The organism is Mesorhizobium sp. WSM4806, assembly GCF_055811635.1.
The window spans coordinates 1-56,577 of sequence record NZ_JBVVQZ010000004.1 but is presented as its reverse complement, the minus strand read 5'-3'; the positions used below and the strand labels follow the sequence as shown (position 1 = coordinate 56,577).

Genomic DNA, 56,577 nt, shown 5'->3' with positions numbered 1-56,577 from the left:
GTGAAGATGGGTCCGGTTGGACACACACTTGTTGCTTTTAGTGTTGCCTGACGGCGCTGATCTCTTGCGGTTGCACGGCGACGATCTTTGGCGTTGGGCGTCGTGCTGATCGACATTGCATCCCAGGCAGGCACTCACCTAGGGTCGACCGATCTTTCAGCCTGAGACGATTCGGAGGAGAAACATGCCGCTCTATGCGATCGACGGAAAAGCCCCCGGTTTCGAGGACGCCGACAGCAACTGGATCGCGCCCGACGCTACCCTGATCGGCGACATACAGATCGGCCGCAACGCGGGCTTCTGGTTCGGCGTCCTCATCCGCGGCGACGACGAGCCGATCATCATCGGCGCCGATACCAATGTGCAGGAACACACGGTCATGCATACAGATGTCGGTTTTCCCCTGACCATCGGGCAAGGCTGCACGATTGGCCATCGCGCCTTGCTGCATGGCTGCACGATCGGCGACAACAGCCTGATCGGCATGGGCGCCATCGTGCTGAACGGCGCGAAGATCGGCAGGAATTCGCTGGTCGGCGCCGGCGCCCTCGTCACCGAAGGCAAGGAATTCCCCGATAATTCGCTGATCATCGGCTCGCCCGCCCGTTTTGTGCGAACACTGGACGATGCCGCGGTGGCAAGCCTGCGCGCTTCGGCCGCGCACTACGTCGCCAACGGCAAACGCTTCAAGGCGGGGCTGACGAAGACCTGAGGCCAGCCTTGGTCAAATCTTCGGCTATATGGTTCACCGGCATCGTCGCCCAACTCACCGTCCATTGGAGCCACGCCTGGTCATTGCATCGCACAGCAACGAAGCGCCGGCTTCAAAGCCGGCATTGTGGGCGTCCTCAAGGGCTGTCGTATAGTCGTCGATGCGGGTTTCGAGCGATGGGTCGGCGCCCGCCGCCAACAGCAGGCGGATGGCATCGACGCTACGGATGGCGACCGCATAGTGAAGCGGCGTCCAGTCGTTTACGCCCCGCATGTTGAGGTCTGCGCCCCCATCGATCAGGGTTCGGACTATTTCCAGTCTGTCAGCCCGGTCGGCGGAGAGTGCCGCAATGATTGCCGGAAAACCGCCGTGGTGGTGATAGTTCGAGTCCGAGCCCGCATCCAGTAAGATCGAGATGAAAGCGGCGGGGCTCCAATAGATCGCATACTCCAGTGGATGCCCAAGGCCGAGTTCAAAGGGCATCTGCTCGTCGAACCAGCCGGGTGAGCCGCCGAGAGCCACACCGAGGGCCTCGAAGTCGCCCGCCTTGAACGCGTCATCGATGGCCTTGAACAGGCGGTGGCGCTCGCATCGATCTTCCGGGATTTCCAACATCGCAGCGATCCGGAGGTTGAATTGGCCGCCATATTGCTCCCATCCGCCGCTGCCTGAAAGCCCCATGGGCGGGTTGCGATTGGAGAGCAGGTCGATAGCTTTGCGCAGCCGTACGCCGAACTTATCGCATCGACATCAAGTTCGTGATCAGACCTGCCTTGATGTCGAGTGCGGGTCGATGGGCCTCCGGATGACCGATGTCGTTCAGCTGATCGGCCATCAAGTCGGCTAGTGCCCTGCGTCTTGCGACGGTCCGTCGCCACCCCCTGAAATCGGCGATCATCTTGTTACGCTTTTCAGGCTGGGTCCAAACAGATGTCTTTTCGACGTGCGGGCGGCGCGAGTTTGCGTGTCAGCCATTTTTAGTCTCCCATTTCGAGATTTGCGGATGAGAGCGTGCCATGCGGGTGTTTTCGGGCTGTTCGGCTGTGCGTGAAAAAAACCGAAAAGCCCGACGAGCTGCCGTTAAATCGGTGTTAAAACTATCCTCCGAAATGTATTCCGCCGCGGCGGTCAAAGTCTGGAGACCATCTGTGCGCATCAGGTTGCTGGGCGGCCTCGAGGTTACTTCGCCGGAGCGCCGGCCCGTCCGTTTCGCCACGCGCAAGACTTCGCTTCTTTTTGCTGCCCTGGTGCTGGCGGGCCACCGCGGCCATCGTCGCGAGCAGCTTTCCGAGGCCTTTTGGCCGGGACGAAGCAATGGCCAGGCCCGCAATAGTTTGCGGCAAGCGCTGGTCGACATCCGGCGCTCGTTCCCGACCAGCAAGGATGCCACCCTCTACATCGATGGGGATCAGGAAGCCATCGCGCTGATTGCCGGTCGGGATGACGCGGACATTTCGATCTTCGACCGGAAACTGGAGCAGGGCGGGGCGGCCGATCTCGCCGTCGCCGCCGACCTCTACCGCGGTGGGGTGCTTGCGGGGGAAGCCATTCCTGAGGAACTGGATGAGTGGTTTGGACCCTATCTGGACAGGTATCAGTGCAAGGCCCTGCAGTTGGTCGATCGGCTGAGCCTCGCGCTGCCGATACCCGGCTCAGCGGAAGAGACGGCCTGCGAAGGGCTCGCCGAGAGATTGCTCGCCTCAGATCCTACCGCGGAGGCCGCCCATCGGGCGCTGATCCGGATCCACGCGCATCGCGGCCACGAAAACGCCGCCTTGCGCCAGTTCGAACTTTGTCGGACTGCCCTGAAAAAGCAGCTGGATGCTGAGCCGGAGGCGCAGACAAGCTCGCTGGCGGCTTCTCTGCAGTCCCGCGAACGACCTGGGGATCAGCAGCCGGGGCCAAGCTCTGGCGTCGCGGCGCCGGCACAGGTGCTGGCAGTCCTAACGAGACACGGCGACCAGCCGTCAATTGCGGTGCTGCCGTTTCAGAATCTAAGCGGTGATATCGAGCAGGAATATTTCGCCGACGGAATGGTGGAGGACATCGTCACCGCCCTGGCTCACTTTCGTGCCCTGTTCGTAGTCGCACGGAATTCGAGTTTTACCTCCAAGGGACGTCGATAGACATAAAGCAGGTCGGGCGTGAACTGGGCGTGCGCTATGTGGTCGAGGGAAGTGTGCGGAAAGCGGGTGAGCGCCTGCGCATCACCGGACAACTTCTCGACGCTTCGAGCGGCCTCCACCTGTGGGCTGACCGTTTTGAAGGTACTCTAGCCGAGGTTTTCGATTTTCAGGACCAGATCGCCTCGAGCATCGTCGGCGCGATCACCCCAAAGGTCGAGGAGGCCGAAATTGAGCGCGCCAAGCGCAAGCCGACTGAGGACCTCGACGCCTACGACTATTATCTGCGCGGGTTGGCGTCCCACGACCGAGCGGTCAACACCAAGGAAACCATGGATGACGCTCTGCGGTTCTTCATGAAGGCGATCGGCTGTGACCCGGTGTTCGCTGCCGCCTATGCCCGGGCGGCGCGCTGCTATGCGGCGCGAAAGAGCAACCGCTGGATGATCGATCGCCTAGAAGAGACTGCCGAGGCGACCCGACTGGCAAAGAGAGCGATCGAACTTGGATGGGACGATGCAATTGCCCTTTCGTACGGCGGATACGTGCTCGGCTATGTAGGCGGCGATGTGGAGGAAAGCGCGGCGTACATCGAACGCGCGCTTGGCCTGAACCCGAACTTGGCTGCGGCGTGGGGTTACAGCGCCTGGGTTCAAGCGTGCTTAGGTGAGCCGGAGAACGCCGTCGAGCGCGCCGCGCAGGCAATGCGCCTCAGTCCGTTCGATCCTCGCTTTTTTGTTTGGGAATTTTGCACCGCACTCGCTCACTTTTGTGCCGGGCGCTACAACGATGCTGCTGAGTGGGCGAAAAGGTCTTTGCGCTCGCAACCAAACTACGCGAGTGCGACGCGTGTGGCGACGGCAAGTTACGTCTTGGCCGGTCGGCTTTCGGAAGCCGAGAAGATGATGGCCCGCCTGCGCGAACTCGACCCTACGTTGCGGCTTTCGAATCTCGCTGAGGTGCTGCCGCCGTTTTGTCGACCGGACGATCGCAGCAGATATATCGAAGGACTTCGCAAGGCGGGCCTGCCCGATTAACGCCGTGTCAGCGTGAAGCGAGGCAAACGGCTTCGGCACCAGATGGCCGACGTACTGCCGATGGATGCTAACTATAAGGTGACGGTTGACCGTGGAAGCCTGTGACCTAGCTTAAAGCTTAGCCGGACCGTCCAGAGCCGGAAATGGTGGGATGGTGCGCTACCGTGGGAGAACTCTCGGGACGTTGAGATGCAGAGGTGCAAGTCGGCTTTTCAGAGCCTGTGCGCCCTTGGCGGCCGACAATCGGCGGCCATGGCCTGTCAAGTTTCGTTTCAAACAAAAGTCATCTGCGCCGGCACGCCTATCAACGCGCGACCGCCGCTCCGCCATGCAACAACAATTCGAGCACTGGAGGGACCTCGAAGCAAGTGACAGCTTCGAACGCGACCAAAGGCTTTAGCCAGCACCAAGGCGAGGGGCCAACAACGCTTCACGATCTTAAGATTACACCCAAAACCGCACAGGCACGGCAATGCCAAATCATCTTGCCGAAATTTACGCAAACAGCGCAGATCTCGCCGTCCTGGGCGGGATAGCAGCATTTGCCTCGATGGGCCTCTATCTTGTGCTAAGGCGTATCCTTATCGGGGTGCAACGGCGTCGCCTCAAATCAGATGTGAGCGAACGCGGATCTGACCTCCCCGAGGAGGAGGTGTCTTGGGATTGGGAAATCCCGGTCGACCTTGCAACCGAGTCTGCTTCTTCTTCTTCTCAGGTTGCCGTGCCCTCAGACGCGGCAGACCTGGATATTCGGCGTCAGGATGCCAATTGCCTTCGGTTCGGGGTGCGAATCGAGTATTTCGACGTGATCTCCGAAGATTGCGAGAGCTCGTCTGTGACCCGGACCAACGCTTTCGCTTCCGCGACGAACATAGCGCAATCCGGCCGACTTGCGACATCGATCAGGGAAATCGCTGGCTATGTTCATAGGCAGGTGGCGGCAAATCTTGCCGCCCTAACTAGTCCAGTATTGACGGCTCTGAGCCGTATGCCAACACAACTCGCCCTCGCGGAGAATCCCGACCCCACCACAGCGACGGCCTCACCTCCTCGCATTCGCAGGCCGATCGGTCTTGTGCCCCGCTTTGGTGTCGCAGCAATCTGTCTGGCCGTGCCGCTTAGCTATGCGATGACGAGACAAAACTGGGTCGAAAGCGCCCCCGCCATTTCGCTGGTCCAGGGCAACGTCAATCCGGAGCTTTCGCGATCCTTCGAGCTTCCGGCGAGTGCTGCATTGGATGTGCGTAGGCCAGCCCAGGGAGACGAGCGCACGAGTGTCGAATTGCTCAGCCCGGATCTCACGGCTGCCCGGGCGCAAGTCGGAGCAGCTGGTGCTCAGGCAGCCGCAGCGAAGGAATTGGACGGCCAGGAGCGCCGGGCGGCGGGAGGTGAGCGCGCCAGGAGCGCCGCTCTGCAGCGAGCGCTGCTCGAATCGCGCAAGGAGATCGACGCGCTGAGGACAAGCATGGCAGCCGCCGCCAACGCACGCCAGGAGCAATTGCGCAACGAGCTCGCGGCAGCCCGTACAGCTGACGCATTGCGGCGCCTTGCGGGAGATGCCCGTACGATGCTGAGCGAGGCCACCAACTATGTCTTTACGGAGATGCCCGCTGCTCACCTGGAGCGTCAGCGAGCCGAATGGGTGGCGCGCGATCTATCGCGAGCGCAGGCGCAAATTGAGCGGCTTGAGACCGAGGCCGCCGAGGATCGCGCCAAGGCCAAGGCTTCGCTGGCGCAAGCGAGCGGAATGCTCGATGACGAACGCCGAAAGTCAGACGAACTTCGTGGCGAGCTCTCCAAAGTGAAACTGTCCAATGCTGCGCTCATGGAGCGCGCGGACGCGGCTGAGCAGGAATTGACCGGTGCCGTCACAGCGAGAGAACGAGTGGAGCAGACGGCAGCCGAGACGGAGCGGGCGCTGGCGCGACAACAGGCGGCAGCAGCGTCGACGCGTGAGGAGCTGAAAAAAGCTCGCCTCGAGCGCGACGCGGCTGAACAGGAACGAGCCAGGGCAGTCTCAGCGAGAAAGCGTGCCGAGCAGACTGCAACCGAGACATCGCAGGCTCTGGCAAGAGAACGCGCTGCAGCAGTCTCGACGGGGGAGGAGCTGAAAAAAACTCGCATCGAGCGCGACGCGGCTGACCAGGAACGAGCCAGAGCAGTCGCAGCGAGAGAACGAGTGGAGCAGACTGCAACCGAGACGGCGCATGCTCTGGCACGAGAACGCGCTGCGGCAGTCTCGACCCATGAGGACCTCGATAAAGCTCGCCTCGAGCGCGACGCCGCCCGAGCACTTTTGCTACAGGTCGCCAAGCTGAAGGAGGCTTTGGACAAGCAACGTGACGTCACTGTTTCTCTTTCCCGCGACCTGGCCGCCGCGCGCGCGGACAATGACAGGCTCAGGGCTGAGCGTCGCAGCGCCAAGATTGAGCCGCCGCTGAAGCGGCGCGCTGGCCGCGCAGCCGCCGCTGCCGGCGGGGTGAAGGCTGTCAGCCAGAAGACTGCACGCAGCAAGGCTCGCGACCCGGCGCGGATTGCGGGGGTGCGTTCTCTCACACTTCCCTATCCCCTCAGGCCAAGACAGGCGACATTGGAGTGATTTCCAAAACGACTGCGCGGTCCTCCTGTTGAAGGCCCAAGCTCTTTGAGATCATTGCGACACGTGTGTATTGCGAGAGTAGACTAGGATGAATCGAATCACCCCATTCGAATTCATTCTGCTCTCGTCGGCGAGTAGTTCTGCGCGATACGCTATGTCAGCCCGATCACACTGCCTGTAGCATTCAATTCGCATTTGATCGGCGCCTGCCGCGTCTCCACGTTGCCTTGCCGTCCATAGTCGATGCTGACCTCGACGGGAGCTGAGATCGTATCCGGGGTCAACCGACGCATGGAACCTGCGCTGCTGACGCGCACACTGGTCGCGCCAAACGGGGCGGCGGCTGACTCGATTGCGTCATGGCAGGCGCGAACGACTTCATCCGGGACGCCCGGCAGCGCCTTGATTGGACTGACCGTTGCTGGACTGTCGACGTCACCAGGAGGCTGAAGGCTGGACGGAAGGTCGAGCGACCGTCCACTTGCGGACCGGGCGACACTGACGGCAGTGGCGGCCGTGGTTGCCGCAACTGCCGCCGTTGCAGTGGTGCTGGTCCCATCGTCATCCACCGGTGACCTGCTGCTGGAGCCGCTGGGTCCTTTGTGCGCGCCGTCTTTGCGGCCTTCACCGTGATGGCTGGCAGCGCTATTGCCTCCGCCACCCTGGCTGGCAGCGCTATTGCCTCCGCCACCATGGTTGCCACCGCTTTTGCCTCCGCCGCGCTCGCCGCCGGCGGTAGCTCCTGCGCAAGCTACCGCGATCGAGCAAACGAATACGAAATATGCCCAGCTGGATTCAGAGGATTGACGCACGACCACCTCCATAAAGTGCGTCGGTCGAACCGTCTTTCCGCGCCATGCAGTCAGAAAAGCGCAACCGCCGCCGCCCCCAGGCAAACCTCGCGACTAACCGCCCACGGAGAGTAACTAGGGGATCAATCCGGTGTATCAAGGACGCTGTACGCGGTACGTGCGTCGTCCCGGCTACCGGCGGGAGGGGAGGCCACGATCTGACCACGTCGCTGACATTCTGAGGTGCAGCGTTAGAGAACTGCAAGCGTCTCTACAACTAGCCGACTCGCCTTTTGATGAGATGGTCTGCGAGGCCGGCCGCCTCGTCGGCGATTGCCGGTATTGTCTCCCGATTTCCGCGTCGATCCGGAAAAACGAGGCCGGCAAATAGAGGCCCGGAAGAATGCCCACATTCGTGTGCACGCCCGCCTCGCTGTCGCAGGAAGTCTGGCTTGGGCTTGGCGCCCAGGCCGGCGAGGCGAGGTTGCGCAAGGTGGTGACCGGCGGTGGCTTCAAGCGCTTCCGTCGCGCCGCCGAGACGCCGTTCAACATGGTGCTGGAGGCTCGCCCCTAAATGCGAAACAACGACCTAAAGCGCGTCGCATGAGGCCGCTCAAACGCGACGCGCTTTAGAGTGCGGACGCTATCTGGCGCGGCCGTCGCAAATGCATGTCGCGCAAAAACGCGCGGGGCTTCCGGGACAGCGTGCCGCTTCAAAAAAGTGGAGCCGGCCCGGGGACGGGGCCGGCTCCTAAACCCGGTCGTTGGGGACGGGGAGGTGGGGCTCGACCGGGCTTTTGCGTCGCGTCCTTAGCGGACGCTGGCAACCGCGCCGGAGCGGCCGTCGTTGATCGTTACCCAAGCGCCAGAATTCTGGCTCGATTGGCGCTTCAGATAGGTGTAGTCGGTGTTGGTCCAGGACAGCACCCTGGTTTCGAGATTGTCGAGGATGAACTCTCCGAGGCTGGTGCGCACGGTCAGCACCGCGTGGCCGTCTCCGTTCGGCTGGCGCGCAACCGTCATCAAGAGGTCGCCGGCCGGAACGCCGATGTTCATCAACGCGCGGCGCTTTTCCAGCGCATAGTCCTCGCAGTCGCCGAATTCGCTGTTGGAATAGGACCAGACCTCTTCCTTGCCCCACAGTTCCATATCGGTGCGCGGCGCGATCCTGCTGTTGACCGAATTGTTGATGCTCACGATCTTCGCCCACAGCTTGCGGGTCAGTTCGATCGGCGCCTGCTTCGGCGTCCGCTGATTGCATTCCTGCGGAATTTTCTGGCAGAACTCGTAATGGCCGACCGGCTGTGTGGTGCGGCTGCCGGTGTGCATGAAGGCAGGTCCCGCTGCATACGCTGTTCCCCAGGCGGTAAGCTGCGTCGCCATTGCCAAGAGCAACAGCTTGCCCCTCGTCTTCTTCATCGTCCAGTCTCCCCGTTTGAGGAGACAATGACACGATTGGATTTATTCGACGCAAAGGCTCGAAGTAGACATTAAGTAAAACTCCCGTAGAATAAACATAAAATTTGAATCATTTCAGTATAAAATTGTTGAGGTGGTTTTCGCCGGGATCACATCGGCGCGGCGCCTTGGCGCGGCATCGGTGGCAGGCTGCGTTGACCGGCGCTCCAACAAAAAAACCGGCCGAAATGGGCCGGTCGATTGCGGGAATGTGCGCTGTTTGTCAGGTGCCGGATGCGTTGAATTCGGAATCGAGCGTTTCCGGCCGCTGGATGACCGCGAACTCGATGGCGATGCCGTCCTCGAAATGGCGCACCACCTGGCCGCGCATGGTGCCCAGCATGACTTGGATGCCGATTGCCGGCTTGACATCGATCTCGACCGCGGCGCCCGAAAGCGACAGGTCGATGATGCGGCACTGGTACTGGCGCCCGTCGCCGAGCTGAAGCACGCTGGTCGGATTGCGCGGCGCCACGCGTTCGTGGCGGCGGTCTTCCGGCAGATCGAGCTCGTGCTTGTTGGCAAGCCAGGTCAATTGCGCTGCAAGCTTGTCCTTCTTGCGTTCCGACGCGATGACCGTCATCGCGAAACCGTCCTGCAGGATACGGGTGACGACGCCTTCGATGCGGCCGATGTGATCGATATAGGCGATGACTTTCTCGCCCGGCATGCCGATGCGCTCGGTGCGAAGCGCTACATTGCCCGGCGACATGTCGACCACCTGACACGGATGTTCGGTGCGATCCTCCAGCATGAAGCGTCCATAGATTTTCACGCGGACGCGCTGAAAGTTGCGCCTTTCAGCTTGGGACGGCGCGGTGTCGACCGCCGCTGACCTCATGACTGCCTACACCCCGTTTGGCATTCCGCGCGTTGATGCGAGGAACTTCGCCGGAAAGCTACAGCGAAGCGGGTTAACAAAGGGGAAAGCCTGACGCCGCTACTTTAGGATTTTGGATTATTCCCCGCGCCCGCCGTCGAATACGACCAGATGACGGATGCGGCGTGCCTGGCCGAGCGCCGAAATCGTCTGGGACGGATCGAGTTCCGACGGGACAAGCGAGGGAACGTCGATGGCCGGCCGGTTCTTGAGGAATTTCGGTTCCTTCTCCGGATCGACGAGACGGATCGAATCGATCAGGGCGTCGGCGATCGGATCCGCGCCCAGCCAGAAGGGTTTTTCAGCGGCGCTTATCACGCCGAGGCAGCGCGGATTGTCGACGCCGCCGTCGAGCGGCAGGGCGAGCAGCTCGAACTTGCTGGAACGGTCGGTGCGGCTGAAACCTTCATAGGTGATGAGCACGACGGATTTTTGATCGAAGACGCCCTGGATCAGTTTCGAGATAAGCCGCTGGTCCTTCTCGCGCCAGAGCGAGGGAAAGGAAAACCCCTTGAGTTCACGGCCATAGACCGCGCAAAGCCTGGTGCCGGCGAGCCGGAATACCGCTTCGCCGCGCGTATCTTTTTCCAGGATGAATGTGTCGGCCAGCAGCGACTTGATATCGGCCGGCTCGACTTCCGAACGCTTCGGGGCAGGGCGCCCGTCACGCAGCCGGTTCCAATAATGGAACAGCGTGATCGATCCGTTCTGGTTCATGTTATGCTGCTCCGCGCAATCTGTCGTCTGATGTCCCATCGGTGAACAGAAGGGCGCCCTCCGAGGACCTACATGCGTTGCGGAGCAGGATGCGTGCCAGCATCGTTAACACTTGTTCACGGGTCGGGGCCGTTAAGGTTAACAAGTGGTTTACGTTGCGCTCCGCCCAGGCCCGTGGCACGTTAAAACCACTCCTAGAAGCGGTCGTTTCGCAGCGATCGGCAGCATTTCAGTCAAGAGTTTGGGGGAGCATGGGGGCTCGACCAGCCGTTCAAGGGCAACCTTGGACGGCTTCTTTTTGATTCGCGCCAATTTTGATTCGCGCCGTTTTGATTTGCGTGGGGCGATTCGCCCTTTGTGAATCGGGTGACCGTGATCTACATGCTCGCGAAGTCGAAACCAGCGACTGAGTGCGAGCCATATGAGCGAACCAGCAAGCCCCTCGGAAATCGAACAGGGCGAGGGCGGACCTGTCGGCCGTGAGCCGGAGCCGCGCCGCGAGCCGGTGTTCAACATGCCGCCCGTTGTGCTGGCGGTGATCGGCATCTGCGTCGTCCTCTATCTCATCCAGGAATACGTGCTTAGCCAAAGCCAGTTGCTGACATTGTTGTACGATGCGGCCTTCATTCCAGTTCTTTATACTGGCCAATATGGCTTCGACTGGTTCCTGTTTTCCCGGCCTTTCACCTATGCCTTCCTGCATGGCGGCTTTGCTCATCTGGCCGTCAACATGGTGTGGCTGGCGGCTTTCGGCTCACCACTGGCGAACCGCTTCGGCGCGCTTCGTTTCAGCCTGTTCTTCGCCGCGACCGGGCTGGCGGCCGTGGTGCTGTTCTGGGCCGTGCATCCGCTCGGCGAGGCGCCGCTGGTCGGCGCATCGGGGGCGATTTCCGGCATGATGGGGGCCGCCGCGCGCTTCGGCTTCCGCACCGACCGCTCGTCCGGCAAAGCCGCCTTCGCCGGCGCGCCGCTGCCGATGGCGGCGGTGTTCCGCTCGCGCGGCGTTGTGACTTTTCTTGCGATCTGGATGGTGATCAATCTCGCCACCGGCCTCGTTGCCTTCGCGCCCGGCATCGACAGCCAGATCGCCTGGGAGGCTCATATTGGCGGTTTTGTCGCCGGCTTCTTCGGCCTGCGGGCTTTCGATCGGCGGCAGCAGGCCGACGAGTTCAGGGCCTGAGCCTCGCCGCACTTGAAAACCAATCGATCGCGGCGCACGATGTCTGGCACTAGGGAAAGCCGGTCAGGGCAGGAACCGGCAAGGTGAACTGAGGAGGACGCCATGACTGTTAAGGCAATTCTCGAGCAGAAGGGCCACGACGTGTTGACGCTCGGGCCGAACGAAAAACTGAGCGAGGCCATTCGCATCTTGGCCGAGCACAGGATCGGTGCGCTGGTCATCACCAATGGTGATCACAAGATCGTCGGCATCCTTTCCGAGCGCGACGTCGTGCGGGTCCTCGCCAGGGAAGGGACCGCCGCATTGGATATCGCGGTGCGTTCGGCGATGACCCCCAAGGTGAAGATCTGCAATGAGAACCACACCGTCAACGAGGTCATGGAGATCATGACCAGTGGCCGTTTCCGCCATCTGCCGGTGGAAAAGGACGGCCTGCTCGACGGCATCGTGTCGATCGGCGACGTGGTCAAGCGGCGCATCGAGGATGTCGAGCGCGAGGCCGCAGAGATCAGGGCCTATATCGCGACGGCGTGAGATCGCCAGCAAGTTTTGTCGAAGTCGGCGCCGCCCCCTCATCGCCCTGCCGGGCACTTCTCCCCGTATAGTGACGGGGAGAAGGGGCCGGCCGCAGCCTTGGCGGCTTTTCTTGCTACAATGGAGATTGGCGAAATCGTTGATGCGGGCGCCCCTCTCCCCGTCACTATCGGGGAGAGGATGCCGGCAGGCAGGTGAGGGGCAGCGCAAACGTTTCCAATAACGGTTGCCCTACCAGCCTGCGGCTTCACGCTTGTCTCCTTTTGCGGTTTGCATTAGCGGATGACTTCACTTTAAACGTCGAATTCACGTGAATTCCGTCACCGATAACGCGCAGGCCGCCATGACCCTCATCGACACCCGCACACCCGACGCCAAGCGCCTGATATCAGGCGCCACCGGCGACTGGGAGATCATCATCGGCCTCGAGGTCCATGCGCAGGTGACCTCGCAGGCAAAACTGTTCTCCGGCGCCTCGACGGCGTTCGGTGCGCCGCCAAACGCCAATGTCAGCCTTGTCGATGCGGCGATGCCGGGCATGCTGCCGGTCATCAACGAGGAATGCGTCAAGCAGGCGATCCGCACCGGCCTCGGGCTGAAGGCCGAGATCAACCACAAATCGGTCTTCGACCGGAAAAACTATTTTTATCCCGATCTGCCGCAGGGCTATCAGATTTCACAGTTCAAGCAGCCGATCGTCGGCGAGGGCAAGGTGATCGTCTCCGTCGGTCCCGACCGGCAGGGCGAGTTCGAGGACATTGAGGTCGGCATCGAGCGCCTGCATCTGGAGCAGGATGCCGGCAAGTCGATGCACGACCAGCATGCGACGATGTCCTATGTCGATCTCAACCGCTCCGGCGTGGCGCTGATGGAGATCGTCTCCAAGCCCGACATGCGATCCGCCGACGAGGCCAAGGCCTATGTCACCAAGCTGCGGACCATCGTGCGATACCTCGGCACTTGCGACGGCAACATGGACGAAGGCTCACTGCGCGCCGATGTCAACGTCTCGGTGCGCCGGCCCGGCGGCGAATTCGGCACGCGCTGCGAGATCAAGAACGTCAACTCGATCCGCTTCATCGGCCAGGCCATCGACTACGAGGCGCGCCGCCAGATCGCCATCCTTGAGGACGGTGGCAAGATCGACCAGGAAACGCGGCTGTTCGATCCCAACAAGGGCGAGACCCGCTCGATGCGTTCCAAGGAAGAAGCGCACGACTACCGCTATTTCCCGGATCCCGACCTGTTGCCGCTGGAATTCGACCAGGCCTATGTCGATGCGCTGGCAAAGGATCTGCCTGAACTGCCCGACGCCAAGAAGGCGCGGCTGATCTCCTCGCTCGGCCTGTCGACCTACGACGCCTCGATCCTGGTGTCGGAAAAGGCGGTCGCCGACTATTTCGAGAAGGTGGCCGCTGGTCGCGACGGCAAGCTTGCCGCCAATTGGGTCATCAACGATCTGCTCGGTGCCTTGAACAGAGCCGGCAAGGGTATTGAAAATGCTCCGGTTTCGCCCGATCAGCTCGGCGCGGTCATTGACCTGATAAAAGAGGGCACCATCTCCGGCAAGATCGCCAAGGATCTGTTCGAGATCGTCTGGAACGAAGGCGGCGATCCGCGCCAGCTGGTCGAAAGCCGCGGCATGAAACAGGTCACCGACACCGGCGCCATCGAAAAGACGGTCGACGAGGTGATATCAGCCAATCCCGACAAGGTCGAGCAGGCGCGCGCCAAGCCGAGCATGGCCGGCTGGTTCGTCGGCCAGGTGATGAAGGCGACTGGCGGCAAGGCCAACCCTCAGGCCGTCAACGACCTCGTCAAGGCCAAGCTCGGGATCGAATAGGATGATGTTCGTTCGCACCGCTGGCGAGCGCGATCTTGCCGCGGTCCGGGCGTTGCTGGTCGAAACGTGGCACGCCACCTACGACGCCATCTATGGTGCTGCCAAAGTCGCTGAGATAACAGATGAATGGCATTCGATCGCCTCGCTCAAGGCGCGGCTGACACGGCCGAACTCCGAATTCCTGGTCGCAGACGATGGCAACCGCATTGGCGGGATGGCGTTCGCCGCAGCCACCACGGATGCGAGGATCGTCATGCTGAACCAGCTCTACGTGCATCCGGCCTGCCAGAGGCAAGGGATCGGCCAGGCGCTGCTGGAAGAGGTCGAGGCCAGCTTTCCCGAGGCGCGGACGCTGCGTGTCGAAGTGGAAGAGGCAAATGCTCCCGCCGTCGCCTTCTATCACTCAAAAGGGTTTTTGCCAGCCGGGAATACTGCTGACTGTGGCGGTGGCTCAGGGCTGCCGGCGCTGATTTTGGAAAAGGCGATCGAATAGATTTGCCTGGCCTGACAGGTCGCAGTCAGTTGCGTTTTTACGGGGCTGCGCCGGTCGGTTGCGGGCTGAATTGCGGAATGGCGGTCCGCAAAAAACACGCCCGAAGGTAGAAATTCACCAGTGGCTAACGCTGAGGCAAAAAGCATGGTGCGACGCACAAAAATATTGCAATGCACTGCAGATGCCGTAACGTCAGGTTCTAGATGAACGAGACGGCCTTTCTACAAAGGTCGCCCACCGCAAAGGATGGAAACTATGACCAAGACCGCTGATAAAACTGCTGAAAACGTTGAGAATGCAGAAGTCCAGACCGAGGTAACCGATCAGTTCCGTGCTGTCGCCGAAAAGGGCGTCGAGCAATCGAAAGAAGCCTTATCGAAATTGGCGACCGGCGCCGAGGCGACCCAGAAGGCTCTTGAGTCATCCTTCGAAACAGCCAAGACCGCTAGCAATGAGCTGTCGCTGAAGACGATCGCCGCTTTGCGCGCAAATGTTGAGGCCAGCTTTTCTCACCTCGAAGCCCTGGTTACCGTGAAATCGCCCTCCGAGTTCGTCGAACTGCAGACAGACTTCTTGCGCAAGCAGGTGGAAAAGACGGTCGAGCAGAGCAAGGAGCTTCAGGCGGCGGCGACGAAAGCCGCGGAAGACGTATCCAAGCCGATCAAGGATGTCTACGAGAAGGCGATGAAGGATCTCAAGGTCGCCTGATTGGCCTTGATGCCTGATTGGCCCTAAGGCATGTCGCGCAAAAGCACGCCCTCGGGCTTGAACCGAGGGTGCGAAGCGGTTTTGCAATAGCGACATGCGTCAAAGCAACAACCTGAAGCGCGTCGCATGAATCCATCCAAACGGCACGCGCTTCAGGCGGAGGGAACTTCCACATTGTCGATCAGCCGGGTCTTGCCCAGCCAGGCGGCTGCGAGCAGGCGTCCGTCGCGGTCTGGCCGCCACGGGGCGAGCGTCAGGCTCTCGCGCGCCGCGACATAGTCGACTTTGTCGAAGCCGGCCTCGACCAGCGCGCGGCTGGCCTCAGCGGTCGCACTGCCTTCATCCGCGCCTGCCGCGAGTGCCGCCGCCGTTCGGCGCAAGATGGCGTTGAGCTGGCGCGCCACCGCGAGCTCGGTTTCGCCGAGATAGGCGTTGCGTGACGACATGGCGAGCCCGTGCGCGTCGCGTATTGTTGGCGCGCCGATGATGTCCACCGGCAGATCAAGATCGCTGCAGAGCTGCCTGACGACGCAAAGCTGCTGATAATCCTTTTCGCCAAAGACCGCGCAGTCGGGCGACGCCTGCAGGAAGAGCTTTGCCACGACGGTTGCGACGCCGTCGAAGAAGCTCGGCCGGAAATCCGATTCCAGCCCGGCGGCTGGCCCGCCGACCGAGATCCTGGTGGCGAAGCCGGCCGGGTACATCTGCGCCACACCAGGGGTGAAGGCAAGTTGTGCGCCGGCCTCGGCCAGCCGATCGAGGTCGCGGCCGAGCTGGCGCGGATATTTGTCGAGGTCTTCGCTCGGCGCGAACTGGGTTGGGTTGACGAAGATCGAGACAACGCAGCGATCGGCCTTCTCCAGCGCGATCCTGATCAGCGAGATATGGCCGTCATGCAGCGCACCCATGGTCGGCACCATGGCAAGGCTAAGGCCATCGCGACGCCAGTCGCGGATTTGCGCGCGAAGGGCGGCGACGCTGTCGACGACGAGAGGTCGGCTCATGCTTCGCCCCGGCTCATGCTTCGCTCTTGTCGGCTGCGGCCGAAAAAACGTGGCTCGGGCCGGGGAATGTCCGGCTGCGCACCTCCGCTGCATAGCTGGCTGCCGCCTGCGATATGACGCTGCGCAGGTCGGCATATTGCTTGACGAATTTCGGCACCCGGTCGACGGTCAGGCCGACCATGTCGTCGATGACCAGGATCTGGCCGTCGCACTCGCCGCTGGCGCCGATGCCGATGGTTGGAATGGAAATGTGCCGGGTGATATCGGCGGCGACGGTCTCGACGGTGCCTTCGATGACCACCGAAAACGCGCCGGCTTTTTCGACCGCCTCGGCGTCGCGATAAAGCGCAGCCACATTCTCGTCGGTCCGGCCCTTGATCCTGTAGCCGCCGTCGCTTTCCACCGATTGCGGCTGCAAGCCGATATGTCCCATGACCGGAATGCCGGCAGCGACAATCGCCGCAATCTGTCGGGCAACTGTGACGCCACCCTCCAGCTTGACGGCCTGGCAACCGGTTTCGCCGACAATCCGCCGCGCCGAGGCGACGGCTTGGCGCGCCGTCGCCTCATAGCTTCCGGCCGGCATGTCGACCACCACGCAGGCCTTGGCTGACCCTCGCATCACCGCTTGACCGTGGGCGATCATCATCTCCAGCGAGGCGCCCAGCGTGGTCTTGTGGCCATGGAGAACCATGGCCACGCTGTCGCCGACCAGAAGCAGGTCGACATGATCGTCGAGCAGGCGAGCGATGGGATAGGTATAGGCGGTGAGGCAGACGATCGGCTCGCCGCCCTTGCGCAGGCGAATGGAGCTGGCACTGATCCGCGGATCGGCGCCGGATGCGTGTGGGGCCATCATTCCCTCCCTCAACCGTCAATCAGGCAGGGTACCTGCATGCGGCGCGCTGAGCTTTAGAAAGGCCAGGCAGCCTTGGCAAGGCATGCCTCGACAGGACGCGAAAGGCTTGCCACGGTGCGTCGGTTTTCCGACGGCCATTTGCACGGCTCATGCGGCAAAACCCTTGCCTTGGCGATGGCCTGACGCCATAAGCAGGAAACAGGCGCCGCCGCTGCCGCCACGAGGACTTGCCGCGAGGATTTTGGATGAAGACTTTCCTTCTGCAGTTTTTCACCTGGTGGAACAGCCAGACGCTGGGCACGCGCTTCCACACCTGGCGGCATGGCAAGAAAGTCGGGCAGGACGAGGCTGGCAACGTCTACTACGAGGGTGGTGTCGATTCGGAAGGCCGCACCCGCCGCTGGGTCATCTATCGCGACTATTCGGAAGCCTCGATGATTCCGCCCGGCTGGCATGGCTGGATGCATCACCGCGTCGATGTCCCGCCGACGAGCGACACCTACAAGCCACGCGACTGGCAGAAGCCGCATCAGCCGAACCTCACCGGAAGTGCCGCGGCCTATCGCCCCAAGGGCTCCATACTCAGCAATCAGCACCGCCCGCAGGTGACCGGCGATTACGACGCCTGGACGCCGGGGTCGTAAGAGACTGTTTCGAAATTCGCTCTGGCGAGTCATATGGTGGTGGTTTCGAGAACCGGCGCGGAGCGGACATTTGGGTCCGTGAGCCCGCGCATGACCCCGAAAATCCGAAAGATTTTCGGAAAGGTTCATGCGCAAAACCAAAAGTGCTACAGCGTCCTTTGCGCGTCCAAAGGACGCGCGGCGCTGTAGGTAAGCGCAGAAAACGCCGTCAGATGGCCGCCAGAGTAGAGTTTCCAAACGGTCTCTAACCGCTCGCCAAGGGCGGATCGATCCTTTATCGCCACAATTGGCGTTTAGCTGCTTGTCGATCTGACAGCAGCGACTAGCCTTGGGCGCGACAGAATCACCCCGGGCGCAAACCACCGGATCCCTGCATGAGCATTTTCAGCCGAATTTCGATGGGCGGACTGACGACGGCCGCCGCTTTTGTCGCTTGCGCCATGGCCGCCGCTCAGACGCTGGAGGCGCCAGTGGACCCGGGGGCGCCGACGGAATTTGAGGCGCCAGTGGACCCGGGGGCGCCGACGGAATTTGAGGCGCCAGTGGACCCGGATGCGCCAATGGAACCGGATGCGACAGTGGAACCGGATGCGACAGTGGCGCCGGCGGCACCGGCCGCACCACAACGCATCACCAATCCTGTCGCCGAATTCGCCGGCATCGACAAGATCACCGGCCGCATCATCACGTTCGATGTCTATATCGACGAAACGGTGCAGTTCGGCGCTTTGCAGGTGACGCCGCGCATCTGCTATTCGCAGCCGCAAACCGAAGAGCCGAAGACCGATTCTTTCGTCGAGGTCGACGAGATCACGCTGGATCGCAAGATCCGCCGTATCTTCACCGGCTGGATGTTTGCCGAAAGCCCCGGCCTCAACGCCGTCGAACACGCCGTCTACGACGTCTGGCTGAAGGGCTGCAAGCAGAAGTCGGAAGTGCCGGCACCCGACGCGGCCAAAACCAATTAGCCAAGACCAGTTATAATGCCTGGCGTGCGGGATCGCCTGTTCGGAACCGCCTTATTCTCCGTGCGTTGGTCATGGCTGGCGTTACGGAGATGTTCCCATGATGGCCAACAAGAACGAACTCCTCGATCTCGAAAAAGGGTTCTGGACCGGCGACGCAGCCTATTTCAAAGCCAATGCCGACACCAAATGCCTGGTGGCTTTCCCACAGATGGCGCAAACGATGAGCAACGCCGATCTGGCCGAAACCGCGACGGGCCTAAATCGCTGGCGCGATCTCGACATCGACCCCAAGGGCATCATCGAGCCGGGCAGCGACATTGTCATGCTGACTTATGAGGCCCATGCCACGCGCGAGAATGGCGAGCCCTATGCGGCGCTGGTCAGCACCGGCTATGTCCATCGCGTCAATGGCTGGAAGATGATGTTCCACGCGCACACGCCTCTTGAGCCTGCCGCAAAAACCTGACCAAAAACCCGACCTTTGGCGCAGATCATGGGAAAAACACCGTCTCGCCCTTCAGCGCGTCGGCCAGCATCTTTTCGTATTTGCCCCTTGGCACGTCGACCGCGCCGAAGCGTTTGAGGTGCTCGGTGGTGAACTGCGTGTCGAGCAAGGCGAAGTGTCGATCCTTCAGGCGTTCGACCAGGTGCACCAGGCAGACCTTCGACGCGTCCGTTTCCCTGGCGAACATGCTTTCGCCGAAGAACACCCGGCCAAGAGACACGCCGTAGAGGCCGCCAACCAGCCGACCCTCGCGCCAGGCTTCGACCGAATGGCAATGGCCCATCCGATGGAGTTCGACATAGGCCTCGCGGATCGGCGCGTTGATCCAGGTCGACCGGCGTTCCTCGCGCCTCTCGGCGCAGCCGTCGATGGTCGCTTCGAAATCAAAATCGAAACGGATATCGAACAGGTTTTTCCGGATCGCCTTCCTCAGGCTTTTGGGCGTGTGAAAACCATCCAGCGGGATGATGCCGCGCGTCTCCGGCCGCACCCAGAACACTTCCGGATCGGTGGCGCTTTCGGCCATCGGAAAGACGCCCGAGGCGTAGGCCTTGAGCAACAGGTCGGTCGGGATGCGATAGCCTGGCGCGTAAGGACGGGTCATCGCATCATTATATTCTATAAGTTCACGTCCTAATCCTCATCGGCCAGATATTTTTCCAGCCAGTGGATGTCATACTCGCCATTGGCGATATCGGCATTGCCGACGAGATCGCGAAACAGCGGCAGCGTCGTCTTGATGCCGTCGACGACGAATTCGTCGAGCGCCCGCCGCAGCCGCATCATGCATTCGACGCGATTGCGGCCGTGCACGATCAGCTTGCCGATCAAACTGTCGTAGTAAGGCGGGATCTTGTAGCCGGAATAGACGCCGGAATCGACACGGATGCCGAGGCCGCCCGGCGTGTGGAAGTGGGTGATCGTGCCGGGCGAGGGGGTGAAGGTGCGCGGATCCTCGGCATTGATGCGGCATTCGATGGCGTGGCCCTGAAAGCGGATCTCTTCCTGGCGCATGGAAAGCCCGCCGCCCGAGGCGACGCGGATCTGCTCGTGCACGAGGTCGATGCCGGTGATTGCCTCAGTCACCGGATGCTCGACCTGCAGGCGCGTGTTCATCTCGATGAAGTAGAACTCGCCGTTCTCATAGAGGAATTCGATGGTGCCGGCGCCGGAGTAGCCGAGATCGGCGATCGCCCTGGCACAGACGCCGCCGATATGCGCGCGCTCCTCGGCATTGAGCGCCGGCGAGGGAGCCTCTTCCCAGACTTTCTGGTGGCGGCGCTGCAGCGAACAGTCGCGTTCGCCGAAATGCACGCCGCGGCCGGCACCGTCGCCGAACACCTGGACCTCGATGTGGCGCGGCTTTTCGAGATACTTCTCGATGTAGACGGCGTCGTCGCCGAAAGCGGCACCGGCTTCCGAGCGCGCCGTCTGCAGTGCGACCAAAAGATCGGATTCGCTGCGCGCCACCTTCATGCCGCGTCCGCCGCCGCCGGCCGACGCCTTGATGATCACGGGATAGCCGATCTCGGCGGCGATGCGTCTGGCTTCCTTTTCCTCGGTGACCGCCCCGTCGGAGCCGGGCACCACCGGAATGCCGAGGCGCTTTGCGGTGCGCTTGGCCTCGATCTTGTCGCCCATGATGCGGATGTGATCGCCGGACGGGCCGATGAAGGTGATGTTGTGCGCGGCGAGGATATCGGCGAATTTGGCATTCTCCGACAGGAATCCGTAGCCCGGATGCACCGCGTCGGCGCCAGTGATCTCGCACGCCGCGACGATCTGGTGGATGTTGAGATAGCTGTCGCGCGACGGCGGTGGGCCAATGCAGACGCTCTCGTCGGCGAGCCGCACATGCATGGCGTCGGCGTCGGCGGTGGAATGCACCACCACCGTCTGGATGCCGAGCTCCTTGCAGGCGCGCAACACCCTCAGAGCGATTTCGCCGCGATTGGCGATGAGGATTTTCTGGAACATTTTTCGGCTGTTCCCGGCTCTACTCGATCACGACGAGCGGCATGCCGTATTCGACCGGCTGCGCATCCTCGAACAGGATCGCCGTCACCGTTCCGGCACGCGGCGAGGGGATCTGGTTCATCGTCTTCATCGCCTCGATGATCAGCAGCGTCTGGCCTTCCTTGACCTGTTGGCCGACTTCGATGAACGCCTTGGCGTCGGGCGATGGCGCCAGGTAGGCGGTGCCGACCATCGGCGAGGCCACTGCGTTCTTGGACACGTCGGCCGCTGCCGGGGCGGCTGCGCCAGCCGGCTGCGCGGCCGGCGGCGCATAGGCGGGCTGCGCTGCGGCGACCGCATGGACAGCCGGCGCCTGTCGCGACACGCGCACCTTCAAGTCGCCCAGCTCGACCTCGATCTCGGTGAGGTTGGTGTCGTTCAGTATGCCCGCCAGATCGCGGATAAGCTGCTGGTCTACACCATTCTTCTTTATCGACATTTTCGAGCCTTCTGTTTGTTGGCCGGTCATAGGCGTGCGGCCAGCGCCTGCAGCGCCAGTGTGTAGCCGAGCGGCCCGAACCCGCAGATCACGCCGACGGCGACCGGCGAGACCATGGAGACGTGGCGGAATGATTCCCGCGCATGGATGTTGGAAAGATGAACTTCGGCGACGGGCAATGGCGCGACGGAGCGGATGGCGTCGTGAATGGCGATCGAGGTGTGGCTGTAGGCGCCCGGATTGATGACGATGCCGACAGCCTTGTCGGCGGCTTCCTGTATCCAGTCGACGAGGTCGCCCTCATGGTTCGACTGACGGAAATCGATCTCGAGCCCAAGTGCCGCACCTGCCTGCTTGCAATCGTCGGCGATCGCGGCCAGCGTCTTGCCGCCATAGATGCCCGGCTCGCGTTTGCCGAGCGCGTTGAGGTTGGGACCGTTCAGGACGAAAACCGTTTTCAAAATGCCGACCTTTTCCCGGTGTGGTTTCGAATCCGAAATTCGCAATACCTTGGAGCAGCGCTTTGAACGAATTTCGGCTTCAAAGCCACACTGGCAATTTATACATTTCTGATGTGGTGGATTTAAAGTTCCTGAACACTGACGCCACCAAAGCAGCAGGAACTTCAAATCCACCACATCAGCGCCGGCATCAGTCGGCGCACCGGGCCTCTATAATGGGCTTAGACGCCTGCGAAAAGAGCGCAAGTGGGTTCTTTCGCTGTCCACAACAGGCGGAAAATGGCTTGCGCAGAAAGCCAGCCGCCGATCAGAGTGCGGCCTTGGCCGCTTCGATCTTCTTCGCCAGCACGTCTTGGCCGAGCGCACCGAACACCACCTCGTTGCCGACCACATAGGAGGGCGTTCCGGTGATGGCCAGCTTGTTGGCAAGATCATAGGTCTTGGAGAGGGCCTCGGCGATCGACGGATCCTTCATCTTCTCGCGCAGCGTCGCTTCGTCGGCGCCGAGCGAAAGCGCGACCTTGATGGCCGCCGCTTCGGTGGCGCGTCCCTGGGCGCCGAGCAACGCGTTGTGGAACTCGCCGTATTTCTCCGGCATCATCAGGTGGAAGGCCATCGAGACGACGCTTGCCTTCTGCGAATCCGGGCCGAGGATCGGGAACTCCTTGAGCACGAAGCGCAGCTCCGGATCGGCTGTCGTCAGCGTCTGCATGTCCTCCATGGCGCGTTTGCAGTAGCCGCAATTGTAGTCGTAGAATTCGACGATGGTGACCTTGCCGTTCGGATTGCCGACGACGCCGTCGAAGGCCGAGTTGAAGATCTGATCCTTGGCATCCTTGATGACGTCGAGACTGGCGACGCGCTGCGCCTCCTTCTGCTTGGCCTCGAGCGCCTCCTGAGCTTCCAGCAGCACTTCCGGGTTCTTCAGCAGATAGTCGCGGATGATGCCTTCGACTTCAGCCCGGTCGATCTTGGTGTCGGCGGAGGCTGCTTGGGCGATCTGCGCGGCATCGGCCTTTGCCGTCTGCGGACTTCCGGTCACGAACCCGAAACCCAGCATGGCGAGAGCGACCGCCACGCCCGTGGTGCCCAGCAGAATTGCCTTCTTCATCATCCTGATCCTCTTGCCTGGTTTCCGGCCGGGTTATCCGACCCGATTGGCCCGACTACCCGATTGGTTCGACTACCCGATTGGTCCAACCACTTGTCGCCGCGCACGGCCGGAAGGTTCACTTTTTCTTGCCTGATGGTGCGTAGTTTATGATGTCCTGCGCGCGGATCCAGCCCGGCTCGCCACGCTTCATTTTCATCTGCGCGCGCATTGCGAAGATCTTGGCATCCTTGTAGGCGCCGGAATAGAAATGGCCTTCGGCGGTCGCAAGGTCGGCGGCCGGAATGTTGCCAAGCTCGCCATAGGCCTGCGCAAGATGGCGGTAACCGACGGCGTTTTCTCGGTCGCGCGCGAGACCTTTGTTGATCTGCACCACCGCTTTCTCCAGGGAATCGGGCGTGCCGACTGCCATCAGCGCCTGGCCGTAGGAAACCGGCAGCAGCCCGGATCGCGCTGGGTCGAGGCTGACCGCCTTGGCATAGGCTTCCGCGGCAGCCTTCGGTTTGTTCGCCTTCATCAGGATGTCGCCGCGCAATTCCTGGAAATAGGGGTTCTTCGGATGTGCCTTGATCAGCGCGTTGGTCTTGGCAAGCGCCCCGGCCAGATTGCCGAAAAGATAGCTCGTCTGCGCGTCGCCATATTGCGAGGCGAGGCTGCCCGGCATCTTGCGCATCAGCCGCGATGCGGCGGCCTGACCTCCCATATAGGCGGCGATCTTGATGCGCATCATGTCGTGCCGCTGTTGCAGCGCCGGCGGATCGACCTTTTCGACGTAGGGGCTTTTTTTGACCAGGACTTCGAGGTTGGCGATGCGTTCGCGCGGCAGCGGATGGCTGATCCGGTAGGGGTCGACCTGCGCCCCCGACAGCGAAAGTGCGCTCTGAAAGCGGCCGAAGGTCTTCAGCATGCCCAGGCCGGACTGGCCGGTGGCATTGAGATAGGTTATCGCCGAGCGGTCGGCGGTCATCTCTTCGGTGCGCTGATAAGCGAGGATACTGCGCTGCGCCAACTCGCCACCGCCAGCGGCAACCCCCATGCCGGCGCCGGCCAGGCCCCGGCTCTTGCTGGTGGCGCCGGCAACGATGGCACCGGCGCCAAGCAGCGTCGCGATGATGGCCATCGTCTTGGCGCGTTCGAGCTGGTTGCGCAATTTTTGCTGGTGGCCGCCGGCGATGTGGCCGGCTTCATGGGCGATGACGCCGATGATCTCGTTGGGCGTCTCCGCCGACATCAGGGCGCCGGTGTTGATGAACAGGCGGGACCCGGCAACGAAGGCGTTGAAACTCTGGTCGTTGACCAGCACGATGTCGACGCCGTCTTCCGGCAGGCCCGCGGCCCTGAAGATCGGCCGCGCATAGGCGCGCACCAGCGCCTCGATCTCGGCATCGCGCACCACCGGCACGTTTTGCGCAAAAGCGCTGACGGTGCTGCTCACAGCGACCGTCGCGGCAAGCGAAAGCGTCGCGAAGGCGCGCGCTGCCCTGGCTATCGTCGATTTGGGTCGGCTCAACATGGCAGGTCCACTGGTAGACGAGCGGGTGAAGGATGAAAAGTCGGCACTGAAACTTTTACTGAACTTGTGATCCTCACATCAATCGGGCATTTGTGCGGCGCGGGACGCCAAAGCTCGGCGCCGGCAGCCGGCAAGCGCCGGCCCATGGGCGATCTCAAAGGGCTGACCCAAAGGCCGGACCCAAGGGCGAACAAGGAATGAGGTCAAATGGTTGTATCGCTTTCGCGTCGCGGCGACGTCGAGCCGTTCCACGCCATGGACGTTCTGGCGGAAGCGAATCGGCTGAAGGCCAGGGGCGTGCCGGTCGTTTCCATGGCCGTTGGCCAGCCGTCCGATCCGGCGCCGGCCGGAGTCAGGCAAGCGGCGACGAACGCATTGAAGATGGGGCGCATCGGCTACACCGACGCATTGGGTCTTGCGGGCCTGCGCGAGGCTATCGCCCAGCACTATGCCGACCACTACGGGCTGGCCGTTTCACCCGGCCGGATCGCCGTCACCACCGGATCGTCGGCCGCCTTCAACCTGGCATTTCTGGCGATGTTCGATCCAGGCGACCGTGTCGCCATCACCGCACCCGGTTATCCGGCCTATCGCAACATCATGGCCGCGCTCGGCATCGAGATCGTCGAGATCGAGCTCGACGGTGATGCCTATCTCCACGCCGAACATCTGAAGGCTGCGCATCGCGAAAAGAATCTGAAGGGCGTGTTGTTTGCCAGCCCCGCCAATCCGACCGGGGCGATTATCCCCGCCGACGAGCTGTCGGCGCTGGTGACGACGGCACAAGAGCTCGGCATCGCCGTGATCTCCGACGAGATCTACCACCGGCTGGCTTACGCTGCGCCGGACAGCACAGCACTTGCCTGCGGCCCTGACGTGACGGTGATCAATTCCTTCTCGAAATACTACTGCATGACCGGTTGGCGCATCGGCTGGATGGTGCTGCCGGAACCATTGGTGCGGCCGGTCGAGCGCATCGCCCAGAGTCTCTACATCTCACCGCCGGAACTGTCCCAGATCGCCGCGATCGAGGCGTTCAAGGCAACCGCGGAATTGGAGGCTGTGAAGGCGCGCTACGCGGGCAATCGCGAGCTTTTGATGAAACGCCTGCCCGAACTCGGCTTTACCCTGGCGGCACCGATGGACGGGGCGTTCTACGCCTTCTGCAATGTCACCAGGCACACCAACGACAGCATGGCCTTCGCGCGCAAGATGCTGGCCGAGGCGCATGTGGCGGCGACGCCCGGCCGCGATTTCGATCCGCTTCAAGGCCATCGATCCATGCGCTTTTCCTACGCCGGCAGCCACGACGAGATGGTCGAGGCGATGATGCGCATCGAGCGCTGGCTGAGATAGCGTGATGCCGGACCTCGAGCAGGCTTTGACCGAGATTGCCGCCGAAATGGCCGAGCGCACGGATCGCGGCGACGTCGCGACCTACATACCGCAGCTCGGCAAGGTCGATCCGAAAAAGTTCGGCATTGCCGCGGTGACCAATGACGGTCGCGTGCTGATGGCGGGCGACGCCGATGAGCCGTTTTCGATCCAGAGCATTTCGAAGGTGTTCACGCTGACACTGGCGCTCGGCAATGTCGGCGACGCGCTGTGGCAGCGTGTCGGGCGCGAGCCTTCGGGCAACCCGTTCAACTCGATCGTCCAGCTCGAGCACGAAAACGGCATTCCGCGCAATCCGTTCATCAATGCCGGCGCCATCGTCATTTCCGACATTCTGCTCGCCGGTCACCAGCCGCGCGAGGCGATCGGCGAGATCCTGCGCTTCATCCAGTTCCTGGCCGACGACGAGACCATCATCATCGACCGCGAGGTCGCGGCTTCGGAACGAGCCACCGGTTTTCGCAACTTGGCGCTCGCCAACTACATGAAGTCCTTCGGCAATCTCAGCCACGCGCCGGATCTGGCGCTGGGCGTCTATTTCCACCATTGCGCCATCGCGATGAGCTGCCGGCAACTGGCTCTGGCCGGCCGCTTCCTCGCCAATGGCGGCAAGAACCCGGCGACTGGCCATTCCGTGGTGTCGGCCGAGCGCGCGCGCCGCATCGGCGCGATGATGCTGACCTGCGGCCACTATGACGGCTCCGGCGATTTCGCCTTCCGCGTCGGCATCCCCGGCAAGAGCGGCGTCGGCGGCGGCATTTTGGCGATCGTCCCGGGCGTGGCCTCGCTCGCCGTCTGGTCGCCCGGCCTCAACGCCAACGGCAATTCCAGGCTGGGGTCGATTGCGCTGGAAAGGCTGGCGAAGATGATGAACTGGTCGGTTTTCGCGCCATAGAGATTTGCCCGCTTCAGACAAGAAAATCCCGCGCTGTCGACAGGAGCGCGCGGGATTTTTTTGTTCAAAAGATCAGGCTAAACTACCGAAAAGCTTAGAAAAAGCCTTTCCGCTGCCACCAGCCGGCACGCTTCGGCTTCTCCTCGGTCTTTTCCTCTTCGGCAACAGTCGAGGACACGATCGGCTCAGCCGGAGCATCGACCGGTATGGGCTTGCGTCGCGATGGGCGGACCTTCGGTTTCTCGTCGACGGCGGCCACGGCTGTTTCCTCCGAAACAGCTGCGGGAGCCTCGGCAGAAATTTCCGGCTCGGCTACCGGCGTCTCGGCAACGACGTCCGCCGCAGCCTTCTTCGGCTTGGCGGCGCGGCGCGGCTTCTTCGGCTTTTCGGCGCTTGGCATGTCGTCATTGGCCGGAGCAAGGTCGACAGGCTCTTCGACCGGCGTGGCTTCGACCGGCGTTGCTGCTGCCCGTTCGCCGGAGACGGCCTCCAAGACCTCGGGACGGTCAGCCGACTCGGCAGTGCCTGCATCGACCTCGCCTTCGCCGTCTTCACGGCGATTGCGCTTGCCGCCGCGCTTGCCGCGCCGACGCTTCTTGCCCAGACCTTCATCAGGCTCCGGACCTTCATCAAGCTCCCGACCTTCAGGCTCTTGCCCCTCATCCGACGCTTCCACCGCCTCGGTGACGCCGACCTGGTCCTCGTGGTCTGCTTCGGCGCCTTCATCGCTTGCGGCTTCGGAGACGCCATCGGCAGCGGCCGAGATGGACGCGCCTTCCACGGGGGCGCCATGCTCGCGGTCGCGATCCTTGCCGCCGCGCCGTCTGCGGCGCTTGCGGCGCTTGCGGTCGCGGCCTTCGCCATCCTCGCTGGGCCTTGGCTGCTGCGCCTGGCGCGGTTGTTCCGCCGGTGCAACGACCTCGTCTTCCTCCTCCTCGATTTCGTCGGCGGGCTCTTCCGGCTCGACATAGGCGGGCAAGGTCCGCACCTCGACGAAGCCTTCAGGCTTTTCGGCCAGCGCGCCGCGGAAGATCGCATAGTGCTGGGCGCCGACCGTGTCGTCGGCCTCGACGGTGATGGTCAGGCCGAAGCGGTTTTCGAGCTCCACCAGCGTGCCGCGCTTGTGGTTGAGCACATAGAGCGCGGTCGCCGCCGGCGTCCGCACCGTGATGTGGCTGCGCGAATCCTTGAGCAGGAATTCCTCGATCGCCCGCACCACCATCAGCGCGACGGACGAATCGGACCGCACATGGCCGGTGCCGCCGCAATGCGGGCAAGGCTTCATCGTCGATTCCAGCACGCTGGCACGGATGCGCTGGCGCGACATCTCCATCAGGCCGAAATGCGAGATGCGGCCGACCTGGATGCGGGCGCGATCGTTCTTGAGGTGATCCTTCAGCCGCTTCTCGACGGAGCGGTTGTTGCGGTTCTCCTCCATGTCGATGAAGTCGATGACGATCAGGCCGGCGAGATCGCGCAGCCTCAGCTGCCGTGCGACCTCCTCGGCCGCTTCCAGATTGGTGTGAAGCGCTGTGTCCTCGATCGAGTGCTCCTTGGTGGAGCGGCCCGAATTGACGTCGATGGCGACCAGCGCTTCGGTCTGGTTGATGATGATGTAGCCGCCGCTCTTCAGCGTCACCTGCGGCTGCAGCATGCGGTCGAGCTGCGCCTCGATGCCGTTGCGCACGAAGATCGGCGTCGTGTCGCGGAACGGCTGCACGACCTTGGCGTGGCTCGGCATCAGCATGCGCATGAAATCCTTGGCCTCGCGATAGCCCTCTTCGCCGGAGACCAGGATCTCGTCGATGTCCTTGTTGTAGAGGTCGCGCACCGAGCGCTTGATCAGGCTGCCTTCCTCGTAGACGAGGGCAGGGGCCGTCGACTGCAGCGTCAGGTTGCGGACGTTTTCCCAAAGCCGCATCAGATATTCGTAGTCGCGCTTGATCTCGGCCTTGGTGCGGCTTTCGCCGGCCGTGCGCAGGATGACGCCCATGCCCTGCGGCACTTCGAGATCGGCGACGACCTCCTTCAGCCGCTTGCGGTCCTGTGCGTTGGTGATCTTGCGCGAGATGCCGCCGCCGCGCGCCGTGTTCGGCATCAGCACCGAATAGCGGCCGGCAAGCGACAGGTAGGTGGTGAGCGCCGCACCCTTGTTGCCGCGCTCTTCCTTGACGACCTGCACCAGAAGGATCTGCCGGCGCTTGATCACTTCCTGGATCTTGTACTGGCGGCGCACCGGCTTGCGGCGGTTGCGCGCTTCTTCCAGCGCATCCTCGGCGCCGACCGATTCGACTTCATGGTCATCCGAATGCGATGACTGCACCTCTTCCAGCATGCCGCGATCATTGTCGGTGGAGGTGGCTTCGCCGGCCGCCTCAGCCTGCGGCACGGCTTCGGAAATCACATCCGATTCGATGCTGGCGGCGATGGAGTTCGGACTGCCTTCGGAAGGCCCAGTTTCGTCACCGCCAGTTTCGTCACGGCCATGGCCCGTCTCGTCACGGCTCGTCTCATCAGGACTTGCCTCGCTATGACTGGCGACATCCTCGCCATGTTCCGAAGCAGCGGACGGCGTGTCGACGTTTTCTGAGGCATCGACGTTCTGCGCGACCGCATCCTCGCCGTGTTCGCCGCCCTCATTGGAGCCGCTGTCGTTGGACCCGCTGTCATTGGACCCGCTGTCATTGGAATCGCCAGAAGCGTCCGAATCGGCCGCACCTGCATCACGCTTGTGTTCGCCTCGGTCGCGGCTCTTGCCGCCGCGGCGGCGGCCGCGCCGGCCGCGATCGCGGTTCTGGCGATCATCGCCATCGCCGTCCTCATCGTCCTCGTCTTCAGCCTCCTGCGCTTCCGCGCGCAACAGCGCCTGACGGTCGGCGACCGGAATCTGGTAGTAGTCGGGATGAATTTCACTGAAGGCGAGGAAACCGTGACGGTTGCCGCCGTATTCGACAAAGGCTGCCTGAAGCGAGGGTTCGACGCGGGTTACGCGGGCGAGGTAGATATTTCCTTTGAGCTGCTTCTTGTCCTGGGATTCAAAGTCGAATTCTTCAATACGGTTACCGCGAACGACGACAACTCGTGTTTCCTCCGGGTGGGAGGCGTCTATCAGCATTTTGTTGGGCATTATTTCGTTTCCCCCCGGCAGCCGTCAGCCGCAGCTTGCGAGGCAAAGCCCGCCGCTGTGAGTGTGGATGAACATGGGTGCCGGGCAATTGAATGTCCGCCGGCCGCTGCCTGAGCGCCATGGCGGTGCCGCCCGCAGCCATAATGGCGCGGTTTGCTGCGGACCTTTCCATGATTGCGCTTGAAGCCATCGTAACCAGCAGAACCTTTTTGAACCAAAGCCCGGGAAAACCGGACCAGCTTGTTTGCTCGTACAGAGCCGGCGCGGGACAATCCCGGCCGTTTTCCTCACGCAGGCGCTTCCCCCGCCACGGGCTTACACCTGCGAAATTCGTCGCGATCACCTGTTGCCTTTTCGCCTGACGCGAAAGGAGCCGTCGTTCATCTCACCTGTAGCAGGAAGCTGCGGAGAAGGACGGTTCCAGGATTGCAGTGATCCACCATCGCTTTTATGATTTGGCGGGTTGGAAGGCAACCCCGATTTCCGATGCCGGCAAAATGCAGTTCCGCAACGGAAGCACGGCTTTAAGCGTTGCGTGAAAAGGCTTGGTTAACCTTCTCTGGTTACCAACCGTTAATCGAGTTCGCGGCCTGACCGGCGTTTCGACAAGACGACGACACTCCGACAAGCAAGATTGGCCGACAACAGGATCGGGCGCCTCACGCCAAACCGGAGCGACTGGAAGAGATGGCACTGGCAGTCTTCACGCACATGAGTGGTCGCGCCGGAGGCATTTTTTTCTACGCCGCGTACTTCCGCGCTGCCCACTTGCGAGGTGCCCGCTTCCGCGCTGCCCACTTCTTCCGCGCTGCTTGTCTGCTGTTGCTGGTTGTCGCATGCCTGGCTCGTTCGCCAGTCTCCTTTGCCGCCGACGCGCCGCTGGCAGTGACGAGCTACAAAATGGCCGGTGACGCCACCAAGATGCGCATCGTCATGAATTTCGATCGTGAGCCCAACGTCAAATGGTTCCTGCTGCGCGGCCCCCACCGTCTGGTCATCGACCTGCCAAGCACGAGATTCGCCATCAATGCCAAGGATGTGAAGGCGCGCGGCCTGGTCAGGAGCGTGCGTTACGGCGATCTCGGCGAGGGGGTATCGCGGCTGATTCTCACCGGCAAGGGCCCGTTCGCCATCGACAGGTTCGACGTGCTCAAGAACGATGACGGCAACGGCTACCGCATCGCCATCGACATGTCGGCGGCGTCCGTGCGGGAGTTCGACGCCGCTCTTGCCAATCAGGCGTTGACCACCGGCTCGACGGTCTCCTCCGACAAGGGCGGCAGGGTCGGCACCGGCCCGGTCTCCAATCCAGGCCATCGCTTCACCATCGTCATCGATCCAGGCCATGGCGGCATCGACGGCGGCGCCGAGGGCATGAACGGCACCGTCGAGAAGAACGTCACGCTCGCTTTCGCCACCGAATTGCGGGACAAACTCGCCGCAGTCGGCAAATACGACGTGTTCTTGACGCGCGAGACGGACCAATTCCTGCGGCTGGACGACCGCGTGCGCATTGCCCGCCAGCACGAGGCCGATCTGCTCATTTCGATCCACGCCGACACCATCAGGGTCAAGGGCCTTCGCGGCGCAACCGTCTACACCGTCTCCGACAAGGCTTCCGATCCCGAAGCGCAGGCGCTCGCCGACCGTGAAAACCTTTCCGACCAATTCGCCGGCATGGAAATCAAGGACGACGACAAGGAAGTAACCGACATCCTGATCGACCTGATTCGCCGCGAGACGCACAGTTTCTCGATGAGCTTTGCCCAAACGCTGGTCGGCCAGCTTTCCACCAGTGTCGGCCTCATCAACAATCCGCAGCGTTCGGCCAGCTTCAAGGTGTTGAAGGCGCCGGATGTTCCCTCCGTGCTGGTCGAACTCGGCTATCTGTCGAATGCCAAGGACGAGGCACAACTGCTCAGCGCCGATTGGCGCAGCAAGGCGGCCCAGAGCATAACCAATGCCATCGCCCTGTTCGCTTCAGCCAAGGCCGGAGCCCGAACCGGAGGCTGAGATGCCAGCCCTCGCCACAACCAGAGGCAGCGTTGCACGACGACAACACTTTGCACTTATATTTTCGCCATTCGAAGCCGAAATTCCAGGCTGCCGCATTTTGCCCACATGGTGGCGACATGGATTTTCGATTACCGGTCGGGATCGTCTCGAAAGCTTGCGCGAAAGGCGGCTTCGTTTAGGCAATTCCCGAACCAAGGACTGGAGCGGGCATGATTCGTCTTATTGGCTATTTCTTCGGCATCGGCACCGCGCTGGCCCTTTTGGTCGCGGCCGGGGTGGCGATCTATATCAGCCATTTGTCGAAGGATTTGCCCGATTACGAGGTCCTGGCCAAGTATGAACCGCCGGTGACGACCCGCATCCATGCGTCCGACGGTGCGCTGATGGCCGAATATGCGCGCGAGCGGCGCCTGTATTTGCCGATCCAGGCGGTGCCGGATCGTGTCAAGGCGGCATTCCTGTCTGCTGAGGACAAAAACTTCTACAATCACCCCGGCATCGATATGACCGGCCTTGGCCGCGCAGTCATGGTCAATCTGCAGAATGCTGGCTCGGGCAAGCGCCAGGTCGGCGCCTCGACGATCACCCAGCAGGTGGCGAAAAACTTCCTGTTGTCCTCGGACCAGACCTACGAGCGCAAGATCAAGGAGATGATCCTCGCCTTCCGCATCGAGCAGGCCTATTCGAAGGACCGCATCCTCGAGCTCTACCTTAACGAGATTTTCTTCGGGCTTGGCGCCTATGGCGTCGCCGGCGCAGCACTCACCTATTTCGACAAGGCGGTGAATGAACTCACCGTGGCGGAGGCGGCCTATCTGGCGGCTTTGCCGAAGGGCCCCTCCAACTATCACCCCTTCAAATATGCCGACCGCGCCATCGAGCGCCGCAACTGGGTGATCGACCAGATGGTCGGCAACGGCTACGTTACGCAAGAGGAAGGTGCCAAGGCCAAGGCCGAGCCGCTCGGCGTCAAGCCACGCCGCTCCGGCACCTATCTGTTCGCCGGCGAATATTTCACCGAGGAGGTGCGTCGCCAGATCAGCGCGCGCTACGGCGAGAATGCGCTCTACGAGGGCGGCCTGTCCGTCCGTACGACGCTTGATCCCAAGATGCAGCTCATCGCCCGCAAAGCCATGCAGAACGGCCTGATGAAGTTCGATACGCTGCGCGGCTATCGCGGGCCGGTGAAGACCATCGACGTATCCGGCGACTGGGGCGTGCCTTTGAGCGAAGTCAAGGGACTGGACGACGTGCCCGAATGGTCGCTCGCCGTCGTGCTCGACAGCTCGGAGAGCGGCCTGTCGATCGGCCTTCGGCCGACCCGGCAGATCTCGGGCGAACTCGTCAAGCATCGCATCGAAGGCACCGTCAGCCGCGAGGACATGAGTTTCGCCATGCGTCATGTGGTCGGCGGCAAGACAGTCAAGGCCAAATCGCCGGCGGACGTGCTGAAGCCTGGCGACGTCATCTTCGTGCAGAAGAAAGAAGGTACGGATGGGGCCTATATCTTGCGCCAGGCCCCCGAAGTGGAGGGCGGCCTGATCGCCATGGATCCGCATACCGGGCGCGTTCTGGCCATGGTCGGCGGGTTCTCCTATTCGCTATCCGAATTCAACCGTACCACGCAGGCCATGCGGCAGCCGGGTTCGTCGTTCAAGCCGATCGTCTATGCGGCCGCTCTCGACAATGGCTATACGCCGGCTTCGGTGATCATGGATGGCCCGATCACCATCAAGAGCGGCAACACGACCTGGACGCCGAAAAACTACGATGGAAGGACTGCGGGCCCGGCGACCTTGCGGTCCGGCATCGAGAGGTCGCGCAATCTGATGACTGTGCGCCTGGCCAACGACATGGGCATGAAGCTGGTCGCCGAATATGCCGAGCGCTTCGGCGTCTATGATCGACTGGCGCCGTATCTGCCGATGGCGCTGGGGTCGGGCGAGACGACCGTGATGCGCATGGTATCGGCTTATTCGATCATGGCCAACGGCGGCAAGTCGATCAAGCCGACGCTGATCGACCGGATCCAGGACCGCTACGGCAAGACGGTCTACAGGCAGGACGAACGTGGCTGCAAAAATTGCAATGCGGCTGAATGGCAGAACCAGCCTGAGCCGGAACTGGTCGACAATTCCGAGCAGGTGCTCGATCCGATGACCGCCTATCAGATCACTTCGATGATGGAGGGCGTCGTCGAGCGCGGTACCGGCGCTACCGTTGCCGAACTCGGCCGCCACATCGCCGGCAAGACTGGAACGACAAACGACGAGAAGGATACCTGGTTCATCGGCTATACCCCCAACCTCGTTGTCGGCCTTTATATGGGCTATGATCAGCCCAAAGGTCTTGGCAAGGGCGCGACCGGCGGCGGCCTTGCTGCGCCGATCTTCAAGGACTTCATGCGCGTGGCGCTGGACGGCACGCCCAATGTCGATTTCCAGGTTCCCGAAGGCATGAAACTGATCGCCATCAATCGCAAAACCGGCATGCGGGCCAACCCGGACGACGCCGGCGCGTTTATCGAAGCCTTCAAGCCGGGCACCGGCCCCGCCGACAGCTATTGGGTGATCGGCATGGGTGAGGACGGCTCCAACGCCTCCGGCGGCGCGCTGTCGCCACAGGCCAACCAAGCCATCCAGTCCGGCGGCGGCGGGCTCTATTGACATAGGTCTAAGGTGTTTGGGCCGGCTTTCGAGCCGGCCCATTTCGCTTTACAGGCGGCGGTGCCGTCCCTATGTATCGCGCCAACCCAAGCTCTGCTCAAGCGACAGGGCACCATTTCAGCACAGGACAGAACGGCCAGCCATGCGCGCGGAAACGCAGAATATTGTCGACGAAATCAGGCAGGCGATAACCCTGCTGAGGAGGCATCTTTGACTGGGATCAAGCCATAAAGCGGCTTGAATACCTGAATGTGCGTGCCGAGGATTCGAGCCTCTGGAACGAACCGCTGGAGGCGCAGAAGCTGATGCGTGAGCGCCAGGGCCTCGAGGAAGGCATCGCCGCAGTCAAAGGCCTCACCCAGGCGCTGGAAGACAATATCGGCTTGATCGAGCTTGGCGAGGAAGAGGGCGATGAGGGCGTCGTCGCCGAGGCGGAAGCGGCGATCCGCTCGATGCGCGGCGAAGCAAAGGCCCGCCAGATCGAGACGCTGCTTTCGGGCGAGGCCGACGCCAACGACAGCTATCTCGAAATCCATGCCGGCGCCGGCGGCACCGAAAGCCAGGACTGGGCCTCGATGCTCCTGCGCATGTACACGCGTTGGGCCGAGCGGCGCCGCTTCAAGGTCGAGGTGCTGGAGGTGCATGACGGCGAAGAGGCCGGCATCAAGTCCGCCACGCTGCTGATCAAGGGCCACAACGCCTATGGTTGGCTGAAGACGGAATCCGGCGTTCACCGTCTCGTGCGTATTTCCCCCTATGACAGCAATGCGCGCCGTCACACCTCCTTCGCCAGCGTCTGGGTCTATCCCGTGATCGACGATACGATCGACATCGACGTTTCCGAATCGGATGTCCGCATCGACACCTATCGTTCATCCGGATCGGGCGGCCAACACGTCAACACCACCGATTCAGCGGTCCGCATCACCCATCTCGCCACCGGCATCGCGGTCGCCTGCCAGGCTGAGCGCTCCCAGCACAAGAACAAGGCGAAGGCCTGGGAGATGCTGCGTTCGCGGCTCTACGAGGAAGAACTGAAGAAGCGCGAGGCGGTGGCCAACGCCACCGAAGCGTCGAAGAGCGATATCGGCTGGGGCCATCAGATACGCTCCTACGTTCTGCAGCCTTATCAGCTGGTGAAGGATCTGCGTACGGGCGTCGAGAGCACAAGCCCGTCGAGCGTGCTGGACGGCGACCTCGACGATTTCATGGAGGCCTCGCTGTCGCAGCGCATCGAGGGCGGCGCCGGCGAAGTGGTGGCCGATATCGACTGAAGCTTCTACGCCCCAAGCAGCAGGAACATCACGCTAGAGTAACAGGCTCTTCACTGTAATTGAGCGGCTGCTTTATGGCTTTGTTTTTTCATCCAATTTTCGACAATTACTTCTACCTCCGGGTTCATTGTTGCAGGCCTGCCAGGGCTTGGCCCGGAACCACCGCGAGCTGATTCTCGTTATCCGCGCGATCCCACTGCCGGGGTTGATGAAGTCACTCTCGTCAGCCCCGGCAGGCTGGTTCCGGCTGCAGATGTCGGCGCTCGGTTGCACAGCAATTTCTTGCGCCAGCAAAGGAATCAGCCCAGCATCCGAACGCTGGGGGAAAAAGCATTTATGGCCGGACGCGGCGTATCTGCGACCTGACGAGCCGGCCACTGGGAAGTTACGTTCCAAGAACGGGCAAGCGAAACGCTTGATAACTCGGTGATAGGAATTGCGCCCATGCCTGCTTCCACAACCCGACTGGCCTCAGCCGTCAAGACGGCGCGCCGCCTCCTGAATTCGATCATTGCGGTGGTGGCCCTGACGGCCGTCGTCACTACATTTGCAGCATCCGCCTTGGCGCACGACGCCACGCCGACTGCAGCGAAGCCGCAAGGCTGGAGTTACCCATTCTCCTGTTGTTCCGGCTATGATTGCCGCGCGGTCTCGCAGACGTCGATCAGCGAGCGTCCAGAGGGCTATGTCATCAAGGGAACTGGCGAGGTCGTGGGCTACAGCGATGCACGGATCAAGAATTCGCCCGACGGCGAATATCACTGGTGTTCGGTCGCCGGCGCCAATGACGGAAAGACCATCTGCCTGTTCGTGCCACCGTCGTCGTTTTGATGCTTGTCGCCCAAAAGCTTGCTCCGAGAGCCATGGCCTGACCCGAGGCTGCGCAGCGGTTTGGGATAACGACATGCATCAACAAGATTGAAGCACGCCACGCGTCCGACGCAGGCACCCCGAGTCTGCCGACAGACGGTTGTCAACAGCGCCTCTTTATGTTGCCTTACCGCGCTGGCGGGAAGCAATCGCGAGGGAGGCGTCATGACCATAAAGGCAAGCTGCCACTGCAGGGCGACGATGTTCGAGGTTTCGGAAGCGCCGCTAACCGTGACGCAATGCACCTGCTCCTTCTGCTCGAAACGCGGCTCGTTGTGGGCCTATTACGTCCCGTCGCAATTCAAGCTCACCAGCCCGCTCAAGAATGTCTCTTTCTATCAATGGGGCTCGAAAACGGTAAAACATGGTTTCTGCGCCACCTGCGGCTGCGGCACCTTCACCGAAACGCCGGACTGGTCGACCGGCAAGCCGAATTTCGACAATCCGAAAATCAGCGTGAATTCTCGCCTGTTCGACGATTTCGACCTCGATCAGGTCGAGGTCGTCGTCATCGACGGCAAGAATCTCTGGTAGCCGACAGTCTCTGCCAGCCCATCGGAATTGCGCAAATAGCGGCGGTTGGATTGACCGGGAAAAGCCGTGGCCAGCCGCTTTTCCCCTTCCATTTTTCGCCGCATTTCATGTTACAAGCATAGAGCGACGTGCGTCAACTTGGACGCACAAGGGATGCGGCGCGCCACTGGTGGGACCGCGGACTGGAGAGGGACTACCTGATGAAAAAGACTGTGTTCGTCGCAGTGGCGACGGCTGTGCTCGTGAGTGCCTGCACCACAACCGATCCGTATACCGGACAGCAGAAAGTTTCCAACACTGCGGCCGGCGCCGGCATCGGCGCGCTGGCGGGTGCGGGGCTCGGCCTGCTCGCCGGCGGCAACGATCGCCGCAATGCGCTGATCGGCGCTGGCGTCGGCGCGCTCGCTGGCGGCGCCATCGGCGCCACGATGGACCAGAACGAGGCCGAACTGCGCCGCCAGCTTCAGGGTTCCGGCGTCAGCGTCACCCGCAGCGGCGACCAGATCATCCTCAACATGCCGTCCGACATCACCTTCAACGTCGACCAGGACGCGGTGAAGCCCGGCTTCTATCAGGTGCTGAATTCGGTAGCACTTGTGCTGAACAAGTTCCGCCAGACCACCGTCGACGTGTTCGGCCACACCGACTCGACCGGTGGCGACGAACACAATTTCGACCTGTCGCAGCGCCGCGCGCTGGCAGTCGCCAATTATCTGTCCGGGCAGGGCGTCGATACCCGCCGCTTCGCCGTCACCGGCTTCGGCAAGACGCGTCCGATCGCCTCCAATGCGACGGCCGCCGGCCGCGCCCAGAACCGCCGCGTCGAAATCCAGCTCTCGCCGCTCACCTGAGCAAGGCAGGCAGAAGACGGCATTGCACATGAAAACGGCCCCGCAAGGGGCCGTTTTGCTGGTATTTGAGAATTTCTGCTGTGATCAGCCCAATTTCTGCTGTTAGCCCTTGGCGACAATGCGCATGAACGCGGGCATGTCGTCACCGAATCCGACGGTACCATCGTTGTCTTCCTGGCGATGGCGGGCCGGGCGATTGCCGTCGCGCTGCGGCCTGGTGTCGCCACGTTCCGGCGCGCGCTGTTCGTTGCGATGGCGATCGGGCGAAGCCTTCCGTTCGGGTGAAGCTTGGCGTTCGGGTGAAGCTTGGCGCTCGGTGTTTTCCGAGCGGATCGCTTCCTTGCGCGCGCGCCGCTCACCGGCATCGGCGACCGCGGTCTCGGCCGCCACTGGCTGTTCCTCGCGCGCCGCATCCGGTGCGGCAGCTTGGCTTTGCTTGGCGTGGCGTTCGCGTGGTCTGCGTTCGGCCCTTTCCTTGCCATCGTCCTTGCGGCCGGCGCGGCGCGGGGCGCCGCGGCCACGGCGGGGAGCATCGTCGTCTCCGCCCTCGCTGGCGACGACCGTCGACAGATCGCCGTCATGCCACTCGATCTTGTTGCCGATCAGCCGTTCGATCGCGTCGATGTATTTGGTGTCGGACTTGGTGGCGATGGTGAAGGATTTGCCCGAGCGGCCGGCGCGGCCGGTGCGGCCGATGCGGTGGACATAGTCCTCGGCATGGATCGGCACGTCGTAATTGAAGACGTGGCTGACATCGGGGATGTCGAGGCCGCGCGCCGCTACGTCCGACGCAACGAGGTAGCGCAGTTTGCCGTCACGGAAATTGGCCAGCATCTGCATGCGCGCGCGCTGGTCCATGTCGCCATGCAGCGCGCCGGCGTCGAAATCATGTTTCAGCAGCGAGCGGAAAAGCTCCGAGACCTCGATCTTGCGGTTGCAGAAGATGATGGCGTTCTTCAGCTCCGCATCCTCGGCCTTTATCAGATTGCGCAGCGTCTCGCGCTTGTCCCAGGGTTTTGAGCCGGATTTCACCAGCCGCTGGACGATGTTGGTCGCGGCGGACGCCGCCTTCGAAACCTCGACGCGCACCGGCGCGTGCAGGAATTTCTCGGTGAGCTTGGTGATCTCAGGCGGCATCGTCGCCGAGAAGAACAGCGTCTGCCTGGTGAACGGGATCATCTCGCAGATGCGCTCGATGTCGGGAATGAAGCCCATGTCGAGCATGCGGTCGGCCTCATCGATGACCAGGATCTCCACGCCGTTGAGCAGAAGCTTTCCGCGCTCGCGATGATCGAGCAGGCGGCCTGGCGTCGCGATCAGCACGTCGGCGCCGCGCTCCAGCTTCTTGTCCTGCTCGTCGAAGGACACGCCGCCGATCAGCAGCGCGATGTTGAGCTTGTGGTTCTTGCCGTATCTGATGAAGTTCTCTTCAACCTGCGCGGCAAGCTCGCGGGTTGGCTCGAGGATCAGCGTGCGTGGCATGCGGGCGCGTGCCCGGCCTTTTTCGAGGCGGGTCAGCATCGGCAGCACGAACGAGGCGGTCTTGCCGGTGCCGGTCTGGGCGATGCCCAAAATATCCTTGCCGAGCAAGGCGTGCGGAATGGCGCCGGCCTGGATCGGCGTCGGTTCGGTGTAACCGGCGTCGGTGACTGCGGAAAGGACCTTCGGCGACAGGCCGAGGTCTGCGAAGGTCAACACGTCTTGAGCGATCTGGGTGTCTGAGGACAAGTTTGGCTGTCTTTGGCTGGTTCGGGGGCGCAACGCAAGCGGTCGCGGCAAGCGCCGCGCGCCTGCAAGATTGGTATTGCAGGTAGGCGCAAGCCCACGATTTGTCAACACAAACAGGCGGGGGACGGCACGATTGTGAAGTCGTAACCTTAATCGCGATGCTTAATCCATCTGCTGTCGCTGCGCCGGCTCAATAGCGGAACTGTTCGGCGAGAATGCGCTCGTTCCACGAGTGGCTCGGATCGAACAGCAGCGTCGCCGTTACCGTTGGCGATTCCTGCACCGTAACCGAGGTTACGGCCTTCACCTCGGTATGGTCGGCGGCGGCGTTCACCGGCCGCTTTTCCGCCTCCAGAATGTCGAAACGAACGGTCGACTTGTTGGAGAGCAGCGCGCCGCGCCAGCGGCGCGGGCGGAACGGACTGACCGGAGTCAGCGCCAGCAGCGGCGCATCGAGCGGCAGGATCGGCCCGTGCGCGGATAGGTTGTAGGCGGTCGAGCCGGCCGGCGTCGCGACCATCACACCGTCGCAGTTCAATTCCTCCAGCCGCACTTGCCCGTCCACGGTGATACGGATCTTGGCTGTCTGGTAGGACTGGCGCCACAGCGCAACCTCGTTGATCGCCAACGCCGAGATCGTTTCGCCCTCAGCCGTCACCGCCTGCATCTCCAGCGGACGGATCGTTTCGGCAACGGCCGCCGCGATGCGCCCGGTCAAACCGCTGGCGCGATATTCGTTCATCAGGAAGCCGATGGTGCCACGGTTCATGCCGTAGACCTTTTTTCCCGTGCTCATCGTGTCGCGCAAGGTCTGCAACAGGAAGCCGTCGCCGCCCAGCGCGACGACGATCTCTGCATCCTCGATGGATGCCTGGCCATAGCGCGCCGAAAGGCTCTCCAGCGCCGCCTTGGCGTCGGCGGTGTCGGACGAGACGAAGGCGAAGCGGCTGGCGGCTTTATTCATGGCTCCCAATGGCGATGTTGATGGCGACCGGTTGGTGGCGACCGGTTGCTTGGGCCGCGCCAGCGCCGGGTTAGCATGGGCGGGCAAATCTGCAAAGCGAGACATCTGGCGCCGCTTGATACAGCGCCGGGAGGAACTGCCGGCCTGCTGCTCGCGCATCGTGTCGAGTGACAAGCGAATGTGATGGTTAAGACGGGGGTTAAACTCTCGTAAAGCCGGATCGACCATGTTAGCCGGCAGCGGATGGGCGGCGTGGGGGCCAGCTAGTCGGACCGATTTATTGCCGGTAACACGCCTGATTGTCATCGTCCTGATGCTGGGAAGTTTCGCGCTTGCCTTTGCCCAACTGGTGCGCCAGTCGGAACAGACAAGTTTGAGACCCCAACCAACGGCTTCACGCTGCGGCGATGCCGCCGGCACGCCGTGCCCGCAAAGGGCGTTGTAATTCGCCAGGCACTTCCCGCGATCCAGAGGCCGGTGCTTATCGCGCCTGCAGCAGGTGGCAGCCGGCCTGCCGCTTTTGTGCGAGATACTCGTCGATAAGCTGGCGGTAGCGCACCTTGCCGAAGCTCGGGAAGTGGCCGCCATGCACGACCGCAACATCGAGGTCGCGCATCCGCAGCAGCGTCTCGACATAGTCGTCGACAGTGGAATGATAGACATCGTCGATCAGCGGGCCGTCATAGACGATGTCGCCGGAAAGCAGGATGCCGGTCTTCCTCTCGTAGAGCGCTATGCCACCGGGTGAATGGCCCGGTGTGTGGATCACCTCGAAGGCACGGTCGCCGAGATCGACGAAATCGCCTTCTCCAAGCAAACGATCGGCCGGCGCCGGCTGGATCCGGTAGCGCGTGGCATCCCAGCCCTGCGGCATTGCGTCGAACATGGCGTCGGTCGCGTAGCGGTCGGCGACCGTCCATTCATTGCGCGGATCGGCGAGGATTTCCGCTTCGGCCGCATGCACGCAACGGTCCGGAAATTCGTGATGGCACCCGATATGGTCGAAATGCGTGTGGCTCGCTACGCAAACGAGCTTTCTCTCCGTCACCAGCGGCACGTGGCGCCGCAGGCTGAAATGGCCGAGGCCGGTGTCGAACAGGAGATCGCGATCGCGGCCGCGCACATGCCAGATGTTGCAGCGGAAGAACGGCCTGATCCACGGCTCGTGGATCAGCGTCACGCCATCGCTCATACGGATGGCTTCATACCAATTCGCAGCGTCGATGATCGGAAGCGTGCCCATGGCTCAGCTCGCCAGAAGGATGACATCGCCAGCCTCGCACGAAACCGCAGAGATGTCGCCCGGCTGGACGACCGTTGCTGCGGGAACCCTGGCGATGAAGTGCAGCGCCGGGTCTTTCTCGGAGACAGCCAGCACGCGTTTGAAGCTGCCTTGAAACACCACGTCGCTCACCTTGGCCGTTCCGAGCCTTACCGCGCCGCCGGTTGCGCCGAGGACAAGGTGCTCCGGACGGACGGCGAGGGCGACAGAAGCGCCAGCAGGCATTGTACCGGGCAGCGAAAGCGGTCCGACCTGGGTCGCGACTGTGATTGTTCCATGCTTCGCCGCCGTCACCGTTCCCGATATCAGCGTGCTCTCACCCATGAAGGTCGCGGAAAAGCGCGTCGCCGGCCGCGCATAGACGCGCTCCGGCGGGCCTTCGTCCTCGATGCACCCGTCATTCATCACGACGCAATGGTCGGCCAGGGCCATCGCCTCTTCCTGGTCGTGGGTGACATGGATGAAGGCGGTGCCGACGCGTTTCTGGATCGCTTTCAACTCGTCCTGCATCTGCCGGCGCAATTTTAGGTCGAGCGCGCCGAGCGGTTCGTCGAGCAGCAGCACGGCCGGCTCGACGACAAGGGCGCGGGCCAGCGCGACGCGCTGGCGCTGGCCGCCGGAAAGCTGGTGCGGCTTCTTGTCGAAGGCGGTGGCGAGCCCGACCAGCGCCAGCGCGTCGCGCGCCCGCGCGGTCCGTGTCGCGGCATCGACGCCTTGCATGCGCAGGCCGAAGCCGACATTGCTGCCGACGCTCATGTGCGGAAACAGCGCATAGTCCTGGAACACCGTCGTCGTCGGGCGCTTCGCCGGCGGCACCGCGGTGCAGTCCTCGCCGCGGATCAGCACCTTGCCTTGGCTCGGCGTGACGAAGCCGCCGAGAATGGACAAAAGCGTCGTCTTGCCGGAGCCCGACGGTCCGAGCAGGATGGTGTAGCTGCCCGGCTCGATTTGCAGCGAGACGTTCCTCAACACGGTGTGCTGGCCGAAGCGGTGCGAGACAGCGCGGATATCGACCAGTGGCGCGGTCATGCCGGCTTCCTCCGCAACAGCATCAGCTCAAAAAACACCACCAGCACGATGGAGACGGCGAAGACCAGCGAGCCGACGGCGTTGGTCTTGGGATTGAGGCCGGAGCGCAGCAGGTTCCAGATCTCGACCGGCAGCGTCGTATCGAAGCGCGTCAGCAGGAAGGAGATCACGAATTCGTCCCAGGAGAAGGTCATCGACAGGAAGAAACCGGCGAAGATCGCCGGCGCCATGACAGGCACGGTGATCAGCAGCAGCACCTTCCATTCGGGCGCACCGAGGTCGCGCGCGGCACGCTCGATGTTGATCTGGTGGTCGCCCATCTGGCTGTAGATGATGGCAAAGCAGAGCGGCAGGTTGATCACGACATGGCCGATGCCGGCAGCAAGCAGCGACTTCGGTATGCCGGCCCAGTTGAACAGCACCAGCAGCCCCATGCCGATGATGAGATAGCTCACGGTCAGCGGCAGCGTGATCAGCCCGCGCAGCAGGGCCGAGCCCGGCAGGACGAAACGCGCAAAACCCCAGGCAGAGAGGAAACCGAGCGTGACGGCGGCAGCCGAGGAGAGGGCCGCGACCAGAAGCGAATTGACCAGCGCCGAGGTCAGCCGCGTGTCGGCGAGCACGGCGTCGTACCAGCGCAGCGACGGCCCGGTGAAGGGCGGGATCGGAAACGACGTCGCCTGAAGCGAAAACAGCACCAGAACGACCACCGGCAGGAAGATGAAGCCATAGATGGCGATGGCGTAAAACCAGGAGACGATGCGGACAAGGGCGCGCACGGTCAGGCCCGCTCGATCTTGAGCCAGCGGGCGCAGGTGAGATAGGCAATGGTGACAACCGCCATCAGGATGATCGACAGCGCCGAGGCGAGCGGAAAATCGCCGCGCCGGCCGATCTGCATCATCACCAGCTGCGGCATCAAAAGCTCGTTGTTGCCGCCGAGGATCTGCGGCGTGATGTAGTCGCCGATGCACAGCACGAAGGTGAGGAAGGCGCCGACCATGATGCCGGGCAAGGTCAGCGGCAGGACGACATGCAGGAACGTGCGCACCGGCCCGGCGCCGAGATCGGCGGCTGCCTTGCGGTAGCTCGGGCTGAGCTGCTTCAGATTGGCGAAGATCGTCAGCGTCAAAAGCATGACGAAGAAGTGCACGAAGCCGATGACCGTGGCCAGCCGCGTGTTGGCGAGCTGCAGCGGCTCGCTGAACAGGCCGGAGCCGGTCAGCGCGCGGTTGATCACGCCGTTCTGCGCCAGCACCAGCAGCCAGGAATAGGAGCGCACGACATAGGAGGTCCAGAACGGCAGCACCGCCAGCATCAGCGCCAGCCGCTGCCAGCGTTCCGGCACCTGTTCGGCCAGGATCCAGGCGAAGGGGTAGGCGAGCAGCACCGAAATCACTGTGACGATCACGGTGACCTGCAGCGAATTCACCATCGCCTGCCAATAGGCCGGGTTGGTGAAGAATTGGCTGTAGTTGGCAAGCGTAAAGCCGCCGCCGTCATGCGCCGTCAGGCTGGAAAACCCCATGGCGACGAACGGCAGCACGAAGAACAGCAGCGTCCAGCCGAGCGCCGGCGTGACCAGCGCCCAGCGCAGGGCACGGCCCGTCCGAGGCAGGGCATAGCCCGCCCGGGGCAGGGCACGCCCGCTGTTCGTGGCAGAGTTCACGACCGGCGACCGGTCACTGCGCCTGCAGCATTTCGGTCCAGACGTCCTGCATCTTCTTGTCGAGATCGGCATCCGGCGCCGGGTAGGGCTGGGCGCGGGCGAGGAAATCCGGCTGCTCGTCGAAGCGCAGGATTTTCTTCTGTTCATCGGTCAGAGCCGCCTTGGTATTCGCCGGCATGCCCCAATAGCAGGCAGAGGTGGCAAGCCGCGCCTGGCCTTCAGGGCTCATGATGTACTGGATGAATTTTAGCGCCATGTCCTTGTTTTTGGAATCCTTGAACATGGCCAGCGACTGCGACCACAGCACAGCACCTTCTCTGGGGATCGAGAAGTCGAGGGCAGGGTTCTCCTTGGCCAGCCCGGCCGTCACCCATTCGCCGCCGCCGACCAGAATGTCGACCTCGCCGGTCGCCAGCGCGGTCTGGCTGGCGGTCACTTCGCCGACCAGCTTGGCATTGGCCTTCATCTTGAGCAGCTCTTGCTTGATGGCCGGAAGGTCGGCTTCGGTCAGCTCGGCGGTCTTCTTGCCGATCGCCAGCGCTGCCATGCCGATGACCGGCAGGTAATAGTCGTAGATGGCGATCTTGCCCTTGTATTTGTCGCCTGTCAGCGCGGCCAGCGACTGCATGTCGGCCGGATCGACCTTGGTCTTGTTGTAGCCGATGGTGTTGTAGCCGAATTTTTCGGTGATGCCGTAGCGCTTGCCGTCGACCACGGTGGAGCTGTCCATCTTCACCTGGGGAAAGAGGTCGGCCAGCGGCAGCTTGTCTTCCGGCAGCGGTTCGAACAGGCCCTTTTCGACGCCGCGCGGTATGTCGATGCTGTCGATCACCATCACGTCCCAGTCGCCGGGCTGCGACTGCTCGACAATCGCCATGCCGGCGCCGGTGCCTTCGAATTCCTTGACATTGACCTTGACGCCGTTGGCCTCCTCGAAGGGCTGCAGCAGCGCCGGGTCGGCGTGATCGCACCAGATCAGGGCGTTGAGATCGGCGGCCTGAGCGAGGCTGCCCGTCGCCAGCAGCAGCGCTGTCGCCGCACACGCGGCGTGGAGGTGGCTCTTCAGAACCGAAAGCGGCTTCCTGGTCGTTGGATTCGGGGTGTTTGGATTGATGGTCATCGAGTGTTCTCCCTTGCCTTTCTGGCTTCTGGCGAAAAATTGAACCAATTCTAAAATTGAGTCAATTCTGTTTTTATGGCAGATAGCCGACATGAGCGGATTGCGGGCAAGGCAAAAGGCGGATCGGCATCGCCGCATTATCGAGGCGGCGGCGGCGCTTTTTCGCGACACCGGCTATGAAGGCGCCAAGATCGAGACGATCGCGGCGCAGGCGGAAGTCTCGGTCGGCACGATCTACAACTATTACCAGAACAAGGGCGACATCCTGGGCGCCATCGTCTCGATGGAGGTCAACGAGGTGCTCAATGCCGGGCGCGGCGTGGTTGCCAACCCGCCGGCCAATGTCGGCGATGCGCTCGACACGCTGCTCGGCATCTATATCGAGCATTCGCTGCATTATCTCAGCAAGGAGATGTGGCGGCAGGCGATGGCGATCTCGACACAACTGCCCGACAGCCCGTTCGGCCAGGCCTATACCGCGCTCGACCGGGCGCTGACCGAGCAGATCCGCGCGCTGATCGCCCGGCTGCAGGGGCTCGGCCTGGTCCGCCGGGATATCGATGGACACGCCTTGGGCGAACTGGTGTTCAACAACATGAACATGATGTTCATCGAATTCGTGAAGCGCGATGAGGCGAGGATTGCCGAACTGCGCGCCGCGATACGAAGGCAGAACCGGATTCTGGTGGCGGCGATCGCGGCGTGAGGGCTCCCGATGGGATTTCTGATGGCCCGGACGCCGCCAGGCCGCAATCGCGCCGGTTCAATTCCGCTGGTGGGAGCACTTCCGCTGTTGACTAGATTGGCGGTGTTCTACCGAGCATGCCTGGGTGGCCGCGCACGTGGGAACGGCACGACGGTCAAGGGCGCCTTACGGAATTCCGCGATGGCTATTTCTTCAATCAGCAAGTCCAGCGCCTCGCTGACGCGCTGGCTCGTTTCATCCATGCCGCAGAGCCGGTTTTGGGCGCACTCCAAGAGCTCGCGCGCCGCAGCGAAGTCGCTTCGCATGACACCACCCGTCGTTTAGCCCACCGCCCGGACATTGTCAGCGCGCTAAATTGAGCGATTGCTAATATACACAGGGGCATTTTAATCGAATGGCATTAATGGCCGGGAGCGGGAGATGCCGGCCGGTCCGCATCCCTGTTGCATCCATTGGTTCTGATGCCACGGACCGGAGGCATGGCGCTTTGCTTTGCGAAACGCGGGGGTTTAGTCTCGATACGATCTTGGGCGGCTTAGAAATTCTCTGGCGGCAGCAATCTGGCGTCGATGCTCGCGAAGGAAGGTCAGGCTGAAACAGATCGAAAAGGCCACTCCCGAAAGGGCTATCGTTGCTTGCGAGGTCGGATCTGGATCGCGAATCATCAGGAAGCGGAAACCGAACGCCAACGCGAGGGCAGCAAGACCACCATACATGCCACCAATAAAGGGGGCGATCGTGCGTTTCTGCTCCAACGGCGACTCCTATGGTTTCCACTGCGGAATACCTGTGGTTCCTGCTACGGGATACCTATGCTCCACAAGGGGACTACCTGTGGTCCGCTAGCGAATATATCCGTTGAAGCTGATGGGCTATGGCCGCGGCCTGTGGAAATCGGGGATGAGCAGGTTTCGACCGACCCTGGCAGGTAATCACAAGAAGCCGGTTGTTTGCTGCCCCCGGACGGCGTCTGTTTTCAATAGCGATAGATGTAAGCCGGCCTCCTGAAGCCGCGCTTGCACTTCACCTCTTCCTTGTATTCATCGCCCTCCCAGTTGCGCTCAATCTTGCAATTGCCGCGCCGAAATTCTTTTTTGTAGCTGTAGCGTTCGCGCTTCCGCTCATAATCATCTTCGTCTTGGTAGCGGCCCTGCCATTTGCCATGACCGCTCTCGTCCTTCCACGGATCGGCAGCGGCCATGCTGATGCATCCGGCCATTGCAATGCCGCCCAGGAGGGTGACGAGCACCTTCATAGGCGATCCTCCTTTGCTGGTCTGCGCAACTGATTGAAACTCCGTCGAAGATTTCTGTTGCGTGGGCCGCTTTGCAGAGTGTGGACGGCCGTCAACGTTTTCATCAAGCCCGGAAGCTCATCCCGCCGGGCCCGTATCCGATGGCACAATCAGCCGCCGTTAGCAGGTGCTGCCGGAGCGGGTGCTGCCGGAGCAGGTGCGGCCGGCTCTGCCGGAGCGGGCGCGGCTGGGGCAGGTGCGCTCGGCTCTGCCGGAGCGGACGCGGCTGGCGCTTCGACGTTGGGCGCTTCGACCGTAGGCGCTTCAACCTTTACGTCGACGTCCTTTCCGGTGCCCCCGCCGTTGATGTTGATAACGCCGGTGAACAACAGCAGGATCACGATTGCGATAATTGCGAGAACGACGGCGACAGCGGTGCCGGCGCCATTTCCGCCTGAGTTAACAACGGTGGGACCGTCAGCCATGACTATCTCCTATTCTCAATTATCACTGGTCGGCAACGGGACCGGCGGGCACTTAGTTCCGGCGCCGGGCTATGGTCCATGACGCAGTAAGACTGAAGTTTGTGCGTTAAAGACAGAGGGCTGAGGCTGGCAACCAAGATCTTGGCAAGGGATTGGTATTTGGCCGCCGAGCAAAGTCCCTTCATCGGTGGTTCCGGGTGGCCCCGCTGTATACTCATCGGCGGGCACCCGATGTGGCACCCTAACGGCGGAGAGAACTGTGACCCTTATCCAGAGCCAACAGAATGCCGATGCGGTCGCAAGCCGACCCGCCAATGACAATCAAACTCCTGACCCAACAGATTTCTCGGCGGTTGATCTTGTTTCATCGAGCGACGACGACGTCGTTGCAATCGTCAGGCGAACAGAGCGCCTGGCCCTCGCCGTGATTATAGTAATGGCGATCTTCCTGATCTTTGCACCGGTATTCTTCATTGCCATGATGTATGGGATCTAGAGGTCCCGATTAGCCTTGCCCCCCTCGCGCAGCGCGGCAAAATCCGAAAGGCCAGCCTCATTCAAGACGACTGGCTTTGGTGCCCCCGGACGGAATCGAACCGCCGACCTTCGGTTTACAAAACCTGAAACTCCGGGTAACGCGACATAACAAAACCGAACATCTAATGTTGTTCAAACCCTTGTTCTGCCTTGCTTTGCTGGATTTGTTACCCTATGTTAGCAACATCGGGTAACGGCGCATAACACGCGTTTGCGTTACCCCGTTGTTACCCAGGGGATTTGGACATGGCAAAGGCACTTACGGCGGCATCTCTTCTCAAGCTCAAGGCAGACCCCTCCAAGCGAAGAGAAATTGGGGACGGGATTTTGACCGGCCTGTATTTCGTGATTCAGCCCACGGGGCGGAAATCTTGGGCGGTTCGCTACCGGGCCTCGGGCATTCCGAAAAAGGTCACGCTCGGCAACTCTCTCTTCGGTGACGACGCTGACTGCGCCGGTGAGGAGTTGACCCGCATCCGCAGAGAAGCAGCGCACATACTGGAGCGCGTCCGGCGCGGCGAAGATCCCGGTGCGGAAAAGCAAGCCGCCAAGCGAGAGGTAAAGGACGAGGACGCGGCGAACCGCGACAAGTTCAAGACCATCGTTGAACGCTACCTCAAGGAGTATGCATCGAAGCGCCGGAACTATCCCGAGAAGGCGAGGCTCCTCGGCTTGAACCTCAAGGACGAAGTGAACGCGCACCGTGCCGTCGGTTTGTGGGGCGAGAAGCGCATTCAAGACATCACCCGCCGCGACATCAGAGAGCATCTGGAGAAGCTTGCCACAACAGCGCCGATCGGCGCCAACCGTACATTTGCGGAGCTGCGCAAGTTCTTCAACTGGACAGTCGGCAAGGACATCCTGCCGGCTTCGCCAATGACGGACCTGCAGCCGCCGTCCGAGGAAAACGACAGCCGCAATCGCGTCCTGATCCGGCGCAAGGAAGTCCCTGGCTCCAGCGACAATGAACTGCGCTGGTTATGGCAGGCCTGCGAAGCCTATGACGGTGCAGCGGGCAGGGGACCGTTCGGCCCGCTCCTGCACCTCTTGATCCTGACCGGTCAGCGCCGCACCGAGGTTTCCGCAATGACCTGGGGCGAGATCGACATGGACGCCGCAGAATGGGTCATTCCCGCCGCGCGGTCGAAGAATGGCGAGCCGCATGTGGTGCCGCTGTCAGAGCAGGCGCTGGCGGTCCTGCGGGCGCTGCCACGGATCAAGAGCAAGGCAGGCTACGTTTTCACCACGGACGGCGAAAATCCCGTCAGCGGCTTCTCCAGGATGAAACAGCGCATCGATAAGCTGATGGCCGAGATTGCTGGCGAGGTCGAGATCCCTGACTGGACCGTGCACGACATCCGCCGCACCGTTGCCGCCGGCATGCAGCGCATTGGCGTGAAGATGGAAGTCACCGAGAAGGTGCTGAACCACAAGTCCGGCTCTTTCCGTGGCATCGCCGGCATCTACCAGGTTCACGACTACGCCGACGAGAAGCGGGCCGCGCTCGACGCATGGGGCCGATTTGTCATCGACTTGGTCGAAGGCAAGGCGGCGCAGAATGTGGTGCCGTTCCAGCAGGAACGCGCCTAATCATCCTGTGCATAGCCTGTGGAAAAAGTTCAAAGCCTGTGAACAGCGGGTACGGAGCACGTTTTGCCCGTGGGAAAACCGGGTACGGCTGCCGATTCTCTTGCACCCCCCGAATCCCATAGGCTAACTTGTTAGCTAACGAGCCGATTTGGTTCGGAAATTTGAAACAGCCGGGCTTGGCCCTCAGAAAGCTCGCCCGGCTGTTTCTTTGAACAGAAAATCACACTCGTTGGTGTGTTCTCCCTTTTGCGCAAGGATTCCTCGCACATGGTTTTTATGCCCCAGCCTGCAGATGCAGGCAATACACAAAATATGTTCATCCCGGCCCGCCACGTCCGGGAGCGCTACAAGGTCAGCGACATGACCATCTGGCGCTGGCTCCGCGACGAGCAGATGGCGTTTCCGCAGCCGCTCTATCTTGGCCGCTATCGGTATTGGCGGATTGCCGAGATCGAAGCCTGGGAACGTGCCCACGCTGGAAAGGGTGCTGCCTGATGGGACAGCCTCTCACCGAAGATCACGCCGCCTGCGAGTCCGCCAACATTGAGCGCGGCCTTCGATTCCTGTCAGAGACTCCGCGGCACATCCGGGGCGCAGCTATACCGGCGCTGCGGCATCTCGGCCTCAGCCCCAAAGAAGCCTGCGAGGTGGTACGCCAGCACAACATGGCGATGGCGAGGGCGGGCTGATGTCTGAAAAGCAAAGCTCCCAGGCCAAGTGGAAAATGGCGAACCCGCAAGCCGTCTGGCTCGCCGCGAACTGGTTCAAGGCAGAGCGCCCGCTGCTGCCTTTCCTGCGCAAGAGGTTCGGCCTTTCCCCTCATGAAGCCGTCGAGGCTGCGCGAATCCGCAAGGGTAAGGGGGCTCACCAATGAGAAACCCTGAAATGGAAACCGCCGCCCCGAGTGGCATCGGGAACGGCGGCAATTTCGAAAGCATCAACACAGCGAACCTAACAGAAGCCAGGCGTCGTCGCAACTCGATGACACCGCAAGACCGCTGGAAGGCGGCGCACCCGAAAGAGACTTGGGCGCATGCGGCCCTGCGTTCCGCGCTGAAGAAGGGATTGATCGAAAAGGAGCCGTGTGAGGTCTGCGGCGCCCACGAGGTCGATGGTCACCACGATGATTACGCTCGCCCGATGGATGTTCGCTGGTTTTGCCGCCGGCACCCTAAGCAGGAACATCGCCGGCTGAAATGCGAGGCGATCAATGGGTAAGATGGTCCGGCAGTTCCACAAGGTCGGCCCGACCGTCTGGCGATCAAGGCGCTTCCTTGCCCTGACAAACGACCAGAGGCTGCTCTGGTTCTACTTCAGCACTGGCCCGCACCAAACGAGTGCGGGTTGTTGCCTAGTGCCGCCTGCCTATGCCGTGGCCGATCTCGGCTGGACAATGGACCATTACCAACTCTGCCTCGCTGCCTTGGCTACGGCTGATCTGATCTGCCACGACGAGGAAACCAACGAGATCTACGTGTGCCGCTGGTTCCAGACCTCACCTCCTACCAATGGCAAGCACGCCGCCGGCATTGTCATCCACATCTACAAGCTGGACAGCGACAGAGTTCGGGAAAAAGTCGAGGCCGAATTTGATGAAACGGAATGGGGAGCCCAGTTCATGACCTCGCCATCCATAGCCTCTCGATAGCCTATGCAAAGGGTATCGATACAACAGAACAGAAGCAGAAGCAGAAGCAGATTAGATCCAGAAGCAGAGATCAGAAGCAGAAGACAAACGGGCTTTTGAGGGAAGGAAGGCAACACGAGGAGCCCCGCGTACATTCAATGAGCGCTCGACCTTTTTCCTGATCGGCCTCGCGCTCGCCGGCCTGCAACTTCCGGGCATTAAACTTTCTCCTGAAATCGGGGCGTCGGTTATTCAATCCGCTGCTCATACTCTCTGAATGCCTTACATTAAAAGGGATTTGGCTGTATCTTCGCTCGTGATTTGGCGGATTGGGTAAAAAGTGGGTAACAAATCGGCGAACATCGGATCTGATAGCGATCGGTATTCCAGCAGGCGGGTATGGTGAGGCACTGATGACAGTCGTTCCGATGCCCAAGAGAGGCAAGACGGTAAAACCGGTTGCAAAGCCGCACGAGCCGACGCAACTGGAACTTGCATCACGGGCCGCCTACGCTAAGCGCCGCGAGAACAGGCGTCCGGTTCCGCAAATAAAAATCTCGATGAGCGACGGCGATGGTGGTAAGCGCATCGCTTCGATCGCGGTGGACCACCCTGACCCGGCACTAGGCTATGAGCTACTGGCCGAAGCCGTAGGGGCCGATAGCGGCACTTTCCTTGCCGGCACTCTCGATTCACTGGCCAAGGCTGCTCAGGTCGGCTCCGTGGTACGTGAGGGTGAAATGAATTATGCCCTCTCCATGGTATGCGGGCTCCGACCGAAGGACCAGATCGAAGCGACTCTTGGTGTCCAGATGGCCGCCATCCACCTCGCCACGATGAATACCGCTTTGTGCATGGGAGAAGCCAAGACGTGGGAGTTGAGGGAATCGCAGGAACGGGCATTAAACCGCCTCGCCCGTACATACGTGGCCCAGGTTGAGGCTCTGAAGCGTTATCGCAGCAAAGGAGAGCAGCGCGTGATTGTCGAGCGCGTGAACGTTGAAAAAGGGGGCCAAGCCATCGTCGGCAACGTCGCCCATGGGGGGCAGGGTGACGGAAAAAAATAACGTCAACCTCATGAACCTAGCGCCTCGGTGTCATGCTCGGTCGAAGCGGACGGGTTGCCAGTGTCGATCGCCAGCGGTGAGGGGCAGCGCAGTCTGTCGCATGCACGGTGCGGGCGGTGGCGCACCTGAAGGCAAGCGGAACGGCAACTATCGCAACGGAGGCAGGACGAAACGCACAATGGCAGCCTTGGCGGTTGTCCAGGCAATGGCGCGGATATGTCGGCAGACGATCGATGATCTACCGGATTAACTGGGAAGTAGTCGCCATGCTGCTCGCCGCGGCTTTCATTCTGGCGTTGTGCCTGCGTCCTTAGCTTGCGGGCTCAGGTGGTTCTACCTCGGCTTCATTGCCGGGGCTTCTGCGTCCTTTTCGAACTGCGTTGCGGATGGCAGAGGACTAAGCCAGCTTTCGCGACGTACGGTCCAGAGTTCGTATTCGGGTGTTAGGTCCGATGGTACCTCGTCGAGGGCCCCGATCATAACCTCCACTTCGTCGTCGCGGATCGACGGCACGCGTCCGCCGCAAGTCGAGCAGAAGCTTCTGCCCGCGTACGTACTGGTGAAACCCGTCATTTTCTCAAATGCCTCTCGGGGCCACACTGCAAACGCAGAGAAAATCGACCCGCTGGCTTTGCGGCAGTCGCTGCAGTGGCAAATGCCAACCCGAAGCGGATCGCCGGTCACGCGAAACGTTACGCCGCGGCAAATGCAGCTACCAGTTCGAACTTGCGCGACTTGGTCCACCACGAGCGTTCTCCCGACCGCTTCAACGGCAAGGAGGGCGAAAACGTTCCACCTTCCCCAAAGGGGCCGCCGACCGGTCTCTCAACCCGGCTCCTTCCGTCGGCGCTTATTGCGAACGCTGATCAAGACATCGGCAAGTCAAGGAATTTGCAAGCGCTGCGCTCGTGCCATCGTTTGGTCAGCGCGGCGAGGTCGGCATCGCAAAGTCTTGAGATGAAGGCCGGAGAGCCTGTCACAACAGCCTCTTGTTCAATCAGGTGTACTTCATCTTACTCCCTATCCAAGGAAATTTGATGGCCACAGGTCCCGCTTTCCGGAAAGCAAAACTGGGAGCGGATTTTTCCAATGTTTTCCCCGGTGTGGGAATTCCCACAGCCGAGCCTGGTCCGACTGGCATATCCTTGTTTGCAACATCCAGGCCTGCGCAGAAGCCATAAGGTGTCCCGCGATGGGTCAATAAGTCTGGCACGGCAGTTGCATGGTCAGGTATGGGGGAATGGGGCGGAGGCCCGTCGCTTCGCAAATGTAGCGGCGGGTCTTCTGCATAGAGGTCGCGTCCCAGTCTACGCGCTGCCGTCCGTCTCGCTTATGCCAGTGGTCTTGCGCGAGGCGAGGGCCGTTTTGGTCCGTTCCGAGATTAACCGCCGTTCTTTCTCTGCCAACGCGGCGTAAAGGTGCAACATGAACGGATCGGCATCGGCGCCAAGTTCGGCGACGATAAACGGGACCCGCTGGACCATCAGGCCGGCTATGAAGGCGACATCTCGCGACAGGCGGTCGAGCTTGGCCACGACCGGGCATTTTGTCTGGCGAGCAAGGGGGAAGGCCTGCCCGATATTTCTATGGCCGACGTATGGACAGTCTATGCGGGCCCGGCCGCCTGGCCGGGCCCGCAGTCAAAGTTCACACCGCGGCAGCGGCCGCTCGCTGGTCTGCCTTCACCTTCGCCCCGCGAATGAACGCAAGTATCTCCGGATTTACGACCTCTGGATGGGTCTGGCACACGCCGTGCGGTAGGTCCTTGTAGCTCCTGAGCGTGCCGTTCTTCAGAAGCTTGACCGTCAGTGGCGCTGAATCGGCATAAGGCACGATCTGGTCATCCTCGCAGTGGATCACCAGCACCGGGACGTCGATCGCCTTCAAATCCTCGGTGAAGTCGGTCTCCGAGAAGGCCTTGATGCACTCATACCCGGCCTTGACGCTCCCCATCATGCCCTGTCGCCACCAGTTGCGGATCAGACCCTCCGACGCCATCGCGCCTGGCCGGTTGAAGCCGTAGAAAGGGCCGGTCGGAATATCGAGGTAAAATTGGGCGCGGTTGGCGGCAAGCACAGCACGGTATCCGTCGAACACCTCGATTGGCGTCCCGCCCGGATTTGAATCTTTCTTGACCATCACGGGAGTCACCGCGTCGATCAACACGGCCTTGGCCACGCGTCCTGGTTCCGCGCGCGCCACATAACGTGTGGCCTCGCCGCCACCGGTCGAGTGGCCGATATGGATCGCATTCTTGAGGTCGAGGGCCGTGACCAGCTCGGCGACATCGGCTGCATAGGTGTCCATCTCGTTGCCGCCGTCGGTTTGGTCCGACCGCCCGTGGCCCCGCCGGTCGTGGGCGATGACGCGATATCCTTCCGCCAGGAAGAACATCATCTGGTTGTCCCAGTCGTCGGCACTCAATGGCCAGCCATGGTGGAAGACGATCGGCTGAGCGTCTCGGGGGCCCCAGTCCTTGTAGAAGATCCGGGTGCCGTCTTGGGTGGTAATGTAAGTCATGGGGATGTGATCCCTTGTCACGGAGCCGGCCGGCAGGACCGGCGCTGTTGTCTCGTGATGGGGTCGATGGCGGGTTAGGTAAGCGTCCGTCGAACGATTCGGGCCCGGTCGCGACGACAACAGCAACATAGCAAATTTGCCGGCATAAGGCAGCTTGCGAGTGTCTTCGACCAATTCAAGAATTCGTACACCCTGTAAGACAGGAGGACATGCACGGCTGTTATCCAATCTTCCAGACGGACACTTGCATTAAGCCTACCGGCAATGTCCTCGCGCGTTTTGAAAAGTTACGCTCCTGGCGCGTCGTTGCCGAGAGCGAGACTGTCAGACGGCCGCTTTCCCACTCGAGTCGGTCGTCCAACTCGCTTGTCGGTGCGATGAGCGTCTGACGCGAACTTCGCCTCGACAGCGCCATTTCCTGACGTTGGCTTTGGACGAATGCAAGGTCTCGATCCGAATCCAATGCGGACGTTCCCTTCCTCTCAGCCAACCAACGCCGCTGCTGCACTCCCTTGTCACTGTCGAATGCGCGTATACGAACCCGGCGCCGCTTCCGGTGCTGTCTTTCAAACGCGAGCCGTTATTGGCCGCCGCCGACGTTTTGGAACTGCTCTTGAAGCCGCTCCTGGATCTGATCGATCGAGAAGCTCGCCGGACGGTCGCAAGAATCGGATGTTTAGGCAGCGGAAGCGCTGGCGATGACAACATCCATTCGAACAGATGAAAGGCTGCGCCTCTGGCGGAGAGAGCGGGCCGATCGGGTCGCTGTTCCGAGTTTTATGACACTCGACCGAGA

The 56,577-nt window shown here is 61.8% G+C and carries 51 protein-coding genes and 3 pseudogenes; 28 read left to right on the top strand and 26 right to left on the bottom strand.

Features of this window, described 5'->3' with window-relative positions:
• Positions 1 to 184 precede the first annotated feature (184 nt).
• Positions 185 to 712: a gamma carbonic anhydrase family protein gene (locus tag AC0L2M_RS07865; protein WP_473534517.1), complete on the top strand. Its 528-nt coding sequence runs from the start codon at positions 185 to 187 to the stop codon at positions 710 to 712.
• Between the two features lie 54 nt (positions 713 to 766).
• Here the strand turns inward: AC0L2M_RS07865 and AC0L2M_RS07860 are convergent, their stop codons facing one another.
• Positions 767 to 1,327, bottom strand: coding sequence for an ankyrin repeat domain-containing protein (locus AC0L2M_RS07860; protein ID WP_473534516.1), 561 nt, complete (start codon positions 1,325 to 1,327; stop codon positions 767 to 769).
• A 533-nt stretch (positions 1,328 to 1,860) separates the two neighbouring features.
• Between AC0L2M_RS07860 and AC0L2M_RS07855 the strand changes: the two are divergent.
• From AC0L2M_RS07855 to AC0L2M_RS07845, 3 genes and pseudogenes are all read left to right on the top strand, one after another.
• Positions 1,861 to 3,872: pseudogene (locus AC0L2M_RS07855) on the top strand (BTAD domain-containing putative transcriptional regulator).
• Positions 3,873 to 5,001: 1,129 nt separating this feature from the next.
• Positions 5,002 to 6,471 carry a hypothetical protein gene (locus tag AC0L2M_RS07850; protein WP_473534515.1) on the top strand — a complete coding sequence of 490 codons (1,470 nt, stop codon included), beginning with the start codon at positions 5,002 to 5,004 and terminating at the stop codon, positions 6,469 to 6,471.
• Between the two features lie 1,200 nt (positions 6,472 to 7,671).
• Positions 7,672 to 7,836 (top strand): annotated as a pseudogene (locus tag AC0L2M_RS07845) (SAM-dependent methyltransferase); the annotation flags it as partial.
• 236 nt (positions 7,837 to 8,072) lie between these two features.
• Here AC0L2M_RS07845 and AC0L2M_RS07840 read toward each other — a convergent pair.
• The 3 genes from AC0L2M_RS07840 to AC0L2M_RS07830 all read right to left on the bottom strand — a co-directional run bounded on the left by AC0L2M_RS07840 (position 8,073) and on the right by AC0L2M_RS07830 (position 10,317).
• On the bottom strand, positions 8,073 to 8,681 hold the full coding sequence (locus tag AC0L2M_RS07840; RefSeq protein ID WP_023798174.1) for a transglutaminase-like cysteine peptidase: 609 nt from the start codon (positions 8,679 to 8,681) through the stop codon (positions 8,073 to 8,075).
• A gap of 262 nt (positions 8,682 to 8,943) precedes the next feature.
• Entirely contained in the window at positions 8,944 to 9,561 is a 618-nt protein-coding gene (locus tag AC0L2M_RS07835) for a PilZ domain-containing protein (RefSeq protein ID WP_027154470.1), read from the bottom strand.
• A gap of 117 nt (positions 9,562 to 9,678) precedes the next feature.
• Positions 9,679 to 10,317, bottom strand: a complete 639-nt coding sequence (locus AC0L2M_RS07830; RefSeq protein ID WP_091591271.1) for a PAS domain-containing protein — start codon at positions 10,315 to 10,317, stop codon at positions 9,679 to 9,681.
• Positions 10,318 to 10,738: 421 nt separating this feature from the next.
• Here AC0L2M_RS07830 and AC0L2M_RS07825 point away from each other — a divergent pair, with 421 nt between their 5' ends.
• The 5 genes from AC0L2M_RS07825 (at position 10,739) to AC0L2M_RS07805 (ending at position 15,075) form a co-directional block, all read left to right on the top strand.
• Entirely contained in the window at positions 10,739 to 11,497 is a 759-nt protein-coding gene (locus tag AC0L2M_RS07825) for a rhomboid family intramembrane serine protease (RefSeq protein WP_027154468.1), read from the top strand.
• A 102-nt stretch (positions 11,498 to 11,599) separates the two neighbouring features.
• Positions 11,600 to 12,031 (top strand): CBS domain-containing protein, encoded by a 432-nt coding sequence (locus AC0L2M_RS07820; RefSeq protein WP_128168516.1) that lies wholly within the window; start codon positions 11,600 to 11,602, stop codon positions 12,029 to 12,031.
• Positions 12,032 to 12,374: 343 nt separating this feature from the next.
• Positions 12,375 to 13,874 carry an Asp-tRNA(Asn)/Glu-tRNA(Gln) amidotransferase subunit GatB gene (gatB, locus tag AC0L2M_RS07815; RefSeq protein WP_473534514.1) on the top strand — a complete coding sequence of 500 codons (1,500 nt, stop codon included), beginning with the start codon at positions 12,375 to 12,377 and terminating at the stop codon, positions 13,872 to 13,874.
• A 4-nt stretch (positions 13,875 to 13,878) separates the two neighbouring features.
• Positions 13,879 to 14,367 carry a GNAT family N-acetyltransferase gene (locus tag AC0L2M_RS07810; RefSeq protein ID WP_473534655.1) on the top strand — a complete coding sequence of 163 codons (489 nt, stop codon included), beginning with the start codon at positions 13,879 to 13,881 and terminating at the stop codon, positions 14,365 to 14,367.
• A gap of 255 nt (positions 14,368 to 14,622) precedes the next feature.
• The gene (locus tag AC0L2M_RS07805) at positions 14,623 to 15,075 is read left to right on the top strand and encodes a phasin (RefSeq protein WP_027154463.1); all 453 of its coding nucleotides are present in this window, start codon (positions 14,623 to 14,625) and stop codon (positions 15,073 to 15,075) included.
• Between the two features lie 152 nt (positions 15,076 to 15,227).
• Here the strand turns inward: AC0L2M_RS07805 and panC are convergent, their stop codons facing one another.
• Together panC and panB are read right to left on the bottom strand one after the other, a co-directional pair.
• A complete protein-coding gene (panC, locus tag AC0L2M_RS07800; protein ID WP_473534513.1) occupies positions 15,228 to 16,079 on the bottom strand; it encodes a pantoate--beta-alanine ligase in 852 nt (283 codons plus the stop codon).
• Between the two features lie 13 nt (positions 16,080 to 16,092).
• Entirely contained in the window at positions 16,093 to 16,935 is an 843-nt protein-coding gene (panB, locus tag AC0L2M_RS07795; RefSeq protein WP_473534512.1) for a 3-methyl-2-oxobutanoate hydroxymethyltransferase, read from the bottom strand.
• Between the two features lie 248 nt (positions 16,936 to 17,183).
• On the opposite strand from panB, the gene AC0L2M_RS07790 reads away from it, so the two are divergent.
• The 3 genes from AC0L2M_RS07790 to AC0L2M_RS07780 all read left to right on the top strand — a co-directional run bounded on the left by AC0L2M_RS07790 (position 17,184) and on the right by AC0L2M_RS07780 (position 19,016).
• Entirely contained in the window at positions 17,184 to 17,582 is a 399-nt protein-coding gene (locus AC0L2M_RS07790; RefSeq protein ID WP_023798164.1) for an NADH:ubiquinone oxidoreductase subunit NDUFA12, read from the top strand.
• A 374-nt stretch (positions 17,583 to 17,956) separates the two neighbouring features.
• Entirely contained in the window at positions 17,957 to 18,550 is a 594-nt protein-coding gene (locus tag AC0L2M_RS07785; RefSeq protein WP_473495175.1) for a DUF2155 domain-containing protein, read from the top strand.
• 97 nt (positions 18,551 to 18,647) lie between these two features.
• Complete coding sequence (locus tag AC0L2M_RS07780; RefSeq protein WP_473534511.1) at positions 18,648 to 19,016, top strand: hypothetical protein; 369 nt, start codon at positions 18,648 to 18,650, stop codon at positions 19,014 to 19,016.
• A 25-nt stretch (positions 19,017 to 19,041) separates the two neighbouring features.
• On the opposite strand, the gene aat is transcribed toward AC0L2M_RS07780, so the two are convergent.
• From aat to AC0L2M_RS07750, 6 genes are all read right to left on the bottom strand, one after another.
• The gene (gene aat, locus AC0L2M_RS07775; protein ID WP_473534510.1) at positions 19,042 to 19,659 is read right to left on the bottom strand and encodes a leucyl/phenylalanyl-tRNA--protein transferase; all 618 of its coding nucleotides are present in this window, start codon (positions 19,657 to 19,659) and stop codon (positions 19,042 to 19,044) included.
• Between the two features lie 29 nt (positions 19,660 to 19,688).
• Positions 19,689 to 21,032: an acetyl-CoA carboxylase biotin carboxylase subunit gene (gene accC / locus AC0L2M_RS07770; protein ID WP_023798159.1), complete on the bottom strand. Its 1,344-nt coding sequence runs from the start codon at positions 21,030 to 21,032 to the stop codon at positions 19,689 to 19,691.
• Positions 21,033 to 21,051: 19 nt separating this feature from the next.
• A complete protein-coding gene (gene accB, locus AC0L2M_RS07765) occupies positions 21,052 to 21,510 on the bottom strand; it encodes an acetyl-CoA carboxylase biotin carboxyl carrier protein (RefSeq protein WP_023798158.1) in 459 nt (152 codons plus the stop codon).
• A gap of 26 nt (positions 21,511 to 21,536) precedes the next feature.
• Positions 21,537 to 21,971 (bottom strand): type II 3-dehydroquinate dehydratase, encoded by a 435-nt coding sequence (gene aroQ / locus AC0L2M_RS07760; RefSeq protein ID WP_031254564.1) that lies wholly within the window; start codon positions 21,969 to 21,971, stop codon positions 21,537 to 21,539.
• A gap of 307 nt (positions 21,972 to 22,278) precedes the next feature.
• Positions 22,279 to 23,082, bottom strand: a complete 804-nt coding sequence (locus AC0L2M_RS07755; protein ID WP_473534509.1) for a DsbA family protein — start codon at positions 23,080 to 23,082, stop codon at positions 22,279 to 22,281.
• Positions 23,083 to 23,200: 118 nt separating this feature from the next.
• Entirely contained in the window at positions 23,201 to 24,595 is a 1,395-nt protein-coding gene (locus tag AC0L2M_RS07750; RefSeq protein ID WP_473534508.1) for a M48 family metalloprotease, read from the bottom strand.
• A 207-nt stretch (positions 24,596 to 24,802) separates the two neighbouring features.
• Between AC0L2M_RS07750 and AC0L2M_RS07745 the strand changes: the two genes are divergently transcribed.
• Positions 24,803 to 25,951 carry a pyridoxal phosphate-dependent aminotransferase gene (locus AC0L2M_RS07745; protein WP_473534507.1) on the top strand — a complete coding sequence of 383 codons (1,149 nt, stop codon included), beginning with the start codon at positions 24,803 to 24,805 and terminating at the stop codon, positions 25,949 to 25,951.
• 4 nt (positions 25,952 to 25,955) lie between these two features.
• Positions 25,956 to 26,885, top strand: coding sequence for a glutaminase (locus tag AC0L2M_RS07740; protein ID WP_023798153.1), 930 nt, complete (start codon positions 25,956 to 25,958; stop codon positions 26,883 to 26,885).
• A gap of 94 nt (positions 26,886 to 26,979) precedes the next feature.
• Here the strand turns inward: AC0L2M_RS07740 and AC0L2M_RS07735 are convergent, their stop codons facing one another.
• Positions 26,980 to 30,012 carry an Rne/Rng family ribonuclease gene (locus tag AC0L2M_RS07735; protein WP_473534506.1) on the bottom strand — a complete coding sequence of 1,011 codons (3,033 nt, stop codon included), beginning with the start codon at positions 30,010 to 30,012 and terminating at the stop codon, positions 26,980 to 26,982.
• A gap of 687 nt (positions 30,013 to 30,699) precedes the next feature.
• Between AC0L2M_RS07735 and AC0L2M_RS07730 the strand changes: the two genes are divergently transcribed.
• The 6 genes from AC0L2M_RS07730 (at position 30,700) to AC0L2M_RS07705 (ending at position 38,223) form a co-directional block, all read left to right on the top strand.
• Entirely contained in the window at positions 30,700 to 32,025 is a 1,326-nt protein-coding gene (locus AC0L2M_RS07730) for an N-acetylmuramoyl-L-alanine amidase (protein ID WP_473534505.1), read from the top strand.
• 212 nt (positions 32,026 to 32,237) lie between these two features.
• Positions 32,238 to 34,694, top strand: a complete 2,457-nt coding sequence (locus AC0L2M_RS07725; RefSeq protein WP_473534504.1) for a penicillin-binding protein 1A — start codon at positions 32,238 to 32,240, stop codon at positions 34,692 to 34,694.
• Positions 34,695 to 34,836: 142 nt separating this feature from the next.
• Positions 34,837 to 35,968 (top strand): peptide chain release factor 2 gene (gene prfB / locus AC0L2M_RS07720; protein ID WP_128182291.1). Its coding sequence is split into 2 segments (ribosomal slippage): positions 34,837 to 34,902 and positions 34,904 to 35,968, totalling 1,131 coding nucleotides; the frame shifts between segments, so codons are not numbered across the junction.
• 444 nt (positions 35,969 to 36,412) lie between these two features.
• Entirely contained in the window at positions 36,413 to 36,799 is a 387-nt protein-coding gene (locus tag AC0L2M_RS07715; protein ID WP_128246557.1) for a hypothetical protein, read from the top strand.
• 204 nt (positions 36,800 to 37,003) lie between these two features.
• Positions 37,004 to 37,372 carry a GFA family protein gene (locus AC0L2M_RS07710; RefSeq protein ID WP_473525183.1) on the top strand — a complete coding sequence of 123 codons (369 nt, stop codon included), beginning with the start codon at positions 37,004 to 37,006 and terminating at the stop codon, positions 37,370 to 37,372.
• Positions 37,373 to 37,572: 200 nt separating this feature from the next.
• A complete protein-coding gene (locus AC0L2M_RS07705; protein ID WP_128246555.1) occupies positions 37,573 to 38,223 on the top strand; it encodes a YiaD family glycine zipper/OmpA-like lipoprotein in 651 nt (216 codons plus the stop codon).
• Positions 38,224 to 38,325: 102 nt separating this feature from the next.
• On the opposite strand, the gene AC0L2M_RS07700 is transcribed toward AC0L2M_RS07705, so the two are convergent.
• The 7 genes from AC0L2M_RS07700 to AC0L2M_RS07670 all read right to left on the bottom strand — a co-directional run bounded on the left by AC0L2M_RS07700 (position 38,326) and on the right by AC0L2M_RS07670 (position 46,015).
• Positions 38,326 to 39,951, bottom strand: coding sequence for a DEAD/DEAH box helicase (locus AC0L2M_RS07700; protein WP_288142059.1), 1,626 nt, complete (start codon positions 39,949 to 39,951; stop codon positions 38,326 to 38,328).
• A gap of 190 nt (positions 39,952 to 40,141) precedes the next feature.
• Entirely contained in the window at positions 40,142 to 40,915 is a 774-nt protein-coding gene (locus AC0L2M_RS07695) for an NAD kinase (RefSeq protein ID WP_128246554.1), read from the bottom strand.
• Positions 40,916 to 41,396: 481 nt separating this feature from the next.
• On the bottom strand, positions 41,397 to 42,158 hold the full coding sequence (locus tag AC0L2M_RS07690; RefSeq protein ID WP_473534503.1) for an MBL fold metallo-hydrolase: 762 nt from the start codon (positions 42,156 to 42,158) through the stop codon (positions 41,397 to 41,399).
• Between the two features lie 3 nt (positions 42,159 to 42,161).
• Positions 42,162 to 43,226: an ABC transporter ATP-binding protein gene (locus tag AC0L2M_RS07685; RefSeq protein WP_128246552.1), complete on the bottom strand. Its 1,065-nt coding sequence runs from the start codon at positions 43,224 to 43,226 to the stop codon at positions 42,162 to 42,164.
• Complete coding sequence (locus tag AC0L2M_RS07680; protein WP_128246551.1) at positions 43,223 to 44,005, bottom strand: ABC transporter permease; 783 nt, start codon at positions 44,003 to 44,005, stop codon at positions 43,223 to 43,225. The genes AC0L2M_RS07685 and AC0L2M_RS07680 overlap by 4 nt, the downstream gene beginning before the upstream one ends.
• A 2-nt stretch (positions 44,006 to 44,007) precedes the next feature.
• A complete protein-coding gene (locus AC0L2M_RS07675) occupies positions 44,008 to 44,895 on the bottom strand; it encodes an ABC transporter permease (protein WP_128246550.1) in 888 nt (295 codons plus the stop codon).
• Between the two features lie 13 nt (positions 44,896 to 44,908).
• Positions 44,909 to 46,015, bottom strand: coding sequence for a polyamine ABC transporter substrate-binding protein (locus tag AC0L2M_RS07670; protein WP_128246549.1), 1,107 nt, complete (start codon positions 46,013 to 46,015; stop codon positions 44,909 to 44,911).
• Between the two features lie 91 nt (positions 46,016 to 46,106).
• Here AC0L2M_RS07670 and AC0L2M_RS07665 point away from each other — a divergent pair, with 91 nt between their 5' ends.
• Positions 46,107 to 46,721 carry a TetR/AcrR family transcriptional regulator gene (locus AC0L2M_RS07665; RefSeq protein ID WP_287062035.1) on the top strand — a complete coding sequence of 205 codons (615 nt, stop codon included), beginning with the start codon at positions 46,107 to 46,109 and terminating at the stop codon, positions 46,719 to 46,721.
• Between the two features lie 509 nt (positions 46,722 to 47,230).
• Here AC0L2M_RS07665 and AC0L2M_RS07660 read toward each other — a convergent pair.
• The 3 genes from AC0L2M_RS07660 to AC0L2M_RS07650 all read right to left on the bottom strand — a co-directional run bounded on the left by AC0L2M_RS07660 (position 47,231) and on the right by AC0L2M_RS07650 (position 48,440).
• Entirely contained in the window at positions 47,231 to 47,476 is a 246-nt protein-coding gene (locus AC0L2M_RS07660; protein WP_128246547.1) for a hypothetical protein, read from the bottom strand.
• 221 nt (positions 47,477 to 47,697) lie between these two features.
• Positions 47,698 to 47,976 carry a hypothetical protein gene (locus tag AC0L2M_RS07655; RefSeq protein ID WP_128246546.1) on the bottom strand — a complete coding sequence of 93 codons (279 nt, stop codon included), beginning with the start codon at positions 47,974 to 47,976 and terminating at the stop codon, positions 47,698 to 47,700.
• A gap of 149 nt (positions 47,977 to 48,125) precedes the next feature.
• Entirely contained in the window at positions 48,126 to 48,440 is a 315-nt protein-coding gene (locus AC0L2M_RS07650) for a hypothetical protein (protein WP_236393095.1), read from the bottom strand.
• A 259-nt stretch (positions 48,441 to 48,699) separates the two neighbouring features.
• Here AC0L2M_RS07650 and AC0L2M_RS07645 point away from each other — a divergent pair, with 259 nt between their 5' ends.
• The 7 genes from AC0L2M_RS07645 (at position 48,700) to AC0L2M_RS07615 (ending at position 53,261) form a co-directional block, all read left to right on the top strand.
• Positions 48,700 to 48,936 carry a hypothetical protein gene (locus tag AC0L2M_RS07645; RefSeq protein WP_023798134.1) on the top strand — a complete coding sequence of 79 codons (237 nt, stop codon included), beginning with the start codon at positions 48,700 to 48,702 and terminating at the stop codon, positions 48,934 to 48,936.
• Positions 48,937 to 49,223: 287 nt separating this feature from the next.
• On the top strand, positions 49,224 to 50,567 hold the full coding sequence (locus AC0L2M_RS07640; RefSeq protein WP_288142074.1) for a tyrosine-type recombinase/integrase: 1,344 nt from the start codon (positions 49,224 to 49,226) through the stop codon (positions 50,565 to 50,567).
• Positions 50,568 to 50,834: 267 nt separating this feature from the next.
• A complete protein-coding gene (locus AC0L2M_RS07635) occupies positions 50,835 to 51,062 on the top strand; it encodes a helix-turn-helix transcriptional regulator (protein WP_287237653.1) in 228 nt (75 codons plus the stop codon).
• 193 nt (positions 51,063 to 51,255) lie between these two features.
• Positions 51,256 to 51,441: a hypothetical protein gene (locus tag AC0L2M_RS07630; protein WP_128246543.1), complete on the top strand. Its 186-nt coding sequence runs from the start codon at positions 51,256 to 51,258 to the stop codon at positions 51,439 to 51,441.
• On the top strand, positions 51,438 to 51,785 hold the full coding sequence (locus tag AC0L2M_RS07625) for a hypothetical protein (RefSeq protein ID WP_287237655.1): 348 nt from the start codon (positions 51,438 to 51,440) through the stop codon (positions 51,783 to 51,785). Before AC0L2M_RS07630 ends, AC0L2M_RS07625 begins: the two co-directional genes overlap by 4 nt.
• Complete coding sequence (locus AC0L2M_RS07620; RefSeq protein ID WP_473534502.1) at positions 51,778 to 52,215, top strand: hypothetical protein; 438 nt, start codon at positions 51,778 to 51,780, stop codon at positions 52,213 to 52,215. The genes AC0L2M_RS07625 and AC0L2M_RS07620 overlap by 8 nt, the downstream gene beginning before the upstream one ends.
• Before the next feature lie 392 nt (positions 52,216 to 52,607).
• Complete coding sequence (locus AC0L2M_RS07615; RefSeq protein WP_128246541.1) at positions 52,608 to 53,261, top strand: hypothetical protein; 654 nt, start codon at positions 52,608 to 52,610, stop codon at positions 53,259 to 53,261.
• A gap of 333 nt (positions 53,262 to 53,594) precedes the next feature.
• Here AC0L2M_RS07615 and AC0L2M_RS07610 read toward each other — a convergent pair whose 3' ends face one another.
• The 3 genes and pseudogenes from AC0L2M_RS07610 to AC0L2M_RS07600 form a co-directional block, all read right to left on the bottom strand.
• Entirely contained in the window at positions 53,595 to 54,005 is a 411-nt protein-coding gene (locus tag AC0L2M_RS07610; protein ID WP_473534654.1) for a GFA family protein, read from the bottom strand.
• Positions 54,006 to 54,592: 587 nt separating this feature from the next.
• A pseudogene (locus AC0L2M_RS07605) lies at positions 54,593 to 54,832 on the bottom strand (recombinase family protein); the annotation flags it as partial.
• Between the two features lie 76 nt (positions 54,833 to 54,908).
• Positions 54,909 to 55,781 (bottom strand): alpha/beta fold hydrolase, encoded by an 873-nt coding sequence (locus AC0L2M_RS07600; protein ID WP_128246731.1) that lies wholly within the window; start codon positions 55,779 to 55,781, stop codon positions 54,909 to 54,911.
• Between the last annotated feature and the right edge of the window lie 796 nt (positions 55,782 to 56,577).

Bases quoted from the DNA above. Each gene is read 5' to 3' on its own strand.
- AC0L2M_RS07730 (WP_473534505.1), top strand. From the start codon at position 30,700: ATGGCACTGGCAGTCTTCACGCACATGAGTGGTCGCGCCGGAGGCATT.
- AC0L2M_RS07810 (WP_473534655.1), top strand. From the start codon at position 13,879: ATGTTCGTTCGCACCGCTGGCGAGCGCGATCTTGCCGCGGTCCGGGCG.
- AC0L2M_RS07835 (WP_027154470.1), bottom strand. From the start codon at position 9,561: ATGAGGTCAGCGGCGGTCGACACCGCGCCGTCCCAAGCTGAAAGGCGC.
- AC0L2M_RS07750 (WP_473534508.1), bottom strand. From the start codon at position 24,595: ATGTTGAGCCGACCCAAATCGACGATAGCCAGGGCAGCGCGCGCCTTC.
- AC0L2M_RS07635 (WP_287237653.1), top strand. From the start codon at position 50,835: ATGGTTTTTATGCCCCAGCCTGCAGATGCAGGCAATACACAAAATATG.
- AC0L2M_RS07615 (WP_128246541.1), top strand. From the start codon at position 52,608: ATGACAGTCGTTCCGATGCCCAAGAGAGGCAAGACGGTAAAACCGGTT.
- AC0L2M_RS07785 (WP_473495175.1), top strand. From the start codon at position 17,957: ATGAGCATTTTCAGCCGAATTTCGATGGGCGGACTGACGACGGCCGCC.
- AC0L2M_RS07625 (WP_287237655.1), top strand. From the start codon at position 51,438: ATGAGAAACCCTGAAATGGAAACCGCCGCCCCGAGTGGCATCGGGAAC.
- AC0L2M_RS07860 (WP_473534516.1), bottom strand. From the start codon at position 1,327: ATGTTGGAAATCCCGGAAGATCGATGCGAGCGCCACCGCCTGTTCAAG.
- AC0L2M_RS07640 (WP_288142074.1), top strand. From the start codon at position 49,224: ATGGCAAAGGCACTTACGGCGGCATCTCTTCTCAAGCTCAAGGCAGAC.
- gatB (WP_473534514.1), top strand. From the start codon at position 12,375: ATGACCCTCATCGACACCCGCACACCCGACGCCAAGCGCCTGATATCA.
- AC0L2M_RS07735 (WP_473534506.1), bottom strand. From the start codon at position 30,012: ATGCCCAACAAAATGCTGATAGACGCCTCCCACCCGGAGGAAACACGA.
- AC0L2M_RS07780 (WP_473534511.1), top strand. From the start codon at position 18,648: ATGATGGCCAACAAGAACGAACTCCTCGATCTCGAAAAAGGGTTCTGG.
- AC0L2M_RS07840 (WP_023798174.1), bottom strand. From the start codon at position 8,681: ATGAAGAAGACGAGGGGCAAGCTGTTGCTCTTGGCAATGGCGACGCAG.
- aat (WP_473534510.1), bottom strand. From the start codon at position 19,659: ATGACCCGTCCTTACGCGCCAGGCTATCGCATCCCGACCGACCTGTTG.
- AC0L2M_RS07830 (WP_091591271.1), bottom strand. From the start codon at position 10,317: ATGAACCAGAACGGATCGATCACGCTGTTCCATTATTGGAACCGGCTG.
- accC (WP_023798159.1), bottom strand. From the start codon at position 21,032: ATGTTCCAGAAAATCCTCATCGCCAATCGCGGCGAAATCGCTCTGAGG.
- AC0L2M_RS07620 (WP_473534502.1), top strand. From the start codon at position 51,778: ATGGGTAAGATGGTCCGGCAGTTCCACAAGGTCGGCCCGACCGTCTGG.
- AC0L2M_RS07665 (WP_287062035.1), top strand. From the start codon at position 46,107: ATGAGCGGATTGCGGGCAAGGCAAAAGGCGGATCGGCATCGCCGCATT.
- accB (WP_023798158.1), bottom strand. From the start codon at position 21,510: ATGTCGATAAAGAAGAATGGTGTAGACCAGCAGCTTATCCGCGATCTG.
- AC0L2M_RS07650 (WP_236393095.1), bottom strand. From the start codon at position 48,440: ATGGCTGACGGTCCCACCGTTGTTAACTCAGGCGGAAATGGCGCCGGC.
- AC0L2M_RS07745 (WP_473534507.1), top strand. From the start codon at position 24,803: ATGGTTGTATCGCTTTCGCGTCGCGGCGACGTCGAGCCGTTCCACGCC.
- AC0L2M_RS07755 (WP_473534509.1), bottom strand. From the start codon at position 23,082: ATGAAGAAGGCAATTCTGCTGGGCACCACGGGCGTGGCGGTCGCTCTC.
- AC0L2M_RS07740 (WP_023798153.1), top strand. From the start codon at position 25,956: ATGCCGGACCTCGAGCAGGCTTTGACCGAGATTGCCGCCGAAATGGCC.
- AC0L2M_RS07705 (WP_128246555.1), top strand. From the start codon at position 37,573: ATGAAAAAGACTGTGTTCGTCGCAGTGGCGACGGCTGTGCTCGTGAGT.
- AC0L2M_RS07670 (WP_128246549.1), bottom strand. From the start codon at position 46,015: ATGACCATCAATCCAAACACCCCGAATCCAACGACCAGGAAGCCGCTT.
- AC0L2M_RS07725 (WP_473534504.1), top strand. From the start codon at position 32,238: ATGATTCGTCTTATTGGCTATTTCTTCGGCATCGGCACCGCGCTGGCC.
- AC0L2M_RS07825 (WP_027154468.1), top strand. From the start codon at position 10,739: ATGAGCGAACCAGCAAGCCCCTCGGAAATCGAACAGGGCGAGGGCGGA.
- AC0L2M_RS07715 (WP_128246557.1), top strand. From the start codon at position 36,413: ATGCCTGCTTCCACAACCCGACTGGCCTCAGCCGTCAAGACGGCGCGC.
- panC (WP_473534513.1), bottom strand. From the start codon at position 16,079: ATGAGCCGACCTCTCGTCGTCGACAGCGTCGCCGCCCTTCGCGCGCAA.
- AC0L2M_RS07865 (WP_473534517.1), top strand. From the start codon at position 185: ATGCCGCTCTATGCGATCGACGGAAAAGCCCCCGGTTTCGAGGACGCC.
- AC0L2M_RS07695 (WP_128246554.1), bottom strand. From the start codon at position 40,915: ATGAATAAAGCCGCCAGCCGCTTCGCCTTCGTCTCGTCCGACACCGCC.
- AC0L2M_RS07805 (WP_027154463.1), top strand. From the start codon at position 14,623: ATGACCAAGACCGCTGATAAAACTGCTGAAAACGTTGAGAATGCAGAA.
- AC0L2M_RS07600 (WP_128246731.1), bottom strand. From the start codon at position 55,781: ATGACTTACATTACCACCCAAGACGGCACCCGGATCTTCTACAAGGAC.
- AC0L2M_RS07630 (WP_128246543.1), top strand. From the start codon at position 51,256: ATGTCTGAAAAGCAAAGCTCCCAGGCCAAGTGGAAAATGGCGAACCCG.
- AC0L2M_RS07685 (WP_128246552.1), bottom strand. From the start codon at position 43,226: ATGACCGCGCCACTGGTCGATATCCGCGCTGTCTCGCACCGCTTCGGC.
- AC0L2M_RS07710 (WP_473525183.1), top strand. From the start codon at position 37,004: ATGACCATAAAGGCAAGCTGCCACTGCAGGGCGACGATGTTCGAGGTT.
- AC0L2M_RS07850 (WP_473534515.1), top strand. From the start codon at position 5,002: ATGACGAGACAAAACTGGGTCGAAAGCGCCCCCGCCATTTCGCTGGTC.
- AC0L2M_RS07690 (WP_473534503.1), bottom strand. From the start codon at position 42,158: ATGGGCACGCTTCCGATCATCGACGCTGCGAATTGGTATGAAGCCATC.
- AC0L2M_RS07655 (WP_128246546.1), bottom strand. From the start codon at position 47,976: ATGAAGGTGCTCGTCACCCTCCTGGGCGGCATTGCAATGGCCGGATGC.
- panB (WP_473534512.1), bottom strand. From the start codon at position 16,935: ATGGCCCCACACGCATCCGGCGCCGATCCGCGGATCAGTGCCAGCTCC.
- AC0L2M_RS07820 (WP_128168516.1), top strand. From the start codon at position 11,600: ATGACTGTTAAGGCAATTCTCGAGCAGAAGGGCCACGACGTGTTGACG.
- AC0L2M_RS07790 (WP_023798164.1), top strand. From the start codon at position 17,184: ATGAAGACTTTCCTTCTGCAGTTTTTCACCTGGTGGAACAGCCAGACG.